Origin of the sequence: Kribbella sp. NPDC051770 (assembly GCF_040681455.1) — a bacterium.
Classification (GTDB): Bacteria; Actinomycetota; Actinomycetes; order Propionibacteriales; family Kribbellaceae; genus Kribbella.
In genome coordinates, this window is sequence record NZ_JBFAYT010000009.1 from 321,995 (window position 1) to 379,665 (window position 57,671).

Annotated in this window: 39 protein-coding genes, 1 tRNA gene and 1 other RNA gene (1 of these 41 cut by a window edge); 17 read left to right on the forward strand and 24 right to left on the reverse strand. The window is 70.7% G+C overall.

Annotation, left to right across the window (positions count from 1 at the left end; genetic code table 11):
* Positions 1 to 127 precede the first annotated feature (127 nt).
* From AB0M01_RS28775 to AB0M01_RS28800, 6 genes are all read right to left on the reverse strand, one after another.
* Positions 128 to 1,546 carry a carboxyl transferase domain-containing protein gene (locus AB0M01_RS28775; protein WP_363674901.1) on the reverse strand — a complete coding sequence of 473 codons (1,419 nt, stop codon included), beginning with the start codon at positions 1,544 to 1,546 and terminating at the stop codon, positions 128 to 130.
* A gap of 70 nt (positions 1,547 to 1,616) precedes the next feature.
* Positions 1,617 to 2,852: a beta-ketoacyl-ACP synthase II gene (locus AB0M01_RS28780; RefSeq protein WP_363674904.1), complete on the reverse strand. Its 1,236-nt coding sequence runs from the start codon at positions 2,850 to 2,852 to the stop codon at positions 1,617 to 1,619.
* Positions 2,853 to 2,997: 145 nt separating this feature from the next.
* Positions 2,998 to 3,246, reverse strand: coding sequence for an acyl carrier protein (locus AB0M01_RS28785; RefSeq protein WP_130446978.1), 249 nt, complete (start codon positions 3,244 to 3,246; stop codon positions 2,998 to 3,000).
* A 72-nt stretch (positions 3,247 to 3,318) separates the two neighbouring features.
* On the reverse strand, positions 3,319 to 4,317 hold the full coding sequence (locus AB0M01_RS28790) for a beta-ketoacyl-ACP synthase III (RefSeq protein ID WP_363674906.1): 999 nt from the start codon (positions 4,315 to 4,317) through the stop codon (positions 3,319 to 3,321).
* 1 nt (position 4,318) lies between these two features.
* Positions 4,319 to 5,509 carry an acyltransferase domain-containing protein gene (locus tag AB0M01_RS28795; protein WP_363674908.1) on the reverse strand — a complete coding sequence of 397 codons (1,191 nt, stop codon included), beginning with the start codon at positions 5,507 to 5,509 and terminating at the stop codon, positions 4,319 to 4,321.
* Positions 5,510 to 5,587: 78 nt separating this feature from the next.
* Complete coding sequence (locus AB0M01_RS28800; protein WP_363674910.1) at positions 5,588 to 6,781, reverse strand: helix-turn-helix domain-containing protein; 1,194 nt, start codon at positions 6,779 to 6,781, stop codon at positions 5,588 to 5,590.
* Between the two features lie 1,705 nt (positions 6,782 to 8,486).
* On the opposite strand from AB0M01_RS28800, the gene AB0M01_RS28805 reads away from it, so the two are divergent.
* Positions 8,487 to 9,530, forward strand: coding sequence for a PHP domain-containing protein (locus AB0M01_RS28805; RefSeq protein ID WP_363674911.1), 1,044 nt, complete (start codon positions 8,487 to 8,489; stop codon positions 9,528 to 9,530).
* Positions 9,531 to 9,599: 69 nt separating this feature from the next.
* Here the strand turns inward: AB0M01_RS28805 and AB0M01_RS28810 are convergent, their stop codons facing one another.
* Positions 9,600 to 10,985, reverse strand: coding sequence for an ADP-ribosylglycohydrolase family protein (locus AB0M01_RS28810; protein ID WP_363674913.1), 1,386 nt, complete (start codon positions 10,983 to 10,985; stop codon positions 9,600 to 9,602).
* 66 nt (positions 10,986 to 11,051) lie between these two features.
* Here AB0M01_RS28810 and AB0M01_RS28815 point away from each other — a divergent pair, with 66 nt between their 5' ends.
* The gene (locus tag AB0M01_RS28815) at positions 11,052 to 12,062 is read left to right on the forward strand and encodes a pirin family protein (RefSeq protein ID WP_363674915.1); all 1,011 of its coding nucleotides are present in this window, start codon (positions 11,052 to 11,054) and stop codon (positions 12,060 to 12,062) included.
* Between the two features lie 14 nt (positions 12,063 to 12,076).
* Here AB0M01_RS28815 and AB0M01_RS28820 read toward each other — a convergent pair whose 3' ends face one another.
* From AB0M01_RS28820 to aceE, 6 genes are all read right to left on the reverse strand, one after another.
* Complete coding sequence (locus tag AB0M01_RS28820) at positions 12,077 to 12,625, reverse strand: hypothetical protein (RefSeq protein ID WP_363674917.1); 549 nt, start codon at positions 12,623 to 12,625, stop codon at positions 12,077 to 12,079.
* Positions 12,626 to 12,703: 78 nt separating this feature from the next.
* On the reverse strand, positions 12,704 to 14,155 hold the full coding sequence (locus AB0M01_RS28825) for an oligopeptide:H+ symporter (protein ID WP_363674919.1): 1,452 nt from the start codon (positions 14,153 to 14,155) through the stop codon (positions 12,704 to 12,706).
* A gap of 80 nt (positions 14,156 to 14,235) precedes the next feature.
* Positions 14,236 to 14,757 (reverse strand): GNAT family N-acetyltransferase, encoded by a 522-nt coding sequence (locus tag AB0M01_RS28830; RefSeq protein WP_363674921.1) that lies wholly within the window; start codon positions 14,755 to 14,757, stop codon positions 14,236 to 14,238.
* Positions 14,758 to 14,798: 41 nt separating this feature from the next.
* Positions 14,799 to 16,418 carry a LuxR C-terminal-related transcriptional regulator gene (locus tag AB0M01_RS28835; RefSeq protein WP_363674922.1) on the reverse strand — a complete coding sequence of 540 codons (1,620 nt, stop codon included), beginning with the start codon at positions 16,416 to 16,418 and terminating at the stop codon, positions 14,799 to 14,801.
* A 43-nt stretch (positions 16,419 to 16,461) separates the two neighbouring features.
* Positions 16,462 to 17,556 (reverse strand): FAD-dependent oxidoreductase, encoded by a 1,095-nt coding sequence (locus tag AB0M01_RS28840; RefSeq protein WP_363674924.1) that lies wholly within the window; start codon positions 17,554 to 17,556, stop codon positions 16,462 to 16,464.
* 168 nt (positions 17,557 to 17,724) lie between these two features.
* On the reverse strand, positions 17,725 to 20,448 hold the full coding sequence (gene aceE, locus AB0M01_RS28845) for a pyruvate dehydrogenase (acetyl-transferring), homodimeric type (protein WP_363674987.1): 2,724 nt from the start codon (positions 20,446 to 20,448) through the stop codon (positions 17,725 to 17,727).
* 316 nt (positions 20,449 to 20,764) lie between these two features.
* On the opposite strand from aceE, the gene AB0M01_RS28850 reads away from it, so the two are divergent.
* From AB0M01_RS28850 to AB0M01_RS28865, 4 genes are all read left to right on the forward strand, one after another.
* Positions 20,765 to 21,211 (forward strand): DUF3052 domain-containing protein, encoded by a 447-nt coding sequence (locus AB0M01_RS28850; protein WP_363674926.1) that lies wholly within the window; start codon positions 20,765 to 20,767, stop codon positions 21,209 to 21,211.
* On the forward strand, positions 21,208 to 21,687 hold the full coding sequence (locus AB0M01_RS28855) for a peroxiredoxin (protein ID WP_363674928.1): 480 nt from the start codon (positions 21,208 to 21,210) through the stop codon (positions 21,685 to 21,687). Before AB0M01_RS28850 ends, AB0M01_RS28855 begins: the two co-directional genes overlap by 4 nt.
* A 14-nt stretch (positions 21,688 to 21,701) precedes the next feature.
* Positions 21,702 to 21,773: transfer RNA gene (locus AB0M01_RS28860), tRNA-Val, on the forward strand.
* Between the two features lie 531 nt (positions 21,774 to 22,304).
* The gene (locus AB0M01_RS28865) at positions 22,305 to 33,233 is read left to right on the forward strand and encodes an amino acid adenylation domain-containing protein (protein WP_363674929.1); all 10,929 of its coding nucleotides are present in this window, start codon (positions 22,305 to 22,307) and stop codon (positions 33,231 to 33,233) included.
* A 264-nt stretch (positions 33,234 to 33,497) separates the two neighbouring features.
* Here the strand turns inward: AB0M01_RS28865 and AB0M01_RS28870 are convergent, their stop codons facing one another.
* From AB0M01_RS28870 to AB0M01_RS28880, 3 genes are all read right to left on the reverse strand, one after another.
* Positions 33,498 to 34,040, reverse strand: coding sequence for a hypothetical protein (locus tag AB0M01_RS28870; protein ID WP_363674931.1), 543 nt, complete (start codon positions 34,038 to 34,040; stop codon positions 33,498 to 33,500).
* 356 nt (positions 34,041 to 34,396) lie between these two features.
* Positions 34,397 to 35,311 carry an ROK family protein gene (locus AB0M01_RS28875; protein WP_363674933.1) on the reverse strand — a complete coding sequence of 305 codons (915 nt, stop codon included), beginning with the start codon at positions 35,309 to 35,311 and terminating at the stop codon, positions 34,397 to 34,399.
* A 241-nt stretch (positions 35,312 to 35,552) separates the two neighbouring features.
* On the reverse strand, positions 35,553 to 37,127 hold the full coding sequence (locus tag AB0M01_RS28880; RefSeq protein WP_363674935.1) for an alkaline phosphatase D family protein: 1,575 nt from the start codon (positions 37,125 to 37,127) through the stop codon (positions 35,553 to 35,555).
* A gap of 160 nt (positions 37,128 to 37,287) precedes the next feature.
* Between AB0M01_RS28880 and nagZ the strand changes: the two genes are divergently transcribed.
* Together nagZ and AB0M01_RS28890 are read left to right on the forward strand one after the other, a co-directional pair.
* Positions 37,288 to 38,745, forward strand: coding sequence for a beta-N-acetylhexosaminidase (nagZ, locus tag AB0M01_RS28885; protein WP_363674937.1), 1,458 nt, complete (start codon positions 37,288 to 37,290; stop codon positions 38,743 to 38,745).
* 42 nt (positions 38,746 to 38,787) lie between these two features.
* A complete protein-coding gene (locus AB0M01_RS28890) occupies positions 38,788 to 40,062 on the forward strand; it encodes an alpha-L-fucosidase (RefSeq protein WP_363674939.1) in 1,275 nt (424 codons plus the stop codon).
* A 12-nt stretch (positions 40,063 to 40,074) separates the two neighbouring features.
* On the opposite strand, the gene AB0M01_RS28895 is transcribed toward AB0M01_RS28890, so the two are convergent.
* Positions 40,075 to 41,277 (reverse strand): ROK family transcriptional regulator, encoded by a 1,203-nt coding sequence (locus AB0M01_RS28895; RefSeq protein ID WP_363674941.1) that lies wholly within the window; start codon positions 41,275 to 41,277, stop codon positions 40,075 to 40,077.
* A 104-nt stretch (positions 41,278 to 41,381) separates the two neighbouring features.
* Here AB0M01_RS28895 and AB0M01_RS28900 point away from each other — a divergent pair, with 104 nt between their 5' ends.
* From AB0M01_RS28900 to AB0M01_RS28920, 5 genes are all read left to right on the forward strand, one after another.
* Positions 41,382 to 43,007, forward strand: a complete 1,626-nt coding sequence (locus AB0M01_RS28900) for a glycoside hydrolase family 13 protein (protein WP_363674943.1) — start codon at positions 41,382 to 41,384, stop codon at positions 43,005 to 43,007.
* Positions 43,008 to 43,654: 647 nt separating this feature from the next.
* On the forward strand, positions 43,655 to 44,767 hold the full coding sequence (locus tag AB0M01_RS28905) for a Nif3-like dinuclear metal center hexameric protein (RefSeq protein WP_363674989.1): 1,113 nt from the start codon (positions 43,655 to 43,657) through the stop codon (positions 44,765 to 44,767).
* Positions 44,768 to 44,842: 75 nt separating this feature from the next.
* Positions 44,843 to 45,556, forward strand: a complete 714-nt coding sequence (locus AB0M01_RS28910; RefSeq protein ID WP_363674945.1) for a C4-type zinc ribbon domain-containing protein — start codon at positions 44,843 to 44,845, stop codon at positions 45,554 to 45,556.
* Positions 45,553 to 46,677: a bifunctional RNase H/acid phosphatase gene (locus AB0M01_RS28915; RefSeq protein ID WP_363674947.1), complete on the forward strand. Its 1,125-nt coding sequence runs from the start codon at positions 45,553 to 45,555 to the stop codon at positions 46,675 to 46,677. The genes AB0M01_RS28910 and AB0M01_RS28915 overlap by 4 nt, the downstream gene beginning before the upstream one ends.
* A 51-nt stretch (positions 46,678 to 46,728) precedes the next feature.
* Positions 46,729 to 48,165, forward strand: coding sequence for an RNB domain-containing ribonuclease (locus AB0M01_RS28920; RefSeq protein ID WP_363674949.1), 1,437 nt, complete (start codon positions 46,729 to 46,731; stop codon positions 48,163 to 48,165).
* Here AB0M01_RS28920 and AB0M01_RS28925 read toward each other — a convergent pair.
* Complete coding sequence (locus tag AB0M01_RS28925) at positions 48,154 to 48,714, reverse strand: TetR/AcrR family transcriptional regulator (RefSeq protein WP_363674951.1); 561 nt, start codon at positions 48,712 to 48,714, stop codon at positions 48,154 to 48,156. The two genes, AB0M01_RS28920 and AB0M01_RS28925, sit on opposite strands and share 12 nt — an antisense overlap.
* Positions 48,715 to 48,766: 52 nt before the next feature.
* Here AB0M01_RS28925 and AB0M01_RS28930 point away from each other — a divergent pair, with 52 nt between their 5' ends.
* On the forward strand, positions 48,767 to 49,258 hold the full coding sequence (locus AB0M01_RS28930; RefSeq protein ID WP_363674953.1) for a GNAT family N-acetyltransferase: 492 nt from the start codon (positions 48,767 to 48,769) through the stop codon (positions 49,256 to 49,258).
* Positions 49,259 to 49,347: 89 nt separating this feature from the next.
* On the opposite strand, the gene AB0M01_RS28935 is transcribed toward AB0M01_RS28930, so the two are convergent.
* From AB0M01_RS28935 to AB0M01_RS28945, 3 genes are all read right to left on the reverse strand, one after another.
* Positions 49,348 to 49,926: a hypothetical protein gene (locus AB0M01_RS28935; RefSeq protein WP_363674956.1), complete on the reverse strand. Its 579-nt coding sequence runs from the start codon at positions 49,924 to 49,926 to the stop codon at positions 49,348 to 49,350.
* An 86-nt stretch (positions 49,927 to 50,012) separates the two neighbouring features.
* The gene (locus tag AB0M01_RS28940) at positions 50,013 to 50,666 is read right to left on the reverse strand and encodes a VOC family protein (protein ID WP_363674958.1); all 654 of its coding nucleotides are present in this window, start codon (positions 50,664 to 50,666) and stop codon (positions 50,013 to 50,015) included.
* Between the two features lie 20 nt (positions 50,667 to 50,686).
* Positions 50,687 to 51,427 (reverse strand): helix-turn-helix transcriptional regulator, encoded by a 741-nt coding sequence (locus tag AB0M01_RS28945; protein WP_363674960.1) that lies wholly within the window; start codon positions 51,425 to 51,427, stop codon positions 50,687 to 50,689.
* Between the two features lie 53 nt (positions 51,428 to 51,480).
* Here AB0M01_RS28945 and AB0M01_RS28950 point away from each other — a divergent pair, with 53 nt between their 5' ends.
* On the forward strand, positions 51,481 to 52,620 hold the full coding sequence (locus AB0M01_RS28950; RefSeq protein ID WP_363674962.1) for an MFS transporter: 1,140 nt from the start codon (positions 51,481 to 51,483) through the stop codon (positions 52,618 to 52,620).
* On the opposite strand, the gene AB0M01_RS28955 is transcribed toward AB0M01_RS28950, so the two are convergent.
* From AB0M01_RS28955 to AB0M01_RS28965, 3 genes are all read right to left on the reverse strand, one after another.
* Positions 52,604 to 52,774, reverse strand: coding sequence for a hypothetical protein (locus tag AB0M01_RS28955; RefSeq protein WP_363674964.1), 171 nt, complete (start codon positions 52,772 to 52,774; stop codon positions 52,604 to 52,606). The genes AB0M01_RS28950 and AB0M01_RS28955 overlap by 17 nt on opposite strands.
* Before the next feature lie 106 nt (positions 52,775 to 52,880).
* An RNA gene (rnpB, locus tag AB0M01_RS28960) (RNase P RNA component class A) lies at positions 52,881 to 53,280 on the reverse strand.
* 9 nt (positions 53,281 to 53,289) lie between these two features.
* Complete coding sequence (locus tag AB0M01_RS28965; RefSeq protein WP_363674966.1) at positions 53,290 to 53,661, reverse strand: DUF952 domain-containing protein; 372 nt, start codon at positions 53,659 to 53,661, stop codon at positions 53,290 to 53,292.
* Positions 53,662 to 53,985: 324 nt separating this feature from the next.
* Here AB0M01_RS28965 and AB0M01_RS28970 point away from each other — a divergent pair, with 324 nt between their 5' ends.
* Both AB0M01_RS28970 and AB0M01_RS28975 read left to right on the forward strand, forming a co-directional pair.
* Positions 53,986 to 56,646, forward strand: coding sequence for a hypothetical protein (locus tag AB0M01_RS28970; RefSeq protein ID WP_363674968.1), 2,661 nt, complete (start codon positions 53,986 to 53,988; stop codon positions 56,644 to 56,646).
* Positions 56,646 to 57,671, forward strand: partial view of a carbohydrate-binding protein gene (locus AB0M01_RS28975; protein ID WP_363674970.1) — the 5' portion only. 1,782 nt of this gene lie beyond the right edge of the window; 1,026 of the gene's 2,808 nt are visible here — the first part of the coding sequence; it begins with the start codon at positions 56,646 to 56,648; its stop codon lies beyond the right edge, outside the window. The genes AB0M01_RS28970 and AB0M01_RS28975 overlap by 1 nt, the downstream gene beginning before the upstream one ends.

Here is a 57,671-nt window from a genome sequence, read left to right on the forward strand (position 1 = left end):
CGTGGTGCCGACCCGCCGGTCGAAACGGCTTACGAGGACCTCGTCGAACACCCCGCCCAGGATGTACGGCTCGTCGTACGCGAACCGCGCGGCGCGAACCCCTCGGGTTCGCGCCCTTTCTGTTGCTCTAGAGCGGAATGTTGCCGTGCCGCCCACGAACATGCTGGTCGGCCGCGGCGATCGCCGCGGCCAGCGCCGACCGCGTCCTGGCCGGCTCGACCACCTCGTCGACGACGCCGATCTGCCGGGCCCGCTCGATCCCGCCGGCGATCTTCTCGTGCTCGGCCGCCAGCTCGGCCTCGACCTGAGCCTTCAGCTCCGGCGCCACGTCGGCGAGTTTGCGCCGGTGCAAGATCCGGATCGCGGCCACCGCGCCCATCACGGCCACCTCGGCGCGCGGCCAGGCGAACACCCGGGTCGCGCCGAGCGAGCGCGCGTTCATCGCGATGTACGCGCCGCCGTACGTCTTGCGGGTCACCAGCGTCACCCGCGGCACGACCGACTCGGCGAACGCGTGCAGGAGCTTGGCTCCTCGCCGTACGACGCCGTCCCATTCCTGACCGACCCCCGGCAGGTACCCCGGGACGTCGACCAGCACGACCAGCGGCACCCCGAACGCGTCGCACATCCGGACGAACCGCGACGCCTTCTCCGCCGACAGCGCGTCCAGGCAGCCGCCGAGCCGCAGCGGGTTGTTCGCGATCACGCCGACCGTGCGGCCGCCGAGCCGGCCGAGCGTGGTGACGATGTTCGGCGCCCAGCGCTGGTGCAGCTCGACGCCGGAATCCTCGTCGAGCACACCGCCGACCAGCGGGTGCACGTCGTACGCGCGCTTGGCCGACTCCGGCAGCAGGCCGGACAGGTCGGTGTCGGAGACGTCGCCGGAGACCTCGCCCTGGTTCGCGAACAGATCGGCCAGCCGGCGGGCCTGCTCGATCGCGGCGGCCTCGGTGTCGGTGGTGATGTGGACGACGCCGGAGCGCCGCCCGTGCGGCTCGGGACCACCGAGGCGCAGCATGTCGACGTCCTCGCCGGTGACCGAGCGGACCACGTCCGGCCCGGTGACGAAGATCCGGCCCTCCGGCCCGAGGATCACCACGTCGGTCAGCGCCGGCCCGTACGCCGCACCGCCCGCGGCCGGGCCGAGCACGACGGAGATCTGCGGGATCTTGCCCGAGGCCTGCGTCATCGCGTAGAAGATCTTGCCGACCGCGTGCAGGCTGAGCACACCCTCGGCGAGCCGGGCGCCGCCGGAGTGCCACAGCCCGATGATCGGCAGCTCCTCGCGCCGGGCCACCTCGTACGCCGTACAGACGACCTCGCAGCCCTCGTCGCCCATCGCGCCACCCATCACGGTGGCGTCGGAGCAGAAGGCGACCACGGGCGCGCCCGCGATCGTGCCGCGGACGGCGAGCATGCCGGACAGGTCGTCGGGCGTGATCAGCTCGAGCGATCCGGGGTCGAGCAGGTTCGTCAGCCGGGTGTGCGGGTTGCGCGGATCGAGCTCGCGCGGCAGTTTCGCCGGCTTCGCAGGGGCAGTGGTCATGGCCATCTCCAGGGGATCAGCTAGCGAAACTGCCTGCGGGGGAGCCGGGCCCGGAGGCCCGGCTCACTACTCAGACCGACTTGAACGCGAGGGCGACGTTGTGGCCGCCGAAGCCGAACGAGTTGTTCAGCGCCGCGATGTCGCCGTCGGCCAGCTTGCGCTGCTCGGTGGCGATGTCGAGGTCGACGCCGTCGTCCACCTTGTCCAGGTTGATCGTCGGCGGTACGACGCGGTGGTGCAGCGCCAGCACCGTGGCGATCGACTCGACCGCACCGGCCGCGCCGAGCAGGTGACCGACCATCGACTTCGGCGCGGTCGCGATCGCGTGGTCGGTCGCGCTGCCGAGCGCCTTGCGGATCGCGATCGCCTCGGCGACGTCACCGGTCGGCGTGGAGGTCGCGTGCGCGTTGATGTGCACGATGTCCCCGGCGGCCAGGTCGCCCTCGCGCAGCGCCATCAGCATCGCGCGCTCGGCGCCCGAACCGGTCGGGTCCGGCTGCACGATGTCGTGGCCGTCGGCGGTGATCCCGGAGCCGGCGAACTCGGCGTAGATCTTCGCGCCGCGGGCGACCGCGTGCTCGTAGGTCTCCAGGACCAGGACGCCGGCGCCCTCGCCGAGCAGGAAGCCGTCGCGGTCGACGTCCCACGGACGCGACGCGCGCTCCGGGTCGTCGTTGCGCTTGCTGAGCGCCATCATCTGGCCGAACGCGGCCAGCGGCAGCCCGGCGATCGACCCCTCGGCGCCACCGGCGACGACGATGTCGGCGCGGCCGAGCCGGATCTGGTCGGCGGCCAGCGAGATCGCCTCGTTGCTGGAGGCGCAGGCCGAGACCGGGGTCTGGACACCGGCCAGCGCGCCGAGCTCGAGACCGACGTTCGCGGCGGCGGAGTTCGGCATCAGCATCGGGATCGCCAGCGGCGAGACCCGGCGCGGGCCGTTGCGCAGGGCGTCGTAGTTGGTCAGCGTGGTGAGCAGGCCGCCGATACCGGTCGCGATCGCGACGCCCAGGCGGGTCTTGTCCAGCTCGACGTCGGCCAGGCCGGAGTCCTTCCAGGCCTCGCGGGCGGCGACGACGGCGAACTGCGCGTTGCGGTCCAGGCGACGGGCCTTGACCCGCTCGATGATCTCGGTCGGCTCGACCGCGGCCGGCGCCGCGATCTTCACCGGCAGTTCCTCGACCCAGTCGGCGGTCAGCAGCTTGGCGCCGGACCGGCCGGCCAGCAGGCCTTCCCAGGTACTGGCGACGTCGCCCCCGACCGGGGTCGTCGCTCCGAGCCCGGTGATCACGACTCGGGTCTTCGACATGGTTACCTCATCCTTCGGCGAGAGAACTGGGTGCGGGACGCCGGCGTACGGGCTCGGCGGTGGTGCGAGGGAGCCGGCCGGCGCTCACCGGACCCCGCGAGGGGCCGGTGAGCGCACACGGCCAGCACGATCGAGAAGGACTCGATCAGCCGTTCTGGGCGCGCTCGATGAACGCGACCGCGTCGCCGACGGTCTTCAGGTTCTTGACCTCGTCGTCGGGGATCTTCACGTCGAACTTCTCCTCGGCGGCCACCACGACCTCCACCATGGAGAGCGAGTCGACGTCGAGGTCGTCGGTGAAGGACTTGTCCAGCTGGACGTCCTCGACCGGGATCCCCGCGATCTCGTTGACGATCTCGGCGAGGTTGCTGCGGATCTCTTCGGTGCTGGCCATCTGTGTGGTTTCCCTTTCGGATTCTGCTACTGCTGGTACGCCGGGACCGGGGCCCCGGACATCTGAGGGGTACTACGGGATCCGGATCACCTGGCCGGCGTACACCAGCCCGGCCCCGAAGCCGATGATGAGCGCCAGGTCGCCGCTCTTCGCCTCGCCACTCTCGCGCATCGCACTGATCGCGAGCGGGATCGACGCGGCCGAGGTGTTGCCCTGGCGCTCGATGTCGCGGGCCACCTTGACGTGGTCGGGCAGCTTCAGCGAGCGGTGCATCGCGTCGGTGATCCGCATGTTCGCCTGGTGCGGCACGAACAGGTCCAGGTCGTCGGCGGTCACGCCGGCCACGTCCAGCGCCTGCTGCGCGGTCTTGGCCATCTCGAACGCCGCCCACCGGAAGACCGGGTTGCCGTCCATCGTCAGGTGCGGCCAGTTGAAGCTGCCGGCCGCCTCCTGCCAGGACTCCTTCTGGCTGATCAGCTCGTGCTGCGTGCCGTCGGAGCCCCACACCACCGGGCCGATACCCGGCTCGTCGGACGGACCGATCACGGCCGCGCCGGCGCCGTCGGCGAAGATGAACGCCGTACTGCGGTCGGTCCGGTCGGTGATGTCGCTGAGCCGCTCGACGCCGATCGCCAGCACGTACTTCGCGCTGCCGCCGCGGACCAGGTCACTGGCCATCGCGACGCCGTAGCAGAAGCCCGCGCAGGCGGCGGAGATGTCGAACGCGGCGGCGGTCGGGGCGCCGACCTCGACCGCGATCCGGGTCGCGATCGCCGGGGTCTGGTACAGGTGCGTGACGGTGGCGACCACGACGCAGCCGATCTGGGCCGGGTCGATGCCGGAGTCGCGCAGCGCCTCCTTGGCGGCCTCGACCGACATCATCAGCACGGTCTCGTCCGGCTCGGCCCAGCGCCGCTCGCAGATCCCGGACCGGGTCCGGATCCACTCGTCGCTGGAGTCGATCTGCTCCAGGATCACCGAGTTCGGCACGACCGTGCGCGGCCGGTACGAGCCGAGGCCCAGTACGGCGGTGTGCTGCGCACCCTGAACGGTGCTGATCGTGCCGGTCATGTCAGTTCCCTCCGCTGGGGTGCAACCGGACCAGCGGCTGACCGGGGGCGACCGGGTCGCCCTCCTCGACCAGCCACTCCACCACGATGCCGCCGTGCGGCGCGCGGACCTCGAGCTCGTCGCGCAGGCTCTTCACCGTCGCGACCACCTCGCCGGCCTCGACCGCGTCGCCGGTCTCCCGCTTGACCTGGGCCTCGCGGGTGAAGGTGCCCTTCATCGGTGCGACCAGCAGCCGCCAGGTCGGCGACGCGTCGATCTCCGACGGGCTGCCGTGCTTGTCGACGAACGCGCGCGCGTCGTCGAGCTGGTCCGGCGTCTTCAGCGCGAACGTCTCGACACCCTTCAGCGCCCGCTTCGCGATCCCGGTCAGCGTGCCGGCCGGGGTCATCTCCAGGATGCCGGTCACCTGCAGGTCGGCCATCGTCTGCATGCACAGGTCCCAGCGGACCGGCGCGTTGACCTGCTGGACCAGCCGCTGCAGGACGTCGCGGCCGTCGTGCACGACCTGGCCGTCGCGGTTCGAGATCAGCCGCGTCCGCGGGTCGTGCGTGGTGATCGAGTTGGCGTACCCGGCCAGGGTCTGGACGGCGGGCTCCATGTGCCGGGTGTGGAAGGCACCGGCCACCGACAGCGGGATCAGCCGGGCCTTGGCCGGCGGGTCCGCGGCCAGCGCGGCCAGCTCCTCGACGGTGCCCGCGGCAACGATCTGGCCGGGGCCGTTGTCGTTGGCCGGGGTCAGCCCGTACTGGTCGAGCTTGGCCAGGATCTCGTCCCGGTCGCCGCCCAGGACGGCGGTCATCGAGGTCGGGGTCAGCGCGGCCGCCGAGGCCATCGCCTTGCCGCGCTCGCGGACCAGGACCATCGCCTGCTCGGCGCTGATCACACCGGCGCCGACCGCCGCGGCGATCTCGCCGACGCTGTGCCCGGCCAGCGCGCCCATCTTCTGGAACGCGTCACCGGGGTGCGGGAAGACGGCCAGCGCGGCCAGCATGCTGGAGGCGACCAGCAGCGGCTGCGCGATCGCGGTGTCGCGGATGGTGTCCGCGTCGGCCTTGGTGCCGTAGTGGGCGAGGTCGAGACCGGCGACCGCGGACAGCCAGTGCAGCCGGTTCTCGAAGACTGGGTCCTCCAGCCACGGCTCGAGGAAACCTGGGGCTTGAGCGCCCTGACCGGGCGCGACGATGACGAGCACGTGACAACTCTCCCTGAGCCGAGCCGTTCGTGGGCCACGAAGCAGCACGAATTCTACTGCCTGGACTTTGTGGAGATCCTACAAAACGTGCGATCCGGGCTCGGGGTTGAGCAGGCGGCCCAGTGCCAGTGCGACACGTAACGTGAAAGCGTCGCGCGGGTTGCCCGGCGAGTAGCCCGTGATCTCGCCCACACGCTTCAGCCGGTACCGGACGGTATTGGCGTGGATGAACATCGTCCGGGCGGTCGCCTCGATCGATCCGCCGGAGTCGAGGTACGCGCTGACAGTGTCGAGCAGGACCCCGTCGCCCAACGTGAGCGGGCCGTAGACGTCGGTCGCGAGCTGCCGGCGGGCGTGACCGTCACCGGACAAGGAGCGCTCGGGCAACAGTTCGTCGGCCTGCACCGGTCGCGGAGCGCCCGGCCAGGCGGGAGCCGCGCGAAGTCCGGCGACGGCCGCGCGGGCCGACGTGACAGCCGACATCAGGTCCTTGACGACGGGCCCGACGACGATCGGGCCGGGCCCGAACCAGCCGGCCAGATTTTGTACGATCTCCACAGGTTTACTCGTACCACCGAGTACCACGACCAGCCGGTCGCCCTGCATCGCGCACAACGCGTCCGCACCGGCCTCCCGCGCCGCCGCCCGCACGGAGTCCGCGACGTTCGCCGTACCGGACTCACCTTCGAGCGCGCGCCCGACCACGACGGCGACCTCGGACGACCCACTGGCCCCGGTCCACCCGAGCGCCGAAGCCCGCGACCTGACCGACTCGTCCGCCTCCCCACGAATCACCGAGTCGACCACCAGCGCTTCCAGCCGAGCGTCCCACGCGCCGCGCATCTCAGCGGCCTGCGCGTAAACGGTCGCCGCCGCGAACGCCACCTCCCGCGCGTACCGCTGCATCGCCTCCCGCACCGCGGGCACGTCGTCCTCCGGCAGCAGATCCCCGATGGTGTTCTCGATCATCTCGATCGTCGTCCGCAGCAACTCCACCGTCTGGTGCAAACTGATCACCCGCGTGAACTCCCGCGGCGCCGACCCGAACATCCGCGTCGGCATCGACGAGTTCGCCTCCGGATCCCGAAACCAGTCCACGAACGCCGTGATCCCCGACTGCGCCACCAGCCCGATCCACGACCGATCCTGCGCCGAAAGCCTCCGAAACCAGGGCAACTCCTCATCCATCGCAGCCATCGCCGCAGTCGCCAGAGCGCCAGTCGCCCCCTGCAACCGCTCAGCCCGCGCCGCATGCCCCTTCACCTTCGCCACGCCCCGACGATAACCGCCGTGCGCCCGCGGGGCTGGCCCACGGCCACCACCCGACGATCAGCCGCAACCGTGCCGCCCCGACACGAAGCGCTACCCAGCCCACGGACCCCACCCGACGATCAGCCGCAACCGTGCCGCCCCGACACAGCGCCGTCACCGACCCAACTCGACGATCAGGTGCAACCCGCCGCCGTGACACGGAGCCGCCATCCGGCCCACGCACCCCAACCCGCCCAACCGCCGCCCACTCACCGCCAAGCGTCCGACACCCACCACTGACCAACCTCCACCGGACGCCTCGCCGCCCAGCGTGTCGACAGCGTGTCGCCGCCGCGGTGCTGGTTAGACAGTGGTGCATGTCGCGAGCCCCACGTCCCCCGCCTGCGCCAGACACCGCTCAGGCTGCGCCAGACACCGGGCTGCCCGACGTCCTCAGGCCGCCGCCCAGCGCCGCGAACTCCCGAGGCACCCTCCACGGACACGGCGATCAGGCGGACGCCCACCACCCACTAACCTCCGCCGCTCGCCCAGCTGCCCGGCGTGTCGACGGCGTGTCGTCGCCGCGCTGCTGGTTAGTGGGTGGTGCACGTCGCGAACCTGCTGGCCCGCCTGCAAGCGGGGACAAGCGCAGCCGCGCGTCGTACTGCCGGCGCGTCGACACCCACCACTGACCAACCACCGCCGGGCACCCCGCCGACCGGCGTGTCGACGGCGTGTCAGCCGCCGCACTGCCGGTTGGACAGTGCTGCAGGTCGCGGGCCCCCGAGGCTCCGCCTCCGCCAGACACCGCACAGCCCCACGTCCTCAGGCTGCGCCCCAGCGCCACCAAACCCCGAGGCACCCTCCGCGAGGCGGCGATCAGGCGGACGCCCACCACCCACTAAACTCGCCGCCCGCCTCGCCGACCGGTGTGTCGACGGCGTGTCGCGGCCGTGCTGCTGGTTAGTGGTGGTGCAGGTCGCGCACCCGCTGGCCGCCTCCGAGCGGGGACCAGCGCAGCCGCGCCTCGTACGGACGCCGCTCAGCGCCGCATGTGCCCGGGGTCGGTTTGCGCCGCGGTGCTCACGCGCACCGCGCCCGGGCGCTTCACCTCACCGCGCTCTTCCTCGCGGGCAAGCTCGCCGTGCGTCGTGCTTCGTGCTCTCGCGATCGAGCTCGCCGTGCTTCGTGCTCTCGCGATCGAGCTCGCCGTGCGTCGCGTTCTCGCGATCGAGCTCGCCGGGCCCGGCGCTCGACTGGTGTTGCTCGCGCGACGCGGCGGACACCCAGCACTCACTAACCACCACCGGCACCCCGGCCGGCCGGCGTGTCGACGGCGTGTCGGGCGCTGTGCGGCTGGTTAGTCAGTGGTGTAGGTCCGCGGGTTGGGGTGGTGCGGTGCGCCCGCGGGCATGCAGCCGAGCTGTAGCACTGATCAACGCCACCTGGCGTGCAGCAGAAGGCGTGTCGACCGGCGTGTCGGACTCTGCGCGCGTGGTTGGTCAGTGGTGCAGGTTGGCGAGGTGCTGCGGTGTGGGGTGGCCGGCCCGTGGGTTGGCGGGGAACCGGTCGCCGCGTGGGGTGGCGTCGGGGTGGAAGAAACCGTCTGCCATCGGGGCCATCTCGGCCTGCTGTCCGGCGCAGCCCAAGCGCAGGCGTCGGCGCCTTGAGGTGGGCTGGTGGTGGTTGGGCGGGAATGGTCCGTGGGAACCGCCATGATGGGGGGATGAGTGACAAGGCTGGGGTGGTGGCGGCGGTTGAGGCGCTGCGGGCGATCGGGTACTTCCTGGAGCGGGACCGGCAGCCGACTCATCGGGTGAAGGCTTACCGGCGGGCGGCGGACACGATCGAGGGGTTGCCGGCGTCGGAGGTGCGGGCGCGGAAGCGGGCGGGGACGTTGACCGAGCTGCCGGGGATCGGGCCGAAGACCGAGGCGGTGATTCTCGAGGCGATGGATGGCGCGGTGCCGGCGTATCTGACGAAGCTGGAGCAGGGGGCGGCGGCGCTGACTGATGCGGGGACGGCGATGCGGGCGGCGTTGAAGGCCGATCTGCACTTGCACTCGGACTGGTCCGACGGGGGGAGTCCGATCGAGGAGATGGCGCGGACGGCGGCGCGGCTCGGGCACTCGTACATCGCGCTCACCGACCACTCGCCGCGGCTGACCGTCGCCAACGGGCTGTCGCGTGAGCGGCGGTTGCAGCAGCTCGACGTGGTCGCGGAGCTCAACAAGAAGCTGGCCGACGAGTACGACGGGTTCCGGATCCTGAACGGGATCGAGGTCGACATCCTCGACGACGGTTCGCTGGACTGCGACACCGAGATCCTGGCCCGGCTCGACGTCGTCGTCGCGAGTGTGCACTCCAAGCTCCGGATGGCGTCCGAGCCGATGACCGAGCGGATGGTGAAGGCGATCGCCAACCCGCACGTCGACATCCTCGGCCACTGCACCGGGCGCCTGGTCACCGGTGGGCGGGGGACGCGGCCGGAGTCGGAGTTCGACGCCGAGGTGGTGTTCGAGGCGTGCCGGCAGTTCGGTACGGCGGTGGAGATCAACTCGCGGCCGGAGCGGCTCGATCCGCCGCGGCGGCTGCTGACGCTGGCGGTCGAGACGGGCTGTCAGTTCTCGATCGACACCGATGCGCACGCGCCCGGGCAGCTTGATTGGCAGCCGTACGGGTGTGAGCGGGCGGAGGAGTGCGGGGTCGAGCCGGAGAACGTCATCAACACCTGGGACATGGACGAGTTGCTGGAGTGGACGAACAGCTGATCGGTACCGACGCGCCAGGGCGAGGTCGGCTGGCACCCGCGCGGTAGGAGCAGTTGCGCCGCCGATCGGCTAGCCGATCAGCGCGATTGTTCGGTCGGCGAGCTCGTCGATGGTGATGCGGTCGAAGCCCCGGACGGCTGAGCGGACCACGCCGTTGCCCGCGGTGGCCAGCTCCGACGGGATCGCCGCCGCGCCGTGCAGGGCGCCGAAGACCGAGCCGACCGTCGCGCCGTTGGAGTCGGTGTCGCGGCCCGCGCCGACGCAGAGCGCGAGCGTACGGACGTAGTCGCCGCCACCCCAGAGCAGCGCCGTCGTGATGATCGCCGCGTTGTTGATCGTGTGGACCCAGTTGTACGGGAGCGTCTCGTCGATCCAGTCGAGCGCGTCGTCCGATGAGCAGCCTTGCTCGTGCAGGTCGAGCAGGGCGCGCTGGCTGTCGGCCAAGCGGGAGCGCGGCGGGATGACGGTCAGTGCGGTGCCAAGCGCATCGGTGATCGTGTCGGCGACGAGGGCTTGGGCGACGAGGGCGGCGGCCCACTGGGCGCCGTACAGGCCGTTGGCGGTGTGCGACAGGCTCGCGTCGATCAGCGCCAGGCGGGCGGCTTCGGTCGGGTTGCCGGGGCTCACGTAGCCGTAGGCGTCGACGCGGATCAGCGCGCCGATCCACTCGCGGTACGGGTTGCGCGTGGTCGCCGTGTCCGGTGAGCGGAGGCCGTGCACGAGGTTGCGGTATGCCGCGCGCTCGGCGGTGTACGTCTGCGTGAACGGCATCCGGTCGAGCCACTCGCGGGCGACGTCCTCGGTGTGCAGCTCACGGCCGTAGGTCTCAAGCAGGTGCAGGCCGAGCATCGTCCAGTCGAGGTCGTCGTCGCGCGGTACGGCGGTGAAGCGGCCCGCGGAGGCATCGACCGCGGAGGGGTGGAGGGTGATGCCGGGCGGGGGCGTGGCGACGTACGGGACGAAGCCGGTGAGGGGCCAGTCGCCGGCGGCTTCGAGGTAGCTGCGGACGTCGGCGCGGCTGAGGCCTTCGACGGGTTTGCCCATGGTGTTGCCGACGCACCGGCCGAGCCAGGCGCCGCGGATCTTGTCGGCCAGAGCCGGTGTCGAGTGCGCGCGACTTGGCGCCTCCACCACTTGGAACGCGCCTGCAGCGTCGCCCGTGCTGCTCGGGGCCAGTGCGCCTGCGGCGTCGCCCGTGCTGGCCGACGCCCGCGCGCCCGTGGCCTCGCCCGGGGTGGCCGGGGTCAGCAGCGTGGGTTCTGGTTCTTCGTACGGCCAGTCCGGGTCCCGGTGCAGCGCCGCTAGTTCCGCCTCGATGCCCGCAAGCTGGGTGAGGTCTCCGGCCGCAGCGGCCAGGCGGGCTCGGGCCTGGAGGTCGCCGACCGGGTAGCCGGCGCTCGCCAGTTGTTCGGCCTCGTCGGGGACGAGGTCGCGGAGATCGAGGGCGTCGTGCACGGGGGCCTCCGGGATTGGGTGTGTCTACCGGATCACGCCTTGGGTGCTGGAGTCCATACTCGTGGCATGAGCGACTTGGAGAAGGATCCGGCCGAGGTCGTCTGCGAAGGGGCCGTGGCCGAGGGGCCGGTGCTGGAGCTGCTGGAGCCGCGGCAGGTGGTGCTCGGGCGGACGACGAAGGTCCGCCGGCTGCTGCCGAACAAGAACCGCCGCATGGTCGGCGCCTGGTGCTTCGCCGACCACTACGGGCCGGACGACCTGACCCAGCGCGTCGACTCGTACGACGTACCAGGGGAGCGCGGCATGCTCGTCCCGCCGCACCCGCACACCAGCCTGCAGACTGTGAGCTGGCTGTTCGAGGGCGAGATCGAGCACCGCGACTCGGCCGGCTCGCACGCGATGGTCCGCCCGGGTGAGCTCAACATCATGACCTCCGGCCCGGGGATCGCGCACTCGGAGATCTCGTTGCCCTCGGCACCGCCGACACTGCACGGCGCGCAGCTCTGGGTCGCTCTGCCCGAGTCGGCGCGGAACACGGTCACCCCCACCTTCAACGCGTACGCCGACCTGCCGCTGCTCGAGCTCGACGGCGCGCGCGGTCAGGTGATGATCGGGACCGTCGCGGGAGTCACGTCGCCGGCGCCCGCGTACACGCCGCTCGTCGGCGCCGACCTGACGATCGAGCCCGGGCGGACGGTGAGCGTCCCGCTGACGCCGGAGTTCGAGTACGCCGTACTGGTGGTCGACGGGTCGGTCAGCGCGGGCGACGTCGCGCCGGGCTTCGGCGAGATGGCGTACTTCGGCACCGGCCGGGACGCGATCGACCTGACCGCGTCGGCCGACGGCGCCCGGCTGCTGCTGCTCGGTGGTGAGCCGTTCGAGGAGCAGCTGGTGATGTGGTGGAACTTCATCGGCCGCTCGCACGAGGAAGTCGTTGCCGCCCGCAACGACTGGATGGCGTCGGTCGAGGCCGGCGGATCGGCCCGCTTCCCGAGCGTGCCGGGGTACGACGGCGACCCGCTCCCCGCGCCGCCGCTGCCCGGCACCCGCCTCAAGCCAAGGCCCCGCGCCCGCTGAACCACGCTCCAGGATCACGACACCACCACGCGTTCCCGCCGGGCGCCGCTGACCCGGCGCCGGTAGTACGCCCAGGTCAGCACCAGCAGCGCCGGGCCCCACAGGTTCAGCGGCGCATAGCAGGCGACCATCAGCACCGCCGCCGCGTCGCTGCTGAACGGCAGCCAGTCTCCGCTGAACGCGTCCCGGAAGCCGAACGTCCAGATCCCGATCAGCGCCAGGCTGCCCAGGACCGCGGGCACGATCGCGGCGTACGGCGCCACTCGCCGTCCGCCGATCCACGGAATCCAGGCAGGGACCACCTCACCCCACCGCCGCACCAGCCCGAACGCCGTCAGCGCCACCGCCTCCGAGAACAGCGTCAGGCAGACGATGTACACGTGCTCGCCCCACCCGTACAGCTGCGCGGGGCGGCCGGCATCGTCCAGCATCCCCATCGAGAACCCGGCGACCAGTCCGAGCCGCCACAACCCGGATGGCAGCACGAGGAACGGAATCGCGTGCGCCAACCACTCCGCCCATCGCGGTACCGGACGCTCTGTCCCACGCGCTCTCTCGCTCATGCCTCAAGCTTGCAAGGCGAAAGCCCCGAAAACCTCACCCCCGTGGGGGATTCGGCTCCCTCCCGAGAGTGAACCGGGTCAGCGCCGAGCGTGTCGCCGGATCCACGGCGACAAGAAGTACAGCACCACCGCGAACGCGATCGTCACCACCGCGAGCCCACCGAAGTACGCCGTGTCCGACGCCCCCTCGGTCGCCTGCACCAGCTGCGCCGTGATTGCCTGCCCCGCAGCCGGCGCGAGGAACCACAGCGCCATCATCTGGCTCAGGAACGCCTTCGGCGCCAGCACGGTCGTCGCCGCGAGCCCGACGGGGGACAGGAACAGCTCGCCCAGCGTCTGGACGACGTACACCAGCACCAGCCAGAACGGCGAGGCCAGCCCGTCACCGGTCACGGCGGAGGCCACGGCCATGATCGCGAACGACAGACCGGCCAGCAGCAGCCCGGTCGCGAACTTCTGCCCGATCCCCGGCCCGCGGTCGCCGAGCTTGATCCAGACCGCGGCGAACACCGGCGCCAGCACGATGATCGAGAACGGGTTCACCGACTGGAAGAACTCCGGCGAGATGGTGATCCCGACCAGCTCCAGCGACGTCCGGTCGGCCGCGAACGTGGTCAGCGTCGTCGCCGCCTGCTCGAACAGCATGAAGAACAGCATCGCCGCGACGAACAGCGGGATGTACGCCCGGACCTGCTGCTTCTCGGTCGGTGTCACCAGCGGGCTGCGCAGCAGCATCGTGAAGTACGCGATCGGCGCCAGGAAGCACAGGTACGAGATCGCGTCGACGACCGGCTTCGGCCCGATCCCGCCGGAGAACCAGGCCGACACCGCGAACACGACCACCAGCAGCGCGACGACGGCACCGGTGACGCGCAGCATCGCCGGCCGGTCCTCGGCGGTGAGCGGGTTCGGCGGCGCGTCGCCGCGGCCGTGCAGCGTCCGCCGCCCGAGCACGTAGGCGACCAGCGCCAGCGTCATCCCGACCGCGGCCGCCGCGAACGCGACGTGGAACCCGAACTCGCGGCGCAGGAAGCCGACCACGAACGGCGCGCTGAACGAGCCGATGTTGATCCCCATGTAGAAGATCGAGAACGCCGAGTCGCGCCGCTCGTCGCCGTCCTCGTAGAGAGTCCCGACCATCGTCGACACGTTCGGCTTCAGCAGACCGGTGCCCAGGGCAACGAGCGCGATGCCGGCGTAGGCCAGGCCCTCGACCGGTACGGCGAGCAGGATGTGTCCCGAGACGATCACCGCGCCGCCGTACAGCACGGTCCGGCGCGCCCCGAAGACCCGGTCGGCGAACCAGCCGCCGAGCACCGACAGCAGGTAGACCGAGGCGCCGTAGATCGACACGACCGCTTCGCCGAGCGACTGCCCGAGGCCGAGCCCGTGCGCCTGGTCGGTCAGGTAGAGCAGCAGGATGGCGCGCATCCCGTAGTAGCTGAACCGTTCCCACAGCTCGGTGGTGAACAGCGTCATCAGCCCACGCGGGTGCCCGAAGAAGGTCTTCTCCTGCTGCGTTTCCGACACGCTCGACTACTCCCCGTAGATCGACGACAGATCGACTCGACGGTAGACGGTGCCCCAACCCAGCGGCCACCCGGCCCGTGTCAGAGCGTGATCCAGTACCGCCGCGTGAGCCCCAGCCACGTTTCCCGGACGTCCTCCAGCACCCCGCCGTTGCGCTCGATCGTGCGCGCCGACGCAGCGTTGTCGTCGTCGCAGGTCACCAGCACCCGCTCCAGACCGCGCTCCCGCGCCCGGTCGAGCACGGCCCCGAGTGCCCAGGTCGCCAGACCGCGCTGACGCGCCGACGGCCGTACGCCGTACCCGATGTGCCCGCCGCCGTCGAGCAGTTTCTCGTTCAGCCGGAACCGCAGCGTGATCGCGCCGGCGTACTTGCCGTCGTCAACGATCCACCAGTACGCCGCCGGCACCCGCCCCGGCGCGAGCTCGCGCGTCTCGTCGCTCTCCGAGCGCAGCCGCTCGACCCACGCGCCGAAGCCCTCGACGCTGCCCACATCATCGGACTCGTGCACACCCGACCCGTGCTGAAGCTCAGCTCCCCACTCGGCAGACGACTCCAGCCAGGAGTCCCGCAACGCGACCGTCGGTGAGATCAGCTCAGGCATGCCGCAGAGCCTAGTTCCGCGATGCGCCGGACTCACCCGGTTTACAGCAGGTCGCGCTCGCGGGCGGCAGCGACCGCCGCCGTCCGCGACGGCACGTCGAGCTTGGTGAAGATGTTCGACAGGTGCCGGGCCACGGTCTTCTCGCTGAGCACCAGCTGCCGCGCGACCGACGTGTTGCTGTTGCCGGCGGCCACCAACCGCAGCACCTCGACCTCGCGCGGCGTGAGCCCGCCGGCGTTCGGTCGGCCGAGCAGGCGCTCGGCATCCTCGCGGCAGCCGGTCGTGCCGAGCTCGGTGAAGGTCTGCGCCGCGGCGCTCAGCTCGGCTGTCGCGGAGTCCTCGTCGCCGAGCGCGAGGAACGCTCGCCCGATCAGCACCCGAGCCCGAGCACCCTCGTACGGCGCCTGCAGGCCGCCCCAGAGCTGCCCAGCCAGCCGCGCCTGGGGGAGGGCCCGTCCAGGATCGCTCGCCGCCAGCGCGACCAGCGCGCCGCAGTACGCCGCCATCGCGCGCAGCCCCGTGCAGCCGAAGGCCTCGGCGATCTCGGTCAGTTCGGCCGAGGCCTGCTCGGCTTCGTCGAGGCTCTCACCGGCCACCAGGATCTCGACCCCTGCCGGCAGCAACCGGGACCGCTGGACCGGTCCGCCCGTCTCGGCGAGCAGGCGGCGGATCGCGGCGAGCGCGGCCGGCGTACGGCCGCGAGCGAGCCACAGCAGGGCCAGCCCGGGCTGAGGCTCGTAGCCGAACCCGGAGGCCTTCTCGTACGACGCCTCAGCCTGCGCCAGGTCGCCACGGATCCGCAGGACGTCGCCGTGCTCGCTCCAGGCCAGCCCAGCGGCCCCCTGCGAGTGCAGTACGGCGTACCGGCGGCTGGCGAGCTCGAACTCCTCCAGCGCCTCCGCGAACGCGCCTCGCAGCCGCAGGATCTGTCCGCGGTGCACGGCGGACTGGCCGGTGAACGGAACCAGGTCGGGCTGGCTGTCGCACCACCGGGTCAGCGCGCTGGTCCAGGCGGACGCGCGGCCGAAGTCCAGCACCTCCTGACAGGCCTCGACCATCGCGCAGTACACGTTGCCCGCGAAGATCGGTGACAGCTCACCGGCCGCGACCGCGACCATCGCCTCGTCGAGCAGCGTCAGCCCTTCCGGGACCCGGCCGGAGTAGATCAGCAGGCGACCCTGGCAGACCAGGCCCTGGGCCACCAGGTCGTCGTTGCCGAACCGGCGGCCCAGCTCGGTCATCTCCGTGCCGACTCGCAACGCCCCGGCGAAGTCCTGCCGGTCCAGACAGCGGAAGAACTCGTGGATCAGCAGGTAGCCGTGCTCGACCACGTCGTCGGGCTGGTCGGCCAGCAGCCGCTGAGCCCGGGCCACCCAACCGCTGGCCACAGCTGCCTCACCCCGTACGTCGAGCACCAGCCCGAGCAGGAAGGCGAACCGCACCGCCCGCAGCTGGTCGCCGCCGCTGATCGCCGCCTGGTACCCGCGCTGGAACGCCCTGATGCAGGCGTTGTCGTCACCGGCCAGGTACGCCGCCGTGCCCAGCGAGGTCAGGTCGTCCGGGCTCAGCTCGTCGATCGAGGACAGCCGGTCGTACGCCGCGGCCCAGTCGCGCCGTTCGAACGCCTTCCGCGCCCGCTCCAGATCGTCGACGATCCCCATCGCGTGTTCGCCCCCTCCGACCGAGAATACGCGCGCGGGCCGTTCACGCGGCAACGAGCGACCGCGATCGCGCCGCGATCCGCTTGGCCAGGTACTCGGCGTCGCGGCCGACGCCCGGCAGCGTCATCGAGGTGAACGAGAACTGGAAGGACAGCCCGCAGAAGAACAGGCCCGGCGCCGCCGCCGTGACGCCGCGCAGCTCGTCCGGCCAGCCGTCCGCGCCGATCACCGGTACGTCGATCCAGTCGAACACCTGGCGGAAACCGGTGCACCAGACCACGTTCGCGACGTCCAGCACCCGGCCGTCCGCGAGCATCGGCAGCCCGTCCTGGACGCCGACGACCCGCTCGTGGGTCCGGTCGACGCCGCGGGCCAGCAGGTCCGAGCGCTTCACCCGCAGCATCGGGCCGCCGTGGTACCGGATCTCCCGCATCTCCTTGCGGCCCATCGGGGTCCGCCGGGTCAGCACGTGCTTGCCGACGAAGATGAACACCGGGAAGAACAGCCGGGCGCCCTTCTTCTCCAGCCGGACCGGGATCTGTCCGGGGTCGCGCCCGGCCAGCACGGTCGGGTGCGACGTCGCCACCTCGTAGGCGATGTCGGTGCCCGAGTGCGACCCGCCGACGACCAGCACCGGCCCGTCCTTGAGCTGCGCGGGCCGGCGGTACTCGCTGGAGTGCAGCTGCCGGATCGACGGGTCCAGGTCGACCGCGAAGTCCGGCAGGTACGGCGTACGGCCGAAGGTGCCGGTGGCAACGACCACGTTGTCGGCCAGGATCTGGCGGTCGCCGGTGGTGACGACGTAGCCGCCGTCGGCGGAGCGTTCCAGCCGTTCCACGGAGGTCCTGGTCCGGACCGGCAGGTCGAAGCGGTCGGCGTACGACTCCAGGTAGTCGGCGACCTCGTCCTTGGTCGGGTACGACCAGGCGGTGCCGGGGAAGCGCAGGCCCGGCAGGCCGTCGTACCGCCTCGGCGTGTAGAGCCGCAGGGTGTCCCACTGGGCTCGCCAGTTGTCGCCCACCCGGGCGTTCGCGTCGAGTACGACGAACTGCCGCCCTCGTCTGCGCAGGTGGTAACCGGTCGACAGGCCGGCCTGGCCGGCGCCGATGATGACGGTCTCGATCCGTTCGGTGTCCATCGTGGTGCCCCCTCGTCGTGGTTGGTGCCTCGACGGTAGGAGCGGGGGACGGGCGGCCGCGTCGGACGATTTACCCATCTCGCCCACGGCGGGGAATGGGTATTTCGACCGGCGAAGGGCCGCCCACCGGTGACGGTGGACGGCCCTTCGATCAGGCAGCGGGCGCGATCAGGCGCCGGCGCCCTCCTGCTGCACACCGGCGACCGCGGTCGGGTCGTCGATCCGGTACTTGCGGGCGGCCTCGGCGGCCACCTCGCGCTTCACGTCACCGCGCTTGGCGAGGATCTCCAGCGTCGCGACCACGACCGACTCGGCGTCGACGTGGAAGTGCCGGCGCGCCGCCGCGCGGGTGTCGGCCAGGCCCCAGCCGTCGGTACCGAGCGAGGTGTAGTCGTTCGGGACCCAGCGGGAGATCTGGTCCTGGACCTGGCGCATGAAGTCGCTGACCGCGACGACCGGGCCCCTGGTGTCCTTCAGCTGCTCGGTGACGAACGGCACCCGCTCGTCCTCGTCCGGGTGGAGCAGGTTGTGCTCCTCCGCGGCGATCGCGTCGCGGCGCAGCTCGTTCCACGAGGTCACCGACCAGACGTCGGCGGCCACCGAGTACTCCTCGGCGAGGATCTGCTGGGCCTTGCGGACCCACGGCAGCGCCACCCCGGAGGCGAGCAGCTGGACCCGCGGCGCGTCGGCCTCGGCCTGCCCCTCGCTGAAGCGGTACATGCCCTTGAGCAGTGCCGCGACGTCGAGGTTCTCCGGCTCGGCCGGCTGCGCGACCGGCTCGTTGTAGACGGTCAGGTAGTAGAAGACGTCCTCGCCGTACGGCTTGTCCTTGTCCAGGCCGTAGCCGTACATCCGGCGCAGCCCGTCCTTGACGATGTGCGCGACCTCGTAGGCGAAACCGGGGTCGTAGTGCACGGCCGCCGGGTTCGTCGAGGCGAGCAGCGGGGAGTGGCCGTCGGCGTGCTGCAGGCCTTCACCGGTGAGCGTCGTACGGCCGGCCGTCGCACCGACCAGGAAGCCCCGGCCGAGCTGGTCGCCGAGCGCCCAGAGCGAGTCACCGGTGCGCTGGAACCCGAACATCGAGTAGAAGATGTAGAACGGGATCATCGGCTCGCCGTGCGTCGCGTACGCCGTCGCGGCCGCGATCATCGAGCCCATCGCGCCGGCCTCGCTGATGCCCTCGTGCAGCAGCTGGCCCTGGGCCGACTCCTTGTACGACAGCAGCAGCGCGCGGTCCACCGACTCGTACTGCTGCCCGTGCGGCGAGTAGATCTTGGCCGTCGGGAACATCGAGTCCATGCCGAAGGTGCGGTACTCGTCCGGCGCGATCGGGACGATCCGGTCGCCGATCTCCGGGTCCTTCATCAGGTCGCGGAACAGCCGGACCAGGGCCATCGTGGTGGCCACCGGGGTTTTCTCGTTGCCCTTGCTGAGCGGCGCGTAGACCTTGTCGCCGGGCAGCGTCAGCGTCTTCGGCTTGACCCGGCGCTCGGGCAGGAAGCCGCCGAGCTGGCGCCGGCGCTCCATCATGTACTGGTACTCCGGCGAGTCCGTGCCGGGGTGGAAGTACGGCGGGTTGTAGGCGTCCTCGAGGTCCTTGTCCTCGATCGGCAGGTAGAGCCGGTCGCGGAAGGTCTTCAGGTCGTCGGAGGTCAGCTTCTTCATCTGGTGGGTCGCGTTGCGGCCCTCCAGCGCCTCGATCGTCCAGCCCTTGATCGTCTGGGCCAGGATGACGGTCGGCTGGCCGACGTGCTCCTTGGCGCTCTTGAACGCGGCGTACACCTTGCGGTAGTCGTGACCGCCGCGGGGCAGCTTGCGCAGGTCGTCGTCGGACAGGCCGCTGACCATCTGCTGCAGCCGCTGGTCGCCGCCGAAGAAGTTGTTCCGGATGTACTCGCCGGACTCGACCGAGTAGGTCTGGAACTGGCCGTCCGGGGTGGTGTTCATCTTGTTGACCAGCGCGCCGTCGTGGTCCTGCGCGAGCAGCGCGTCCCACTCCCGGCCCCAGATCACCTTGATCACGTTCCAGCCGGCGCCGCGGAAGAACGCCTCCAGCTCCTGGATGACCTTGCCGTTGCCACGGACCGGGCCGTCCAGCTGCTGCAGGTTGCAGTTGATCACGAAGGTGAGGTTGTCGAGCTCCTCGCGGGCGGCCAGGCCGATCGCGCCGAGCGACTCCGGCTCACCCATCTCGCCGTCGCCCAGGAACGTCCAGACGTGCTGGTCGCTGGTGTCCTTGATGCCACGGTTGTGCAGGTACCGGTTGAACCGGGCCTGGTAGATCGAGTCCAGCGCGGCCAGACCCATCGAGACCGTCGGGTACTCCCAGAAGTCGGGCATCAATCGCGGGTGCGGGTACGACGACAGGCCCTGGTGCGGTCCGCGGGAGACCTCCTGGCGGAACCCGTCCAGCTGGTCGGCGGTGAGCCGGCCCTCGAGGAACGCCCGGGCGTACATGCCGGGGGAGGCGTGACCCTGGATGAAGATCTGGTCGCCGCCGCCCGGGTGGTCCTTGCCGCGGAAGAAGTGGTTGAAACCGACCTCGTACAGGCTCGCCGCCGACTGGTAGGTGGCGATGTGGCCGCCGACCTCCAGGCCCTTGCGGTTGGCCTTGGAGACCATCACCGCGGCGTTCCACCGGATGAAGGCCCGGATCCGGCGCTCGATGTGCTCGTCACCGGGGAACCACGGCTCGCGCTCGGGCGGGATCGAGTTGATGTAGTCGGTGCTCCGCAGAGCCGGTACGCCGACCTGTCGCTCCCGGGCCCGCTCGATCAGCTTGAGCATCAGGTAGCGCGCTCGCGCCTTGCCACGCTCGTCCAGCACGGCGTCGAGCGATTCGACCCACTCACGAGTTTCGTCGGGGTCGATGTCGGGGAGCTGGGTCGGCATCCCCTCGGTGATGATGGCTGGTGGTTCGTGTCCGGAAGCCACGGTGTCCTGCCGTTCTGTCTAGTCGATCCTGCCAAGCACTAGTCGGTACTCCTAGCAATCCTGTCACCTGTTCGGAATGCGTTCTACTTTGCGTCCCCCCGAGTGTGGAAAACCGCCTCCGGAGCCCGGTGGGAGCGGACACGCTCGGTCCACGGCACGCGGATACCGGACACGTCACGGAACCCTCGTGCATACTTGCGCGACGCGGTAGGCCACGATGGACTACTGCTACTGACGCCTACCCCCGGTCCCCGGGGACGACGGAGGAGGACACGTGAGCGCGACCGCGGACCACGCGGACGGCAAGAGCGGCGAGCCGAACATGGCGAGCCGGCTCGGCCTGGAGAGCGGCTGGGTCGTCCAGGAGCTCGGCTACGACGACGACTGCGACGACGACCTGCGCGACGCGATCCAGGCCACGACCGGCGAGGAGTTCGTCGGCGAGGACACCGATGACGTCGTGGACGTCGTACTGCTCTGGTTCCGGGACGGTGACGGCGACCTGGTCGACGCACTGTTCGACGTCCTGACCGACCTGAAGGCCGGCGGCGTGGTGTGGCTGATGACGCCGAAGGTGGGCCGGGACGGCTACGTCGACGCCAGCGACATCGCCGAGGCGGCCCCGACCGCCGGGCTGTCCACGACCAGCAGCCTGACGGTGACCGACGACTGGTCCGCCACCAAACTGGTGATGCCGAAGTCGCCACGGGTCAAGAAGTGAGCCCCGCTGCCGTCCCCCAGGTCGGCAGCGCGGCACCGGACTTCACCGCACGCACGCAGCACGGCGAGCCGTTCCGCCTCAGCTCCCTGAGGGGCAGGCGGCCGGTGGTCGTCGTGTTCTACCCGTACGCCTTCAGCCGGGTCTGCACGAGCGAGCTGGAGGCGCTGCGGGACCGCCCCGACCTGCTGGCCGCGGCGGACTTCGTCGCGGTCTCCTGCGACCCGATGTTCACCCTCCGCGCGTACGCCGAGTCGGCGGGCCTGGAGTTCGCGCTGCTCAGCGACTTCTGGCCGCACGGGGCGGTGGCGTCGGCGTACGGGGTGTTCGACAACGACCGCGGCTGCGCGCTGCGCGGGACCTTCGTGATCGATCCCGCGGGGATCGTGCGGTGGTCGGTGGTCAACGACGTACCGGACGCGCGGGACCCCGCCGACTACGCCCGCGCGTTGGCGGAACTGGTCCCCGGACTCGGGTAAAGTACGTCGCTCCCGGGTGCTTAGCTCAGCGGTAGAGCGCTTCCCTTACAAGGAAGATGTCGGGGGTTCGATCCCCTCAGCACCCACCCCTTCCCGTAGGCCGTGGCGGCTTCCTGCCAGTTGGCGGCTGGGCCGTATCCGATCGGCCCGACGCTCGTTGTCTTCTCTGTCAGCGGCCGAACGATTTCTTAACTTTCGGCTGTTGAGAACGGACTCCTCCAGCCCACCCACCGGCTGGTAGGGTTCACGGCTGTCGGTCGGCACGTTGAGGCAACGCCGCCCGGCCGCAACGGGGCTGTTCTGTCGGTGAGAGCGAGACGGGTCTGCCCTGAGCCCGGCTCCGTCCAGTTGGGGAGGCGCGTGTCCGTGGGTCGCCGACTTGGCCCCGCTGAGGTCCACACCCGTCCCCAGCAGCTGTTCAACTTCTCCCCGAACCCGACCGCCTGCCGCACCACTGGTTCGCGGGCGGCCGCGAGGCCGCTCCGCCCGGGGGCGACGGCCCCCTCTCACTCCGCTTTCCCTGACCCGCACCCGACCGCCCACGTCCGGCAGGCGTACGTCGTACCGGGTTTGACGAGTGCTGCCGCGGAGCAGGCTGACCTGGTGGTGGCTACGGCGTGGTGAGGAACGGCGCGGACCGACCGGCGATCAGCACCGGGCCGGCCCTGATGATCCCGGCCGGGTACCCGCGTGACCTGCCCAGCGCGCTCCTGCGCGCCGCGCGCGACTTCGGCACCGCCGGAGTCGTCGAGATCGGCCCCGACGGCCGCGAGACCCGCCTCGACTTCCCGACGCTGCTCGAGCTCGCCGCCCGCATCCTGGCCGGTCTGCGCGCCAACGGCGTCCGCGCCGGCGACCCCGCCGTCGTGCACTGCACCGAACCGGTCGGTTTCTTCGCCGCCTTCTGGGCCTGCACCCTCGGTGGCATCCGCCCGCTGCTCATCTCGCCCTCACCCGCCGGCGACCGCTCCGAAGAGGGCCGCGAGCGCCTCCGCAAGGTCACCGACCTGCTCGGCTGGACCGTCCTGATCGGCCGCCCGAGCGACCTCCCCGACGACCTGGGCCTCCCGGTCCTCGACCCCGACGCCCTGGCCGGCCACGAACCGACGTCGGACTTCCATCGCCCGGCGGCCGACGACGTCGCCGTGCTGATGATGTCGTCCGGCAGCAGCACCGGTACGCCGAAGCTCACCCAGCTGACCCACCGCGGTCTCGTCGAGTTCGCCGCCGGTACGCCGGCGATGCTGCCGGTCCGCCCCGGCCAGGTCACGCTCAACTGGCTCCCGCTCGACCAGAGCGGCGCGTTCCTGCTCTACCACCTGCTGCCCGTGTTCACCGGCTGCACCAACATCCACGTCAACACCGGCTGGATCCTGCAGAACCCGCTGCGCTGGCTCGACCTGATGGACACCCACCGGGTCAACCACTCCTGGTCCCCGAACTTCGGCTACCGGCTCGTCACCACCGCGATCGCCGGCGAACCGGACCGGCACTGGGACCTGTCCGCGCTGCGCAGCCTGGTCAGCGGCGGCGAGCAGATCACCGTCCCGGTGATGAGCGAGTTCCTGCGCCTGACGAACCGCTTCGGCGTCGTACCGGAGACCTTCGTCGCGGCCTGGGGGATGACCGAGACCGTCACCGGCATCACCTTCGCCCGCCCCGGCCTCACCCCGAACGTGCACCGCGTCCGGATCCCCCCGACCGGCGTCGTCGAGTGGGTCGACCAGCACGCTCCCTCCGGCAAGGTCGCCGTCGCCCGCCCCGGCAAGCCGCGCGTCGACGCTCCCGGCGTACTGAACCTGCTGTCGGTCGGCGCACCCGCCCCCGGTACGACGGTCCGCATCGTCGGCCCGAACGGCGCCGTCCTCCCCGAGGGCCGGATCGGCCAGCTCCAGGTCGCCTCCGCCCGCGTGACTCCCGGCTACCTCGGCAACCCCGACGCCGACCGCGCCGCCTTCCCGGTCGGCAACTGGCCCGCCCGCAAGTGGCTGGCCACCGGCGACCAGGCCTTCATCGCCGGCGGCCAGGTCGTCATCACCGGCCGCGACAGCGAACGCATCGTCCTCAACGGCGAGAACCACTACGCCCACGAGATCGAGGCCGTCGCCGCTTCAGTGCCTGGTGCTCCTCAGGGCTTGATCGCCGCCTGCGGTATCGCCGACAGCACCACCGGCACCGACCGCCTGATGGTCTTCTACGCCGACGTCCCCGAGACCCCGACCGCCGACCTGGCCGCTGCGATCGGCGAGACCATCTTCGCCCGCCTGGCCCTGACCGCCCAGGTCGTCGCCGTCCCTCTCCACCAGTTCCCAACCACTCCCGGCGGCAAGATCCTCCGCCCGCTGCTCAAACAACGCTGGATCGAAAACAGCTTCGACCACTCGCGCCCGCTCCGCCCTGCAGCGCCGGCCGACCCTCTGGACCGCGCGGCCGAGCCGCCGACGTTCGAGGAGGACCCGTCGGAGCGAACCACGGAGCTCCCGGTCGTCCGCCTGGCGTGGCGCCGGGAGATCAAGGACTCGATCCCGAAGCCGCCTGAGCGCCCGACGTTCGGTGCGAACCGGGAGGTTCCGGCGTACGACGAGCTGCCGGGTGCGTCATCTGATGATTTGGATGCGGCTCCTGCGGAGCCGTCGTCGGCTGATGCGTTCGAGCCCGGCGCCGAGCCGCCGTCGGCTCGTGGTGACTCGCTCGCCGGCTCCTCAGTTGCGCCGACCGCCGCTCTCGCGCCCTCTGCTGTCGCCCCCGCGTCCGCGGACGCTCTCGCGCCGTCTGGCGTCGCCCCCGCGTCAGCCGACAACACGTCCGGAACCGGCGAGACAGACTCGGAAGGCGTCCGGATTCGGACCACCGACCCAAAGACCCCCACAGACTCGGTGGAGGCAGATCCGCCGACATCGGCGACCACGCCCGCCGAGATCGAATCTGCAACCGGCGAGAATGCTCCCGGAGACGCCTCGACGGCGAGCGACGTGCTCTCACGCGACGCCGAGCATTCACCGGCTGACGCCGAGCACGCACCCGCTGGCGCCGAGCACGCATCGGCTGACGCCGGGCCGGCGTCCGTCGACGCCGAGGTCGCATCCGCATCCGACGAGAAGTCCACCGCTGAGCCGCGCGGGGAAGCTCAGTCCTCGGACGCGTCTCAGCCGGAGCAGGCAACGGCCGCCGACGCCCTGCTCACCGCCGGCGCCCTCGAAGCCGAAGCGGCAGCAGCCGCCGAGTTCACCGCCGAGGGACAGCCGACCAACGCGGACAAGCCCGACCCCTCCGCCGAGGCGTTGAGGCCGGACCGAACGACCGAAGCAGAGGCGCAGCCGAGCGACGCAGAGCAGACTCAGTCCGACGCGGCCGTCGCCGAAGCACCCCTCGCCGAGGCGGCCGACGCCGAAGCATCCGCCGACGCCGACGCGGGCGACGCGGCCGTCGCCAAAGCACCTGTCGCCGAGGCGGCCGTCGCCGAAGCATCCGCCGACGCCGACGCGGGCGACGCGGCCGACGTCGAAGCTCCCGTCGCCGAGGCGCCCGCGGCGGACGCGCCCGCCGCCGACGCAGCCTCGACCCAGGTACCGGAGGCCTCGGCCGACGCACCCGAGGCTGACGCGGCCGCGTCCGACGAGCTGATGTCGGCGGAGGCCTTCGACGCCGACGACCAGCCAGTGAACGCCGAGGAGCGAGGCGCAGCGTCTTCCGATGCTCAGTCGCGTGACGAGCAGGATGAAGCAACTACGGGCAGGCCCTCGGCCGACGTACAGACGATCGACGTCGGGCCAGCCGCTCAGGAGCAGGACGACGCGCCCCAGCCTGACGACTTGTCGATTAGCGCCGTACCAGCTGACGAGGCTGCAGTCGCCGCGGCGGCAACCAGCGAGCTCCCGACCGACACAAGGCCGACTGACGCAGCCGACGCCGATGCGGACGCGACGGGCGAGCTGCCAACCCGCACGGCACCAACTGACGCGGCCGTGGCCGATGCGAAGTCAACAGGCGAGTTCCCGACCGACGTGGCGACTGCCGACGCGAGCGAGGCCGACGCGGTAGCCACGGACGAGCCGCCGGCTGACGCGAGTGAGCCTGACGAGGTGGCAACGGACGAGCCGGCAGCTGACGCGGGTGAGCCCGATGCGCTGGCCACGGACGAGCCGCCGGCTGGCGCGGGTGAGCCTGACGGGCTGGCGACGGACGAGCCGCGAACTGACGCGGGCGCGGTCGACGCGGTGGCGACGAGTGGGACCTTGGCCGACGAGCAGAAGATCGATGCTGCGGTGTCGGGCGATCCGGCGAGCGAGGCAGCACCCGCTGACGGGCCCGAGATCAGCTCTGATGAGCAGCTCGACGAGACATCATCCGACGGGCCGTCGACGGACACTGGGGCTGAGACGGACGGCGGCGGTGTCGCGTCGGATGACTCGCGGTCTGCGGACGCGACGTCGGCAGATGCAGCTGCAGGCGAGGGCGATGGGTCCGTCGTACAGGCTGATGAAGCAGAATCCGTCGACGAATCTGCTGCAGCGGATGAGCAGGCGGCGACCGCGGATGCCCGCGAGGCTGCGGTTGCATCGGACGCCTCAGCAAGTGCCGGCGAGCTGGCGGTAGGTGACGATCAGGCTGCAGGCGCGGAGAAGCAAGCAGCTCGCGACGAGGCTGCAGCTCGTGCCAACCAGTCCGCCGACACCGAAGCACACGGCGGCGATGAGCCGAGCGTTGAGCAGGTGCACGAACGTGCCGACGAAGAGGCACAGGCTGACGCCGAGGAGCCGAGTGGTGAGGCGCAGGCTCAAGTCGACGACCCGACCGGCGACGGTACGGCGGTGCGTGCCGGCGAGTCGAGCGGTGAAGCGGCCGTAGGCGACGCGGCGGCCGAGGGACACGCGCCTGCTGACGCCGAGGAGGCGCAGGGCCGAGTCGATGAGTCGAGCGGTGACGCCGTCGCTGAGGTAGATGCTCAGGCCGCCGCTGGTGCGGTGGATACAGCAGCAGACGACGAGGCGACGGCGGAGAACCCGTTGTCGGCGGTTGCTGAGGACGAGGTGGCGCGGGCGGCCACCAACACGTCGTCGCCCGAGGACGCTGCGGAGTCCGGCGCCGAGCCGGCCGAAGGCATCGGAGAGGCCGCCGAGCAGCCTGCCGAGGCTGGGCTGGCCGCTGAAGCTGAGCTGGCCGCTGAGGCTGAGCAGGCGAGTGAGGCTGAGCCGGCTGCTGAGACTGAGCAGGCCAGTGAGGCTGAGCAGACCGCGAAAGGTGAGCAGACCGGCGAGCCTGGGCCGGGCGTTGAAGGCGAGCAGACCGGCGAGGCCGAGCAGGGCGCTGAGGCTGGGCTGGTCGGGGGAGCTGAGCAGGCTGCCGAGGCTGTGCAGGTGTCTGAGGTTGTGGACACCGCCGATGCCGAAGACGCGCCCAAGGATCCGGAAGCCGAGCCGGTTGCTGGAGACAGCGAAGGCGAGCAGACCAGTGCGGCCGGCGACGGTGAGTTGGCTGCTGAGGCTAGCGCGCCTGAGCAGGTTTCTGAGGCGACCGAAATTGAGCAGGCCACCGAGGGCGGCGCCGCTAAACGGACCGGTGACGCGGAGCGGGACGCTAGTACACCTGAGGTCGCGGAGTTGGCGGCGGAGTCGGTAGAGGCTCCGGGCGATGGCGAGTCGGCGACCGATGGTGGGGCATCTGAGGAGAGCACGGCGGTTGCCAACGCCTCCGCGGGGCTTGCGGCTGCGCCGGTGCTGCCTTCGCGGCAAGCCGAGCAGGGCGAGAGCCAGCCGACGGGTGCGGCCGATGTTTCCGTTGCGGAGCTGGCGCCCGCGGCCGCGGTGAAGAGCCCGGCGCACGCCGGACGCGGCGCTGCGGCGGGCGTGGTTGTGGAGCCGGTGGCAGTCGTGGGACTGGCCGCTCGGCTCCCAGGCGCCGGCGGGTTGGACCAGTTCTGGGACAACCTCGTCAACGGCGTCGAGAGTCTGCGGCGCTTCTCGCCGGAGGAGCTTGGCGACGCTGAGGCGTTCGGGGACGACGAGCTCGTCGCCGTCAGCGGTGCGCTTGACGACGTCGAGTCGTTCGACGCTGCCTTCTTCGGGCTGAGCGCTCGCGAGGCCGAGTTGACCGATCCGGCGCAGCGGCTGTTCCTGGAGGTCTGTCAGCAGGCGCTCGAGCACGGTGGGCACGCGGGGTCGACGGAGCGGATCGGGGTGTTCGCCGGGTCGGGGATGAACCTGTACGGCGCGCAGCCGGGGGAGAACCTGGCAACCCGCGTCGCCTACAGGCTCGGACTGACGGGCCCGGCGATCGGCGTACAGGCGGCTTGGTCGTCGTCGTTGATCGCGGTGCATCTGGCTTGTCAGGCGTTGCGGAGCGGGGACGCCGATCTCGCGCTCGCGGGAGCGGCCGCGGTTCATGTGCCTCAGGCAACGGGTTATCACGCGAGTGCCGGCTCGATCTTGTCGCCGAGTGGACATCTGCGGGCGTTCGACGCCGACGCGGACGGGACCGTCGGGGGCAACGGCGTCGCCGCCGTGCTGCTGAAGCGGTTGGATCAGGCGATCGCCGACGGCGACACCGTGTACGCCGTGATCCGCGGGTCCGCGGTGAGCGAAGGGGACCAGGTCGAGCTGGTCGAGCGGGCGCTGGAGAAGTCGGGCGTCCCGGCCGAGTCGATCAGCTACGTCGAGGCCAGTGCGGCCGGTACGCCGGACGCCGACGCCGCCGAGTTCCTTGCCCTGAGCAATGCCTTGCGCAAGCACACGGACAAGGTCGGGTTCTGCACGATCGGTTCGGTGAAGCCCAACATCGGGCACCTCGCCAGCGCGGCCGGCATGGCCGGGCTGATCAAGACGATCTTGATGCTGCAGCACCGCACGCTCGTCCCGACGATCAACTACGACCGGCCGAACCCGAAGCTCCAGCTGTCGGGCAGCCCGTTCGTGATCGGCACGCAGGTCGGCGACTGGAAGTCCGGTACGCCGCTGCGCGCGGGCGTCAGCGCGATAGATGCCCGGGGCACCAGTGCGCACGTCATCCTCGAGGAGGCGCCGCGGCAGATCCGTCGCGGCGACGACGGCCCCGTCGTACTCGCGCTGTCCGCGCCGGATCCGGACGGGCTGAGCGATCTGGCCGAGCTGTACCGCGCCGACTTCGAGGCCGGGACCGGGCACCGCCTGATCGACCTCGCCGGTACGGCGGTGCTCGGCCGCCCCGCGCACCGGCACCGGATCGCGATCGCCGGCTCCTCGGAGCAGGAGCTCGCGGAGGCGCTCGGTTCGGCGATCCCGGCCGAGGTGCCGCGCGGCGGGCCCGGCCCGCTCGGGTACGCGTTCACGGGGCAGGGTGCTGCCAGACGTGGCATGGCGTCAGGTCTTGCCGCACGGTTCCCGGTGTTCCGGTCGGTGCTCGACGAGTGCGACAAGGTGTACGCCGACGAGTTCGGCGGGAGCCTGCTCGAACTGCTGCTCACCCCGGCGACCGGGACCGAGGGTGTTTGGCCGACGGAGACCGCGCAGCCCGCGCTGTTCGCGTTCGAGCTGGCGCTGGCGCGGCTGTGGGAGTCGTTCGGCGTCCGGCCTGCGCTCGTCGTCGGGCACAGCGTCGGCGAGTACGCCGCGCTCTGCGTCGCCGGTGCGCTGTCCACCGCGGACGGCGTACGGCTGACCGCGAAGCGCGGCGAGCTGATGCAGCGCGGAACGGTGCCGGGGGCAATGGTTGCCGTGCGCGCCGATGCCGATCGCGTCCGTGAGCTGGCCAAGACGCCCGGTGTGGAGGTTGCTGCGGGCAACGGTCCGCAGTCGTTCGTGCTGGCCGGTTCCGAGGTGATCGTCGGGCAGCTGGCCGAGCAGCTCGACCGGTTGCAGGTGTCGTGGCAACGGCTCGACGTCGACCGCGCGTTCCACAGTTCGCTGGTCGATCCGATCCTGGCCGACTTCGCCGAGTTCGTTGCCACGGTCAAGCTTCGGCCGCTGCGGACGCCGATGGTGTCGTCGTGGTCGGGCGAGCTGCTGGAGAGCGGCACGAAGCTCGACGAGGACTATCTGGTCGGTCAGCTGCGGCAGCCGGTGCTGTTCGGCGACGCGGTCGAGGCGCTGACCGCGGCGGGGTGCCGGCGGTTCCTGGAGCTCGGGCCGGACGCCGTGCTGTCGCCGGCCGGGCGGCGGATCGCGCCGAACAGCACGTGGATTCCGGCGCAGCGACTCGGGCAGGACCCGGTGCTGGCGACGATGAACGGGCTCGCCGAGCTGTACCTGCAGGGGACTGAGATCAACTGGGCGAAGGTGTACGCCGATGGTGGGCGCGTGCCGCTGCCGACGTACCCGTTCCGGAAGGTGCACCACCCGGTCGATGTGTTCGCGCGCGCGGAGTCGGCGAAGGCCGCGCCGGTCGAGGAGCCGGCCGACGAGCCGCGCCCGGTCGAGCGGACGAGCGGTGCGCTGAAGCGCATCCCGTTGGACCCGCCGGCCGCGAAGGCTGAGGCGGTCGCGGCGGAGCCGGAGGCCGCGGAGGAGGAGGAGTCGCCGTTCGCGATCCCGGCGGATGATGTCGACCGGGTGATCGTCGTACCGGTGGAGCCTTCTGCGGTCGAGGCCGAGCAAGAGCCGACGACCTCGGCGGACGAGCAGCAGCCTGCAGCCGCGGACAAGCCCGCGGCGGAATCCGGGTATGCCGCAGCGGCCGATCCTGAAGTCGTTGCCGAGCGTTACCGGGAGTCCCTGGACCTGGTGCTCGACCTGACCAGCGAGCAGCTCGGCCTCGACCCGTACGACGTCACCGTCGACCACTCGTTCAAGGAGCTCGGGGCCGATCCGGCGCTGATGCAGCGGGTCGTCGACGAGGTGCACCGCAAGTTCGACGTCGAGGTGAAGGCCACGGCGCTGTTCGAGGACCTCATCACGCCGCACAAGCTCGCCTCGGCGGTCGCCGCGAAGACGCCGCCGTCGGCGTTCACCGCGAAGGCCAAGCCGGTCACGCTGAAGCCGCCGCGGATCAAGGTGTTGCCCGAGGTCCCGAAGAAGCCGGAGCCGAACTCGCGGACTGCGCTGGCGGTACTCGGTTCGGGCCTCGCCGAGCTGGCGGCGCGCGTTGACGCGGCCGCGGCGGCGACCAGCGAAGCTGATCTGCCGGGCTCGGGGATGGCGGCGCTGATGTCGCAGCAGCTGCGGGTCGCCAGCCAGCTGGTCGACGGCGTCACGAAGCTGATGCACGAGCAGCTGGCACTGCTGGGCGACGTGCCTCAGCCCGCGGCCGAGGCGAAAGCGGACGAGCCGGCCGCAGAGACGGTTGAGTCCTCCAGCTCACCACAGGTCGAAGAGAGCGACGCAGCGACGATCGAAGCCGAGCGTGCTCGTCAGCGCGCGGCGATCGAGTACTGGCAGGCTGCGTTGAGCGGCGCCCAGCCGCTGGTTCTGCCCGCGGACAAGGCGCGCCCCGAGGCCGCGGCCGGTACGGCGTCGCTGGTGCACGAGCTCGACGCCGGCCTCGGCGAGGCCGTGTTCGCGTTCAGCCGGCAGCGGCGGCTCAGCCCGTTGATGACGATGCTCGCCGCCGTCGGCACCGTGCTCGGCCGGTTCGCCGCGCAGGACGACATCACCATCGGCGCGGCCGCGCTCCGCAGCCAGGAGCCGACGCCGTTGCCGCTGCGGATCGATCTGTCCGGCGAGCCCGATCTCGGTGAGCTGGCGCAAAGGGTGCGCGAGGCAACGACCGGCGCGTTCGACCACGCCGGCGCCGACCTCGCCGTACTGGAGCAGGACCCGCTCTACCAGGTCCTGGTCGTCTTCGAGCCGACCACCGACGAGCTGCCGAGCGGTCTCGATCTCCGGCTCACGCTCGCCAACCACGCGCAGGGCATCACCTGTACGGCGGACTACCGCTCCGGGCTGTTCGACGAGTCGACGATCAAGCGGCTGCTCGACTACCTCGAGGCCGTGCTGCGCCGCGCGCTCACGCAGCCGGCCGCGTCGCTGCCCGAGCTGATGCTGCCGATCGAGTCCGATCGCCTCGCGCTGCGCGAGCTGGAAGGAGCAGCCCCGGCGAGTGGACCGGTCGGGCGCGTCCGCCGGAACGCGGTCGTCAGCGGCGAGCTGAGCGGGCTGCACACGCTGTTCGAGCAGCAGGTCGCCCGTACGCCGGACGCGGTCGCGCTGATCCACGGCGAGCGCGAGATCTCGTACGCCGAGCTGGACCGGCGCGCGAACGCCGTCGCGTGGCAGCTCGTCGACCTCGGTGTGAAGCCGGGGCAGCTGGTCGCCGTACGGGTCGCGAGGGGTGCCGAGCTCGTGGTCGGCGTACTGGCGGTGCTGAAGTCCGGAGCCGCTTACCTGCCGTTGGATCCGGGTGTCCCGGAGGGGCGGTGGGCGTTCATGACCGCGGACGCCGGGGCGGTGGCGCTGGTCGGTGACGACGCCGCGCTGGCCGACCGGCTCGGGCTGCGGCTGGTGCCGGTTGTTGCCTCGGGCGACGACGTACGGGCCGGGCAGGCGCCGCCGGTGAAGGCCGCGGCCGATGACGTTGCCTACTGCATCTACACGTCGGGCTCGACCGGGAACCCGAAGGGGGTCGCGGTACCGCACCGCGGGCCGGTGAACCTGATCCGGCACTACCTGCGATCGCGGTCGTCGCTGCGGACGCTGCAGTGGACGTCGTTCGGGTTCGACGTGCACGTGCAGGAGATGTTCACGGCGCTCGCGTCGGGTGCGGCGCTGGTGCTGATCGGCGAGGACGACCGGTACGACCCGGACGCGGTCGTTGCCGCGCTCACCGAGTACGGGATCGAGCGGCTGTTCATGACGTTCACGCCGCTGACCGCGCTGCTCGCGACGATGGACGAGATGCCGGAGCTGCCGGCGCTGCGGGAGATCGTCGCCGGCGGTGAGGCGATGGTGCTGACGCACGGGATTCGTGACTTCCTCGCGGCGCACCCGGAGTGCGTGCTGTACAACGAGTACGGGCCGACCGAGGCTTCGGTGGTGACGACCATCCACCAGGTCGACCCGGCCGAGGACCGGCCGTCGATCGGGCGGCCGATCGACGGGGTCGTCGTACGGTTGCTGGACGAGGCGCTGCGGCCGGTGCCGGTCGGGGCCGTCGGGGAGATCCATCTCGGTGGCGTGGCCGTTGCCCAGGGCTACATCGGGCGGCCGGACGAGACGCTGACGTCGTTCGTCGCGGATCCGTCGACGCCGGGGAGCCGGCTGTACCGGACCCGCGACCTCGGGCGGTGGCGGCCGGACGGGACGCTCGACTACCTCGGGCGGGTCGACGACCAGGTCAAGATCCGCGGGCACCGGGTCGAGCCGGGGGAGACCGAGCATGTGCTGGCCGATCTCGACGGGGTGATCGACGCGGTTGTTGTGGCGTGCGTGAACCCGGCGGGGGACACCTGCCTGATCGGGTACGTCGTACTGGAGGACGAGGACCCGGCGGTGCTCGCGCGGCTGATGCTGGAGCTGACGAAGGAGCTGCCGATCTACCTGGTGCCGGCAGACCTGATCCCGATCGAGGAGCTCCCGCTGGACGCCGCCGGCAAGCTCGACCGCCGCCAGCTGCCCGAGCCGGAGTGGCTCCACGACTGACGGGCTCGTGGGCTTCGCCCACCTCGCCCCCGGGACAACAGGTGGGTGTCCAAGCCCATCACCTGTGGTTGCCCAGGTCGGAACGCGCCGCCTGAGCCTGCTCCGCGGTGTATTCACCCCACAGCAAAGCCCGCCCGGCGTACACCGGGCGGGCTTCGAAACACCTGGACTTCGGTTCTGCACCCCGGACGGGGGATGGATCCCGGTGACAGCCCTCCCGCAGTCACCGGCCCACCGTCCGCGGTGCAGAACCCGCGTCGATCCTCATCCCTCCTGAGGATCGATCGCACTCGCGGCCCGGCGGCGGAGCAGCGCGTAGGCACTGATCACGCAGATGAGCAGCGAGTAGACGGCCCAGACGGATCCGACGTTGCCGAGCTCGTCCCCGTTCCCACGGGATCCCAGCGCGACGACGGCGGTGACCGCGACCAGCGCGATCAGTGGGCCGGTCCAGCCCAGCACGCCCATCCGGACCGGCTGCTCGGACTCGGACGGGTCGTCCGGGTCGTGCGCGGCGGAGATGGCGCGTCCCCGCAGGGACTCGTGCAGGGCCGCGACGCCGCACGAGGCGGCGACGTTCAGCAGCAGCAGGCGGTCGGCGACGTCGGCGACCGGTACACCGGCGACGGTGCCGTAGAGGACGGCGTACACGTCGACCGGGACCGTCGCGGCGGCGGCGCCGACGACGACCAGCTGGAACAGGCGCGGGCGGCGTACCGAGGCCCGCAGACGGCCGTGCGCGCTGGTGGTGACCACCACCAGCGCGGTGAAGAAGAGTGCGAAGACGACGAGTACAGCAGCGTCCATCAAGAGCGGTTCCTCTGCTCGAGCGTTGCCCCGGACAACGCTGGTGGACGTGCGTACGAATGGTCTGCTGCCCGCGTGCGCGGCGGAGAGTCGCCTCTCCGCCGCACTCGCAAGCGGTCAATCCCTGGCATGCAGGCCCCCCTGATTGCCCTTGGATGACGTGCCCCCACCCCATCCATCCGTTGCATCGGACGGACAGGGGTCGCCGTTACAGACTTTTCGGCATTGGGTAAAAATTGCACAAAATTGCGCGGGAGATCCCTTTCCGCGCGGTGCAAATGTGTGTACGCCGTGCCGCCGGTGCGGCCGCGATCACCGTGAGCCTTCTGTCGGGTTGTCCGACAAAGTTCAACTACTCAGGTGGTCGCCCAGGCCAGCCGGGCCGCGCCCAGCAGGCCGGCGTTCGCTAGCTGGGCCGGCTCGACGGTGAGTCCGGTGACGAACGGCAGCTGCGCCAGCCGCTTCACCCAGCGCGTCACCGGGTCGAACAGCACCGGCCCGGCCTTCGCGACGCCGCCGCCGATCACGACGGTGGTCAGGTCGACGGTCACCGCGGTCGCGACGATGCCCGCGGCAAGGGCCTGGGCGCCGTCGTCGAACACCGCGAGCGCGATCTCGTCCCCGGCCGCGGCGTCCGCCGACAGTACGGCGGCGTCGACCTGCTCGCCCGTCCGCCAGCCGCGCCGCTGCGCGCGGGCGACCATCCGCGGCCCGCTCGCGTACGTCTCGACGCACCCGTACGAACCGCACGCACAGGCTTCGCCGTCCAGGTCGACCACCATGTGCCCGAGGTGCGCCGCGTTGCCGGACTGGCCGAGCAGCGGCTTGCCGTCGACGACGATCCCGGCGCCGACGCCGGTCGAGACGACGATGCCGAGCAGCGTGTCGACCGCGCGACCCGCGCCGGTCCACGACTCACCGAGCGCGAAGCAGTGCCCGTCGACGCCGAGCTCGACCGGTACGTCGCCGACCAGCGCGCGGACCCGGTCGACCAGCGGGAAGTTGCGCCAGCCGGTGATGTTCACCGGGGAGACCAGCCCGTGGGTGAGGTCGAGCGGTCCCGCCGACCCGATCCCGACAGCGACCGGCGTCGTACCGCCGCTGACCCGCCCGACCAGCTCCGCGAGCGCGCCGAACACCTGGTCGGCGTCGCCGGGCGGCGTGAGGATCCGGTCCTCGGTGAGAATCGTCCCGTCGGCGGCCACCAGCGCGGCGGCCATCTTGGTACCGCCGATGTCGATGCCGAGAACGGTCGCGGACTCGTCGGTCATGGGCGGGTGATCTGCACTGTCACGGTGATCGGACTCCGGTCGGTGGCGGTCAGGTCGAGAGACAACGTTATCCGCAAGTGGCTGATACAGCGAGAGGTAACTGTGGCTAATCACGCATCACCACGCCACACAGTGCGCAGAATCGGCCCCGGAACACACTGAACGTCACTGACAACGATGGCCTTTGAGAGGACAAAAAAGCTCCCCGCCGTACGACGGGGAGCAATTTTGCGGGAAGGGATCAGGTGAGGTTGAGGCCCGGCTGACCGGCTTCGACGGTGAACGATGCGCGCGTGGAGACCGGCGCACCCGGCGTACTGACGTACGGGATCACCTTGAAGTCCGCCTGCAGAGACTCGCGGGTGAGGCGCGTCTTCACGTACCCGCGCTGGTTGTTGAGGAGCTTGATGTGTGGGTTCTCGTCGAGCTGGAGCTGGCCGCCGGCTGGGAAGTCCTGGCCGTCGCCGCCGGAGGTGATCGACGTGGTGACGAGCTCGACGCCGACCGGGCGCGACGAAGGGTCGCGGAAGTCGGTGAGCAGGTCGTTGGCGTAGTGCTTGTGGACGTCGCCGGTGAGGACGACGGGGTTGGTGACGTGCCGCTGGCGGAAGCCGTCGAGGATGCGCTGCCGCGAGGCGACGTACCCGTCCCAGGCGTCCATGCTGTAGCTGACCCCCGGCCCGGCGGTGAAGTCGCGGGCGCCGAAGAACACCTGCTGGCCGATCACGTCCCAGGTCGCCGACGAGCGGCCGAGGCCGTCGAGGAGCCACTTCTCCTGCGCGGGGCCGGTGATCGAGCGGGCCGGGTCGAGCGCTGCCGGGCAGTCCGAGGTGGTGTCGTTGCACGCCTGGTCGCTGCGGTACTGGCGGGTGTCGAGCATGTGGAACGACGCCAGCCGGCCCCACTGGATCCGCCGGTAGATCTGCATGTCGATCCCGCGCGGGATCGAGCTGCGGCGCAGCGGCATCATCTCGTAGTACGCCCGGTACGCCGCCGCGCGCCGCTCCAGGAAGCCGGCCTGCCCGGCCGGCGACGGGATCTCGTCGGCGTAGTTGTTCTCCAGCTCGTGGTCGTCCCAGACCACGACCCACGGCGCGACCGCGTGCGCGGCCTGCAGGTCGGGATCGGTCCGGTACTGCGCGTGGCGGACCCGGTAGTCGGCCAGCGTCCAGATCTCCTTGGCCGGCGAGTGCGCGCGAGCGCCGCTGCCGCCCGCGCCCTCGTAGATGTAGTCGCCCAGGTGCAGCACCAGCGACGGGTGGTCCTCGGCCAGCCTCCGGTACGCCGTGAAGTAGCCGCCGGAGTAGTTGGAGCAGGAGACGAACGCCATGTCGAGCGGGCTCCCGTACGTGCCCGGCAGCGGCGTCGTCAGTGTGCGGCCGATCTCCGAGACGTGGCGCTCGCAGCGGAACCGGTAGTAGTACTCGCGGCCGGGCAGCAGCCCGCGGACCTCGACGTGGACGGCGTGCGCCGACTCCGGCGTGGCCGAGACGACGCCGGACCGGACGACGCGGCGCATCGCCGGGTCGAGCGCGACCTGCCACTGGACCTGGTAGCGGCGCGACGGCATGCCACCCATGCCGTCGGCGGCGAGCGGGTCGAGCGCGAGGCGGGTCCAGAGGACGACGCTCTGGAAGTCGGGGTCGCCGGAGGCGATTCCCAGCGTGAACGGGTCGGGGAGCGGCTGGTGAGACGCCGGTCCGGTGACGGGCATCGGCGAGCCGGCGGCCGGCAGCGATCCGGCTGCTGCGACGGCGGTCGCACCGGCGGCGGTGGCCACCAGCAGCTTGCGACGGGTGATCGGTGTGACGGGCATGGCGGAGCTCCGTAACTGATCGGTGGGCGGATTCCCATCCACCCTCGTGGGCGGCTCCGAACCCGAGATGACGCTGGGAGGTGACCTTGGTGAACTCACGTGGCGTGAGACATCCCCGGGTGCATTGGCATCGCATGGGTTGGCGCGAGAGGGTTGCGTCATGAGCGACCAACTCGAACGCGACGCCGCCGGCGCCCTGATCGTCGGCTTCACCGGTACCACCGCCCCCGACGACCTGCGCCGCGCGATCGCGAACGGCCTCGGCGCGGTGATCCTGTTCACCCGCAACGTCGTCGACGCCGACCAGGTGTCCGCGCTGACCACCGCGCTGCGCGCCGAGCGCCCGGACCTGCTGATCGCGATCGACCACGAGGGCGGCGAGTTCAGCCACCTCGCCCCGGCCAACCCGTGGCCGCTGTCGTCGCCGCGCGCGCTCGGCGAGCTCGACGACGCCGACCTGACCCGGGCCTCGGCCCGCGACGCCGCCGCGACGCTCGCGGCGCTCGGCATCGACGTGATGCTGGCGCCGTCGGTCGACGTGAACAGCAACCCGGCCAACCCGATCATCTCGACCCGCTCCTTCGGTACGTCGGCCGGCGTGGTCTCGCGGCACGGCGTCGCCTTCGTCCAGGGCGTCCGCGACGCCGGGATCGCCGCCTGCCCGAAGCACTTCCCGGGCCACGGCGACGTCACCGTCGACTCGCACCTGGCGCTGCCGCGGGTGGACCGCTCGATCGAGCAGGTGCACGCGGTCGAGCTGGCGCCGTTCCAGGCGACGATCGCGGCCGGTGCCGACCTGATCATGAGCGCGCACATCGTCTTCTCGGCGTACGACGACCAGCCGGCCACGCTGTCGCGGCGGATCCTGCAGGGGCTGCTCCGCGACGAGCTCGGGTTCACCGGCGTGATCACCACCGACGCGCTCGAGATGCAGGCGATCACCAGCACCCGGTCGATCGAGCAGGCCGCGGTCGAGTCGATCCGGGCCGGCGCGGACCTGGCGATGATCGCGATCGGCGAGGCCGACCCGCGGGCGCTGACCGCGGAGATCGTCGGTGCCGTCGGCAACGGAACGCTGGAGGCCGCGCGGGTCACCGAGGCTGCTCAGCGGGTCCGCGATCTCGCTGCCGACCTGGCCGCGCGGACCAGGCTGCCCGGGCTCGACGGCGCGCCGACGCGGGAGGTCGCGGCGCGGACGGTGACCGGTCAGGAGTTCCCGGCGCTCGGCGGTTCGCCGTACGTGGTGGATCTGACGCAGGGGCTGCACCCGGCGTGGAACCCGTACTTCAGCGGGCTGCCCGAGGTGTTCGCGCGGATCGCTCCCGACTCGGACGGCGTCGTACTGCGTGGCGCGGACGCCGAGGCGCTCGGCGAGGCGCAGGCGGCGGCGATCGGGCGGCCGCTGGTCGTGGCCGTGCAGGACGCGGTCCGGACGCCGTGGATGCGGGCGGCGCTGCAGTTGCTGATCGAGAGCCACGAGGGCGACGTGTTCGTGCTCTGCACGGGGATCCCGGAGGACCGCGCGCTGGTGCCGGCGAACGTGCCGACGGCGGTCACCTACGGGCGGAACCTGGTCGTGCTGGAGGCGGTGACGCAGGTCCTGACCCGCCGTCCGTAAATCCTATATCCTATCGCTCACCCGATCTCTGAGGAGTCAGCGATGGCGATCCAGCCCTGGTTCGAGCAGGCCAAGCTCGGCATCTTCCTGCACTACGGCATCTACGCCGTGAACGGGATCGCCGAGTCGTGGTCGTTCTTCAACGGCGAGATCAGCCACGAGGACTACCTCAAGCAGCTCGACGGGTTCACGGCGTCGAAGTTCGACGCCGGGGCCTGGGCCGAGCTGTTCGAGGCGGCCGGCGCCCGGTACGCCGTGCTGACGTCGAAGCACCACGACGGCGTCGCGCTCTACGACACCGCGGCGAACGACCTGTCGACGGTGAAGGCGACGCCGGCCCGGCGCGACATCGTGCGCGAGTACGTCGACGCGCTGCGCGAGCACGGGCTGCGGGTGGGGCTCTACTTCAGCCATCTCGACTGGACGCACCCCGACTACGCGTCGGTGCGTCCGGCCGGGATGCCGGCGGACGAGCGGGGCAATCCGTACGCCGTACCGGCCGCTGGTGACGAGGACCCGGCGGCGTGGGAGCGGTTCCTCGCGTTCCACCGCACGCAGCTGACCGAGATCATGGACCGGTTCGCGCCCGACCTGCTGTGGTTCGACGGGGACTGGGAGCGCGATCCGGAGCAGTGGCGGATGGACGAGGTGCGCGACCTGATCGCCGCGAAGCTGCCGGCGACGGTGGTGAACGGGCGGATGCGTGGCGGGTTCGGCGATTACGCGACACCGGAGCAGGGCGTGCCGATCGTGCCGCCGGCTGGGCCGTGGGAGCTGTGCGTCACGATCAACGACTCGTGGGGGTATCAGCACAACGACCACCACTACAAGTCGGTGCGGCAGCTGATCCGGTTGTTCGCCGAGACGATCGGTGGCGGTGGGAACCTGCTGCTCGATGTCGGGCCGCGTGAGGACGGGACGATCCCGGAGGAGCAGGTCACGCGGCTGCGGGAGCTGGGGGACTGGATCCGGCGGCACGAGCGAGCGGTCTTCGGGACGACGCGGGGGTTGCCGAACGGTGCGTTCTACGGTGCCTCGACGGTGTCGGCTGATCGGCGCAAGGTGTATCTGTTCACGTTCGACCGCCCGAACGAGTACCTGGCTGTGCGGGGGATCCGGAACAAGGTGCTGAAGGCAACGATCGTCGGGTCGGGGGTGGAGCTTCGCACGGACCGCCAGGGCGGCGGGATCGAGGGCGCGGCGGGCTGGACGTACCTGTACGTCGACAGCGACACGGCCCTGGACCGCGACTGCACGGTGGTCGAGCTGGAGCTGGGAGGCGAGCTGGACGTCGCCGAGCACCACACGCGCGACTGATCGACTTCGGGGTCAGAAGCGGCGGGCGGTGAGGGTCAGGTCCAGCGCGTTCTGCTCCACGTAGTTCAGCGCGTGCCGGACCGCGCCCACGGAAACTATCGTGTCGCCCAGCGAGGACGTGACCACGCGAGGCGGCGTACTGGTGAACGTCGCCAGCAGCTGCTCGATCGACGGCAGTAACGGCTTCGAGGCCTCGGCGACGGCGCCGCCGATGACGACCAGCGCGGGATTGAACAGCACCCCCAGCGTCGCGATCACCCGCGCGGTGCGCTGGCCGACGACCTCCAGGATCTCCTTCGCCACCCGATCACCCTGCGCGGCGGCGGTGAAGACCTGCTCGGCCGTCACCGGGTCCGCGCCGCTCAGCTCACGCAGTACGGTCTCGACCGCCGGATCGCCCAGCGCCTCCGCCGCCGCCTCGCGGGCGATGCGCGCGATCCCGTGCGTGTCCCCGACCCCCTCGACGAGCTTGAGGTACACCATCTCGCCCGCGCCACCACGACTCCCGTGCAGCAGCCGACCCGAGTCCATCAAGCCCGACCCGAACCGCTCACCCGCCAGCAGTACGACGAGGTCGTCGACGCCCTGCCCCTGACCGCGCCAGTGCTCCCCGAGGACCGCCAGGTTCGCATCGTTCTCCAGCAGCGCCGGCCACCCGTGCTGCTTGGTCAGCCGCGCGGTCAGCGCCGGGTCGAAGCGTCGCCAGAACTCGTCGTCGGCCAGGATGTTGCCGGTCCGGTCGACCGGCGCCGCGACGCCGACCCCGGCCGCGATCACCTGGTCGTCGTCGACCCCGGCGTCGGCCATCGCGTCGACGACCGCCTCGTCCACCAGGTCGGTCCGCTCGGCCGGCTCCTTCACCGCGGCGAACGAGCGCCCGGCCTTGGCCACCGTCTCGCCGCGCAGGTTCGCCACCACGACCGTCGTCTTCGCCGCGCCGACGTCGATCCCGAGCACGAACCCCGCGCCGCTGTTGAACTCGAACCGCCGCGACGGCCGCCCGACCGCGCTCTCGTCGCGGACCGGGTCGAGCTCGAGCACCCAGCCCATCCCGATCAGGTCGTTGCAGACCGCGTGCACGGTCGCGCGGGTCAGCCCGGTCGCCTCGATCAGTCCTGTTCCGGTCATGACCCCGGCGGTGGAGAGCACGCCGAGTAGCTTGCTCGCGTTGACCCTGCGCAGCAGCGGCGGAGTCGCCGCCGACGTCTTCGGCATATCCCTCTTGACCTCCTCGTGGAACTGCCCGCAGAATACTACAGATTCTAAATTTAAAGTCTATATAAACCGTGTTCGACCGATCAGCTCAGAGTGAGGCTCTCGTGACTTCAACTGCAACCGATGCCGACTGGTGGCGGCAGGCGGTCGTCTACCAGGTCTACCCGCGCAGCTTCGCCGACTCCGACGGGGACGGCATCGGTGACCTGCAGGGCATCATCAGCCGGGTGCCGTACCTGACGTCGCTCGGCATCGACGCGGTCTGGCTGAGCCCGTTCTACCCGTCCGCCCTGGCCGACGGCGGGTACGACGTCGACGACTACCGCGACGTCGACCCGCGGCTCGGCACGCTCGCCGACTTCGACGAACTGGTCGGCACGCTGCACACGGCCGGGATCAAGCTGATCGTCGACATCGTGCCGAACCACAGCTCCGACCGGCACGAGTGGTTCCAGGAGGCGCTCGCCGCGCCCAAGGGCTCGCCCGAGCGCGACCGGTACATCTTCCGCGAGGGCGACGGCGACCAGCCGCCGTCGGACTGGGACTCGGTCTTCGGCGGATCCGCCTGGGCGCAGATCCACGACGGCCAGTGGTACCTGCACCTGTTCGCCGCCGAGCAGCCCGACCTGAACTGGGACAACGCCGACGTCCGCGAGGACTTCCTTAAGACGCTGCGCTTCTGGTCGGACCGGGGCGTCGACGGGTTCCGCGTCGACGTCGCGCACGCGCTGAAGAAGGACCTGACCGAGCCGCTGCCGTCGAAGACCACGCTGCCCCGGCAGTCGGAATCCAACGGTGTGCACCCGCTGTGGGACCGCGACGACGTGCACGACATCTACGTCGAGTGGCGCAAGGTCCTGAACGAGTACGACCCGCCCAAGTCCGCGGTCGCCGAGGCGTTCGTACCGGCCGCCCGTCGCGCGCGGTACGCGAGCGCGGCCGGGCTCGGGCAGGCGTTCAACTTCGACCTGCTGCAGGCCGACTGGGACTTCGACCGGTTCCGGCAGGTGATCAAGGAGAACCTGGCGCTCGCCGAGCAGAACGGCTCGTCCTCGACGTGGGTGTTCTCCAACCACGACGTCGTCCGGCACGCGACGCGGTACGGGCTGCCGAAGGACCCCGACGGCGCCTGGCAGGACGGCAAGGCGTGGCTGCTGAGCAACGGCACCGAGCCGACCGTCGACGTCGAGCAGGGCCTGCGCCGCGCGCGGGCCGCCGTACTGCTGATGCTGGCGCTGCCTGGCTCGGCGTACCTGTACCAAGGTGAGGAGCTCGGGCTGCAGGAGGTCGGCGAACTGCCGGCGGCGAACCTGCAGGACCCGGCGTACTTCCGCTCCAAGGGCGCCGAGAAGGGCCGCGACGGCTGCCGCGTCCCGCTCCCATGGACCGTCGGCGGCCTCTCCTTCGGCTTCGGCTCCGGCGGCTCCCACCTGCTCCAGCCGAAGTGGTTCGGCGGCTACTCCGTCGAGGCCCAGGAAGGCGACCCCGCCTCGACGCTGAGCCTGTACCGCAAGGCCCTCGCCGTACGCCGGGGTCTGCAAACCAGCGAAGGCCTCGAGTGGGTGGACGCCGTCGAGTGGTCGTTGCACTTCCGCCGCCCCGGCGGCTGGCAGTCCATCACCAACTTCGGCGCGGCACCGATCGAGCTGCCTGAAGGCGCGGTCGTCCTCTCCAGCGGCCCACTGGAAGGCGAGAAGCTCCCGTCCGACACGACAGCCTGGCTGATCTGAAGAGCCCGCCCGCTGGTGACACTGGTGGGCTGGTGAACGGCTTCCCACCCCGACCCCTTGGGGGTGGGGAGCCGAGTGAGGGCGGGTGGGAGGTCGCCCGAGAGGAGCGAAGGCCCCGGGCGGGCGCGCCCTCTCTCCATCACCCTCGGGGGTGCGCCGACCCGGTCAGCCTCAGTCAGCCGCAGGCGAGCGACGTGCAGCACTGACCAAGCAGGCAAACGGGCGGGTATCTTCAGTGGGCTGGGCGTGTGAGGTGTCGAGTGGTGGGGCTTGGTCAGTGGTGGGTGTCGGCCTCTCCGCGGTGTGGAGCGGATTGGTCGGTGAGGCGTCCTGCCGAATTCGCGGGTGTCTCCGGCGGGAGGTCGCGCCGGGGGTTAGAGCGGGCGGTCGACGTGCAGCACCGTTCAAGCCTGTGTGACGGGTGATCTGGAGGGTGGGTTGAGCCTGGGGTGCGCTCGGTGGGTGAGGTTGGTGGGTGGTGGGCGTCGGTTGGCGGACCTGCAGCACTCAGTAACCCCCTGTTGCAGCAGCGGTAGCAGGTTGGGTGAGCGGGGGCGTGGGTGATGGCGTGGGGTTGGTGAGTGGTGGGGGTCCGGCGCGGGGGACCCGTGCGGCAGGATGACACCGTGGCGACGAGCTTGGGTGATGTGAAGGCGGTTCTGGATCGGTTGTACGACCCCTCGTGGGCTGAGAGTTGGGATGCGGTCGGGTTGGTCGCTGGAGATCCTGGGCAGCCGGTGCGGAAGGTGTTGTTCGCTGTTGACCCGATGCGGGCGGTGGTGGACGAGGCGATCGATGGTGGGTTCGATCTGATCGTCAGTCATCACCCGTTGCTGCTGCGCGGGGTGAACAGTGTTGCGACGACCACGCCCAAGGGGCGGGTGGTGCATGACCTGATTCGGAGTGGGACGGCGTTGATCGTCTGTCACACGAATGCGGACAACGCGAATCCTGGAGTGAGTGACGCGCTCGCGGCGGCGCTGAACCTGCACAACACGCGGCCGTTGAAGGCGATGCCGGGCGACGCGATGGACAAGATCGTCGTGTACGTGCCGGTCGGCGACACGCAGCGGATGATCGACGCACTCGCCGCGGCGGGCGCGGGACGGATCGGGGACTACGACCGGGCGGCCTGGTCGACGACCGGGGAGGGGACGTTCCGGCCGCTCGAAGGGGCCAATCCGACGATCGGCGCGGTGGGCGCGATCGAGGTGGTCGAGGAGTCCCGGGTCGAGATGATCCTGCCGCGCGGCAGAAGGCGCGCGGTCGTTGAGGCGATGTACGCCGCGCACTCGTACGAGGAGCCGGCGTACGACGTACTGGAGCTGGCCGCGATGCCGAGCCCGCGCGGTGGCGGCCGGATCGGGACGCTCGACGAGCCGCTGACGCTGCGCGACTTCGCCGCCCAGGTCGACCGCAGCCTCCCGAAGACCGAGCACGGCGTACGTGTCTCAGGTGACCCCGACAGGATCGTCGAGACCGTCGCGGTCTGCGGCGGCGCCGGCGACTCCGAGCTCGATCGCGTCCGGGCCGCGGGGGTCGACGCTTACGTGACCGCCGACCTCCGGCACCACCCCGCGACCGAGGCCCGCGCGTACGCCGACGGCCCGGCCTTGATCGACGTCGCACACTGGGCCAGCGAGTGGCCCTGGCTCGCCGACGCCGAACGACTCCTGAGCGCGGGGTTGGCAGAGCAGGGCAGTACCGTGGACACTCACATCTCGACGCTCCGCACGGATGCCTGGAACCTGCGCTTGTAGGGGCCGCCCGGAGAGCTGACAACTGAACGATCTAAGGAGCCGACCCTGAACGCCGAGCCCGCTGTCCAACGCCGGTTGCTGGACCTGCAGGATCTCGACCTGCAGCTGGATGTGGTCGCGACCAAGCGCAGGTCACTGCCCGAGCACCAGGCGCTCACCGACCTGGGGGCGGAGAAGTCCGTCGTCGACCGGGAGCTCGTCGCCGCCGACACCGAGGTGTCGGACCTGCGCCGTGAGCAGAAGAAGGCCGACAGCGACGTCGAGCAGGTCCGGCAGCGCAAGGCGCGCAACCAGCAGCGCCTCGACTCCGGCCAGGTCACGTCGCCGCGCGACCTGGAGAACCTGCAGCACGAGATCGGGTCGCTGGACCGCCGGATCTCCGACCTGGAGGACGCCGAGCTCGAGGTGATGGAGAAGCTGGAGGCGGCCGAGGTCGTCCAGGCCGATCTCCAGGGGCGCGCGGAGGCGTTCGCCGGCCGCCAGTCCGAGCTGGAGGGCACCCGCGACGCCGCGCTGAAGGAGCTCGACGAGCAGCGCGCGGCCCTGGGCGACCAGCGGTCCGGTGTCGCGGCCGAGCTGCCCGACGACCTGGTGAAGCAGTACCAGCGGCTGCGTGAGCACAACGGCGGCATCGGCGCCGCGCCGCTCGTCGGCAAGCGCTGCATGGGCTGCCGGATGGAGCTGGCGCCGTCCGACCTGGCCAAGATCAAGGCGGCCGCCGCGGACGTCGTACTGCGCTGTGAGGAGTGCGGCCGGATCCTGGTCCGTACGCCGGAGAGCACGGTATGACCTGGACGCACGTCGTCGTCGAGGCCGACGGTGGTTCCCGGGGCAACCCGGGCCCGGCCTCGTACGGCGCGCTGGTGCGCGACCCGGCGACCGGGCAGGTGATCGCGCAGGCCGGGGTGACGATCGGGGTCGCGACCAACAACGTCGCGGAGTACAGCGGGCTGATCGCCGGGCTGGAGCTGGCCGCGGAGTACGCGCCGAACGCCTCGATCGAGGTGCGGATGGACTCCAAGCTGGTGATCGAGCAGATGGCCGGGCGCTGGAAGGTCAAGCACCCGGACATGAAGCCGCTGGCGGCGAAGGCGCAGTCGCTGGCGCCGTTCGGGACCGAGTGGACGTGGGTGCCGCGGGCGCAGAACGCGGCCGCGGACGCGCTGGCGAACATGGCGCTGGACGGCAAGCCGGTCCCGCTGAAGCCGGCCGAGAGCTCGGCGGCGCCGGTGGTGACCGAGGTGTCGGAGCTCGGGAAGGCGATGCAGGGGTGGGGCGGCGTGCAGGCCGAGCCGCCGACGCGGCTGATCTTCCTGCGGCACGGCGAGACGCCGCACACGGTGGACAAGCGGTTCTCGGGGTCCGGTGGGGATGATCCGGGGCTGAGCGAGATCGGCGAGAAGCAGGCGCTGGCGGCTGCTGCCTACATCGCGGATCTTGGTGAGATCGACGCTGTCATCGCCTCGCCGCTGCTGCGGACCAGGCAGACCGCGGCCGCGGTGGCCGAGCGGCTCGGGCTCGACGTCGAGGTCCGCGACGGCTGGGTCGAGTGCTCGTTCGGCGACTGGGACGGGCACACCTTCGCCGAGGTGCAGGAGAAGTGGCCGGACGCACTGAACGCCTGGCTGGGTTCGACCACGGTCGCGCCGCCCGGTGGCGAGTCGTTCGACGCGTGCGCGCGGCGGGCGCGGTCGGCGCGGGACGCGGTGCTGTCGTCGTACCCGGGCAAGACCGTCGTCGTCGTGACGCACGTGACGCCGATCAAGCTGATGGTGCGCGGCGTGCTGCAGGCCCCGATGGCGTCGCTGTTCCGGATGGAGCTGAAGCCCGCGACGGTCACCGAGATCAACTGGTACGCCGACGGCCTGGCCTCGCTGCGCAGCTTCAACGTGGTGCCGCCGCTAGTCTGATGTCCCCCGACCGCATCGTCGCGGCCGGGTCGTCGAGGACGGAGTGGTCGAGTGCCGTTGCAGAAGGTGCATTTCGCCGAGGACGTGCCCGAGGTGCTCCGGGCTTCGCTGCAGACGATCCGGCGTGAGCTGGAGGTGCCGGCGGAGTTCCCGCCCGAGGTGGTCGCGGCGGCGCTGGCCGCGCGGGACAACCCGCGGCTGCCGTCGCTGGATCGCACGGACATCGAGTTCGTGACCATCGACCCGCCCGAGTCGATGGACCTCGACCAGGCGCTGCACATCGAGCGGGCCGGCGACGGCTACACCGTGCACTACGCGATCGCGGACGTCGCGGCGTTCGTGCAGCCCGGCGACCCGATCGACGTCGAGGCGCGCAAGCGCGGCGAGACCCTGTACGCGCCCGACAAGCGCACGCCGTTGCACCCGCCGGAGCTTTCGGAGGGCGCCGCGTCGCTGCTGGCGGACGCCGTGCGGCCTGCGCTGCTGTGGACGATCACGGTCGACGCGTCCGGCGAGGGGACCGATGTCGTCTGCGAGCGGGCGCTGGTGAAGTCGCGCGCGAAGCTCAACTACGCGGGTGTGCAGAGGGATCTCGATGCCGGTACGGCGTCGGAGTCGCTGCAGCTGCTGCGCGAGGTCGGCAAGCTGCGCGAGCAGCGCGAGCTGGAGCGCGGCGGGGTCAACCTGCCGATCCCCGACCAGGAGGTCGTCACGGCCGACGGCCAGTGGTCGCTGGAGTTCCGCGCGCCGCTGCCGGTCGAGGGGTGGAACGCGCAGATCTCGCTGCTCACCGGGATGGCCGCCGCGCATCTGATGATGTACGGCGAGATCGGCATCCTGCGGACGCTGCCGGAGTCGCACGACGACGCGCGCCGCAAGCTGGAGAACACCGCGAAGGCGCTCGGGATCGAGTGGCCGGTCGGTACGTCGTACGCGGAGTTCATCCACGGGCTCGACCCGAAGGTGCCGGCGCATGCGGCGATGCTTGCCGCGTGCACCGTTCTGTTCCGGGGTGCGGGGTACACCGCCTTCTCCGGTGGGGTTCCCGAGCAGCCGGAGCACGCGGCGATGAAGTCGGAGTACGCGCACGTGACCGCGCCGCTGCGCCGGCTGGTCGATCGGTGGACCGGGGAGATCTGCGTCGCGCTGTGTGCTGATCAGCCGGTGCCGTCCTGGGTTCTGGAGTCGATGGACGAGATCCCGAAGATCATGGAGGAGTGCGACCGGAAGGCGCACGCGTACGAGCGCGCGATCGTGTCGATGGTCGAGGCCGGGCTGGTGGCCGACCAGGTCGGGGCGGAGTTCGACGGGGTCGTCGTCGACGTGGACGAGCGGGACCCGAAGCGGGGCGTGGTGACGTTGTCGACGCTCGCGGTCGAGGGGAAGGTGACGAGCGCGTCGCCGCTGCCGCTGGGGCAGGCCGTGCGGGTGAAGCTGGTCGAGGCCGACATCACCAAGCGGACGATCGCGTTCGAGTTAGCTGGATAGTTGTTGCTCGACCGCTCTAGTCGTGCGCTCGAGATCGCCAGTGGCTAGCAGATCCAACAGCGCGCCGCGCAGGAGGGCCAGTACGGCGGTCCGCTGCGCTTGGGCACGCTTGCTCTCGGCATCGATTTGTGATGCCTTGAGCAACTCCAGCCAGTCGTCGACGGTACTGCGCGCGTAGTCGCCCCACGGGCCGTCGGGGGAGACCAGGGAACGGCCGTACGCCTCGACCCACAGGTTCATCAGCGGACGCCGCTCGGGTGCGGACAACCAGGTCCACAACTCGCGCGCGATCACCTCGAGCCCCGGCTGTTCGTCGTACCGGAGCTCCTCGAGCAAGGTCAGCTCGTCGCTGCGTGCTCGTGCCAGCAGCGCCCGGATCAGTCCGTCCTTGCTGCCGAACAGGAACAGCAGCACCCGCGGGCTGGACCCGATCGCCGTCGCGAGCGGGCGCAGCGAGAGATCGGCGAGCCCGTGGGTGAGCGAGTAGCTGTAGGCGAGCTCCAGCAGTTCCCGCTCCCGCGCGGAGGGGGCTGGTTTCGTGGTCGGCACACCGCTAGTATCGCCTACTGAAACACTCGTGTCAGTAGATCGAGGTGTGCAGATGTCCGAAGCAGTGATCCGTCCCGCCGACCAGCCCGGCGACCTCGGCTGGGTCGTCCAGGCCCACGGCGAGCTGTACGCCGCCGAGTACGGCTGGGGCCTGCCGTTCGAAGCCCTGGTCGCCCGCATCGTCGCCGACTACGCCGAGACCGCCGACCCGGCCCGCGAAGCCGCCTGGATCGCCGAGCTCGACGGCGTACGCGTCGGCTGCATCTTCTGCGTCCAGGGCCCCGACGACGCCACCGCCAAACTCCGCCTGCTCCTCCTCACCCCCGCCACCCGAGGCCACGGCCTCGGCAGCCGCCTGGTCGACACCTGCCTCGCCTTCGCCCGCACCGCCGGCTACAAACGCATGGTCCTGTGGACCAACAACCCCCTGAAAGCAGCCCGCCAGATCTACCTCAACCGAGGCTTCACCCTCACCGGCGAGGAACCCCACATCCTCTTCGGCGAGGGCCTGATCAGCCAGTACTACGAACTCGACCTCAGCTGAGGACGAGAGCAAGAACGCAGAACAAACAAAGACAGAACAATTGAGTAGGAGGTGCCCCCTGAGCTGGGTGCCCGGGCTCACGGACGTAGTCAGCTCGCGAGCACCTCGCTGACTACCACCGTCAGCTTCTTCGCCTTGTTCGCGGTGCTGATCGACTCTTCCTCGTCGACGCTCGACTGATCGCCGGTCACCTTGAGGGTGTTCGTCACCGGCCCGTCGTCGCCGCCTTGGACGACGTACACGACCTCGTAGGTGACAGCAGGGTCCGGCGCCTCGCCGCTGTAGGCGACCATGATGCGGTAAGTCAGGTTGCATCCCGCCGACCCGAAGCACTGCTTGCCGAGGATCTTGGCCGTGAGTTTGAAGTCGGCCTTCGTCGGTACGGCGTAGGCCGGTTCGGGAGTTGTCTCACTGGTCTCCGCGATCGTCGGAGCCGTGGACGCCGCTGCGGCGGGACGAGAGTCCGAGGTGGTTGCCCGGTCGGTGGTGTCACCGATGCCGGTGAGAGCGACGGTGAGCCCGCCTGCGACGAACAGCGCGGCGCCTGCAACGCCGAGGCCGACAATCCGGCGGATCGAGCGCCGCGGCTTTTCGTGTGGCTGCTCGACGATCGGCTGCAGTGGTATCGGTGGTGGTTGTCCGGGCATGCCGGAGTGCGGCTGTGACATGGTTCCCCCTTGAATCCCCGAGCCCCCCTCGGGATCAGGAGTCACCGTAACGCTGCGTGCGGGTGGTGACAATGGGTGGCGGTCGATCAGCTGACCGGGACGAAGGTGATGCGGTTGCCGTCGGGGTCGTGGAGGTCGGGGCGGGGGGTGGTGACCTCGAGGGCGAGGTGGTTGACCGGGGTGGTGGATGGGGGCCAGGTCGGGCTGAGGGCGAGGGTGTCCTGGTTGAGGGTGAAGCGGCCGGAGTCGTGGGGGAGGCCGAGGTGCTCGGAGTAGAAGGTGGTGGCGGCTTCCAGGTCGGGGGCGTCGAGGGCGATGTGGGCGAGGCGGCGGGTTTCGCCGGTGGTGATGGGCGGGACGCGGAACTCCTCGGTGCGTTGGAGGAGTTCGACGCGGTGGCCGTTGGGGTCGGCCAGGAAGGCGAGGCGGCCCTGGCCGCTGCCGGCGACCTTGGGGGGTGAGAGCTCGGCGTAGCCGGCCTCGATCAGGCGGGCGTAGTCGGCGTCGAGGTTGTCGGTCATGAAGCCGACATGGTTGAGGCCGTACGTCGCGTCGGGGGCTGGACTGTTGGCGTGCAGGAGTTCGATCAGGCCGGTGCCGAGTTGGAGGTGGACGCGGGTGACCTGCGGGCCCGCCATGAAGAGGTGGTCGACGATCTCGGCGCCGAGGGCGGTGTAGAAGTCGAGGCTCGCGTCGAGGTCTTGGACGGGGCCGCCTACGTGGTTCAGCTCGTAGATCATCCCAGCATCTTGGCAAACGTTTACCGAGACCTGTCAAGATGCCGTCCGGGGGTGTGGCCGAAGGTACGGCGGAAGGTGTCGATGAACGCGCTCGGGGTGGACCAGCCGCAGCGCAGGGCGACGGTGGTGACCGGGTGGTCCTCGGCGAGCAGGATCAGGGCGTGGTGGAGGCGGAGCTGGGTGCGCCACTGCGGGAACGTCATCGCGAACTCGGAGCGGAAGAGGCGGGAGAGCGTGCGCTCGCCGGCGGAGACCGATGCCGCCAATTGCGCGAGCGGTCGAGGATCGGCGGGGTCGGCGATGAGCAGCGCGCAGACCGCGGCCAGCCGCGGGTCGGTTGCTGTGGGCAACTTCAAGGGCTGTTCGGAGGTGTGCTCGAGCTGGTCGAGCAGGACGGCGCGGAGGCGCGCGTCCGCAGGGGTTGCGGCGACGGATGAAGTGCACGCGATGATCAGCTCGCGGAGAAGCGGGCCCACGGCAAGGACCGTCGGCGCGGTCAGGCCGAGCGGGTTCTCGGTGAGGCCGACCAGGTAGAGGTCCGTCCGGCCGTACGCGCGGTGCTGGTGGACCGTCCCGGCCGGGACCCAGATCGCGCGGTCCGCGGGTGCGATCCAGTGCCCCTGGTCGGTCGCGACGGCGAGCACCCCGCGGGCGGCGTACGCGATCTGGTGGTCGTCGTGCCGGTGCGCGTCGATCCCCGCGCCGGCGTCGAGGCGGCGCAGGACGGTCGGCGCGATCGGCTGGTGGCGGCTTGTCGACATCACTCGGCAGAATATCGGAAGCCGGACAACCGCACACCCGGAAGACTCGGACCGTGAAGAGGCTCCCGACCGTCCTACTCGCGACCGGCCACGGCAGCGTCGACCTGTACCAGGGGATCGTGCCCGTGCTCGTCCCGTTCCTCGTGCACGAGCGCGGCTACGACTACGTCGCGGTCTCCGGCTTCGTGCTCGCCGCGACGCTGCTGTCGTCGGTGGTGCAGCCGGTGTTCGGGCTGCTGACCGACCGGTGGTCGATGCCGTGGTTGCTCCCGGCAAGCATGCTCGTCACCGGAGCCGGTACGGCGGTGGTCGGCCTGACGAGCGACTACGTGCTGACGCTCGCGGTGATCGCGCTGACCGGGGTCGGCGTCGCGGCGTACCACCCGCAGGCCGCCCGTACGGCGCGCGCGGTCACCGGGGGCGGGCATGTCGGGATGAGCTGGTTCTCGCTGGGTGGGATCGTGGGGTTTGCGCTGGCGCCGGTGCTGGTCGCACCGTTGCTCGCGTACGGCGGACTGCGGGCGACGCCGTTCCTTCTGGTGCCGGCGGTGCTCGGGATGCTGACGACGATCCCGTTGCTGCAGGCAACCAGCTCCACGCGGCGGTCCCGCGGCGCGGTGGCCGGGACGGACGACTGGCGGTCGTTCACGCAACTGACGGGCGTCGTCGTGCTGCGATCGATCGTGTACGTCGGCCTGACTACGTTCGTTGGGCTGTTCATCGGGCAGCGGCTCGAGCTGTCCGCGACCGGGAGCTCGGCGGTACTGGTGGTGCTGTTCGCGGGTGGGGTGATCGGCACGCTGCTCGGCGGACGGCTGGCTGATCGCTGGGACAGGCTGCCGGTGATGCGGGTCGCGTACGCCGTGGCCGCGCTCGGGCTGGCAGGTCTGGCGTTCGTCCCCGGGCCGGTGATGCTCGCGTTCGTGGTCGTGACGGCGATCGCGCTTTCGGTGCCGTTCTCGCTCCACATCACGCTCGGCCAGGACTACCTGCCGACCCGAGTCGGTACGGCGAGCGGGGTCACGCTGGGGCTCGCGGTCAGCGCGGGAGGGCTGGTCGCGCCGGCGCTGGGTGCGCTGGCGAGAAGCACGTCACTTCAAACAGTTCTGGCTGTTCTGATCGTGCTTCCCGCCTTGGCGGCGTTCCTGGCGAGGCAGCTCGCCGAGCCGGAGCAGGTCAGATCAGGTGGGTGAAGCACTCGCGGTGCCAGCTCGCCGACGACTCGGTGTCGGAGATGGTGCCGGCCGCGGGCGCGCCGTTCGCCTTGGTGTCCTTCACCCACACCCGGTCGCCGTACTCCGCGAAGCACGCCTTCGCGCCGGTGACCGAGACGCACCAGACACCCATCGAACCTTCCGGTGGCGCGCCGCTCGGTACGCCGTCCGCGGGTGACCAGAGGATCGTCCACCGGGAGACCGACGAAGGCCACTGCCACTAGAGAAACAAACCAAGGGGAACGGGCCGGTCTGTAAGCCGGATTCTGTAGTCGGTGACCATCCATCTACGGCTGCCGTTGCCGGCAGTCTCCAGCGGCCTACCCGCGAGCTCGGGCGGGCAGCCCTCGAACGCTCGCGCGAACGCCGGTTGCCCGGCGTCCTTCTTGGCCTTGCTCCACGTGGGGTTTACCTAGCCTCCGCAGTCACCTGCCGAGCTGGTGGTCTCTTACACCACCGTTTCACCCTCACCCGCACCTGGACGAACCACGGGGTTCGTCCAGGCCGCTGGCGGTCTGTTCTCTGTGGCACTGTCCCGCGGGTTTCCCCGGGTGGGCGTTACCCACCACGCTGCCCTGTGGAGTCCGGACTTTCCTCGGCGCCCACCGGAGTGGACGACGCGGTCACCCGACCGACCCGTTCCGCCGATCAGGATACGGCCTGTGGGGAGATCTCGGGCCAGCGGCCGTCCGCCCCGCGCTCGTAGGTCTGTACGTCGACCACCGCGTCGAGGTTCAGTGGGCCGTAGATGTGCGGGAAGGTGGTGCCGCTGCCGTCCAGGTCCTCGTCGCAGAGCGCCGAGACGAGCCGCTCGGTGTCGATCACCAGCAGCCGCAGCGGCTCCTCGACGTCGGCGTAGAACCGGTTCGCGGTCGAGCCGACCTGCTCGGGCCGGGACGCGTGGATGAAGGTCACGCCGTCGTCGTCGAGGGAAACACCTCTGGTCGACATGCGGTAAGCGCCGGCGGCCTTCGCCGCGGCCCACTCGTCACCAAAAGCAATATGCAGAATCCGAGCCATGCCCAGACAGTAGCGACCGCGCACTGCCGGGCTGCACACACCCCGCCGGGTCAGAAGTTCCGGAACCGGTGAGGGGTTGACTTCGGACAGTGATGGTTGAAAGATCCGATGTCTACCTCTGGTCCTCTCCGCCCCCAGGCCAGGGGTCCGCTCCTTCTCCAGGAGAGATCCGATGAACACCCTCCTGCGATCCCGCCTGCCCAAAATCCTGCTGGCGACAGCCCTGCTCGCCGGGCTGATCTCCACCGGTGGTTCCCCGCCCGCCGTCGCCGCACCGGGTTTCACCGCCTGGCAGAACGGGTCCTTCGTCGTCGACACCCGAACTTGGTTCGCCGCTCCGACATCGTGCTCGGCCGGGCCAACGCGGTGCCGACCGAGTCGCTCCCGCTGGGCAACGGCGCCCTCGGGGCGGCGGTCTGGGCGGCCGGTGGGTTCACCGCGCAGCTCAACCGCACCGACACGTTCCCGAGCCGCAAGTCCCTCGGCCACGTCGTGATCCCGGGCCTGTCGAAGATGACCACCGCCGCCGACTTCACCGGCAAGCTCGACCTGTACGACGGAATGCTGCGCCAGTCCGGCGGCGGCATGACGCTGACCGCGTTCATCCGCGCCGACACCCAGCAGCTCGTCGTCGACGTCACCGGCGCGGACCCGAACGCCACCCAGACCGCCCAGGTCAAACTCTGGTCACCCCGTACGCCGACCGCCCGCGCCTCCGGCGCCGTGGCCGCGCTCGCCGAGACCTGGGTCGACAACCAGGGCGCCGGCGCGTCGGGCCGCACGTTCGGCTCGCTCGCGGGCATCACCGCCGGCGGCCGCAACGTCGTCGCGTCGGCGCCGAACAACCTCACCGGTCAGGTCGCCTTCCAGCCCAACGCCGACGGCTCGTTCCGCGTCGTCGTCGCGGCGCCCACGTGGACCGGCGGCGACTCGATCGCCACCACCAACGCCGTACTGAACGGAGCGGCCACCCGTCCGGCGTCCGAGGTCAGGAACCCGCATCTCCAGTGGTGGCACGACTACTGGCAACGAGCAGGCCTGATCAAGATCAGCTCCCAAGACGGCACCGGTGACTACGTCGAGAACCTGCGCACGATCTACCTGTACTCCGCTGCCGCGCAGAGCCGCGGCGTCCTGCCCGGATCGCAAGCCGGCGTCGCCGACCTGTTCACGTTCTCGCAGGACAAGCGCGACTGGTACCCGTCGGGCTACTGGTTCTGGAACCTCAGGATGCAGGTCGCCGCGAACCTGTCAGCCGGGCTGCCCGCGCTGAACGACCCGATGTTCCGCCTCTACAAGGACAACCAGGACGCGATCGCGACCTGGACCAGCCAGCGGATGCCCGGCCGGCAGGGCCTGTGCGTGCCGGAGACGATGCGGTTCAACGGCAACGGCACGTACGACGGCGGTACCAGCAACGCCTCCTGCGACTCGATCATCGCGCCGACGTACAACTCCTTGACCGTCACCACCGGCGCCGAGATCGGGCTGTGGGTCTGGGAGCACTACCGGATGACCGACGACCGGGCGTTCCTGACCGCGCACTACCCGCTGATCAAGGGCGCGGCGCAGTTCCTGCTCTCGCACGCGACGACCGGTGCCGACGGCAAGCTGCACACGTTCTCGAACGCGCACGAGACGCAGTGGGGGGTCACCGACCCGACCACCGACATCGCCGCGATGCAGGCGTTCTTCCCGGTCGCGGTGAAGGCGGCGCAGACGCTCGGCGTCGACAGCGCGCTGGTCGGTCAGCTGAACGCGGCGATCCCGAAGCTCCAGGCGCTGCCGCGGACCGACACGGCGACCCAGACCCAGCTGCTCACGCCCGCGCAGGACGCCAACGGTACGACGATGATCGGCCTGTCGACACAACCGACGGCGGCCCGGCACAACAGCGAGAACATCGGGCTCGAGGCGGTCTGGCCGTACAACCTGATCGGTGACAGCGGACCGCTGACAGCGGTCGGCCGCCGGACGTACACCTCGCGCAGCTACGTCAACGGCAACGACTGGAGCTACGACGCGCTGCACGCCGCCCGGCTCGGGCTGGCGACCGACATGAAGACCGCGCTGCTCGCCGCGATCCGGCAGTACCAGGTCTACCCGTCGGGGATGGCGAGCTTCACCGCGCAGCCGGCGTTCGAGCCGTACATCGAGCAGTCGGGCGTGCTCGCCGCGACCGTGCCCGAGGCGCTGGCGACGGACTACGACGGGCTGCTCCGGATCGCTCCCGCCTGGCCGACCGACTGGACCGGTGAAGGAACGGTTGCCATCGGCCACAAGTCGAGGGTGCACGTGCAGATCACCAACGGCTCGCCGACCACGGTCGCGATCAGCTCGGGTGCAGCGCAGCAGCTCAACGTGAGAAGCCCGTGGCCCGGCCAGAGCGTGACGGTCCTGGACGGTCAGACCCGCGCCACCATCGTTGCAGCTCAGTCCAACGCCACCTTCACCATCCCGGCCCAGGCAGGCCGCACCTACCTGGTCGAGAAGACCGGCGCCACAGCGCAGCCGTTCCAGCAACTGTCCGGCACACCGGCGACCGCTGCCAGACGATACGACCGGGCAACGATCGGCCTGACGAAAGGCACCGGAGCAGTCGCCCTCAAAGCACGGGCCAACGGCAAGTACGTCACCGCCGGCACCGGCACCCCGCTGATCGCCAACGCCACCACGATCGGCACCGCCCAGCAGTACGTGATGACCGACCTCGGCGGCGGCAACGTCTCACTGCGCGCCAAAGCCAACAACCTGCTCGTCGCCGCTGACGACGCCGGTGCCGGCCCGCTGCTCGCCAAGAACCAGAACGTGGGCTCGTGGGAGACCTTCCAGCTGATCCGCAACGGTGACGGCTCGGTGAGTCTCCGGGCGCAGGTCAACAACAAGCTCGTCTGCGCGGACAACGGCGGCGCCGCGCCCCTGATCGCCAACCGGGACGCGATCGGCCCCTGGGAACAGTTCGACCTGATCGAAGGAGTCGCGTGATGAGAAGAAGCCGAGTCGCCGTACTGGTCACGACGGCGCTGATCGCAGCCCTGGGCCTGACCGCCCCGGCGGCCGAGGCCGGGTCGACCATCCCGGCCGCCGACTACCAGCAGGTGTCGCTGGCCAGTGGCGCCAACGAGCTCGGCGAGGCGATGTCGCTCGCCGTGCTGCCGAACCGCTCGGTGATCCACACCGCCCGCGACGGCGCCGTACGGATCACCGACGTCAACGGTACGACGACGCTGGCCGGTCGGCTCAACGTCTACACCCACGACGAGGAGGGCCTGCAGGGCGTCGCGGTCGACCCGAACTTCGCGACCAACCGTTTCGTCTGGCTCTACTTCTCCCCACGGCTCAGTACGCCGGACGGCGACGCTCCCACCGACGGCACCCAGGCCGACTGGGACCGCTGGAAGGGCGAGCTGCACCTGTCGCGGTTCGTGCTGAAGACCGACAACACCCTCGACCTGGCCAGCGAGAAGATCGTGCTCCGGGTCCCGAACGACCGCGGCCAGTGCTGCCACGTCGGCGGCGATCTCGATTTCGATGCCGCAGGCAACCTCTACCTGACCACCGGCGACGACAGCAACCCGTTCCAGTCCGACAGCTACACGCCGATCGACGAGCGGACCAGCCGCAACCCGCAGTTCGACGCGCAGCGCACCTCGGGCAACACCAACGACCTGCGCGGCAAGCTGCTCCGGATCAAACCGCAGGCCGACGGCACGTACACGATCCCGTCCGGCAACCTGTTCGCGCCGGGCACCGCGCAGACCAAGCCGGAGATCTACGCGATGGGTTTCCGCAACCCGTTCCGGATGAGTGTCGACAAACCGACCGGCATCGTCTACCTCGGCGACTACGGCCCGGACGCCGGTGTCACCAACCCGAACCGCGGCCCGAACGGCCAGGTCGAGTTCGACCGGATCACTGCCCCCGGCAACTACGGCTGGCCGTACTGCACCGGCACCAACACCAGCACCGAGACCTACAACGACTTCCAGTTCCCCAGCGGCCCGTCCGGC

Coding starts and splice junctions, on each gene's coding strand:
- AB0M01_RS28775 (WP_363674901.1), bottom strand. CDS start 1,546: ATGACCACTGCCCCTGCGAAGCCGGCGAAACTGCCGCGCGAGCTCGAT.
- AB0M01_RS28780 (WP_363674904.1), bottom strand. CDS start 2,852: ATGTCGAAGACCCGAGTCGTGATCACCGGGCTCGGAGCGACGACCCCG.
- AB0M01_RS28785 (WP_130446978.1), bottom strand. CDS start 3,246: ATGGCCAGCACCGAAGAGATCCGCAGCAACCTCGCCGAGATCGTCAAC.
- AB0M01_RS28790 (WP_363674906.1), bottom strand. CDS start 4,317: ATGACCGGCACGATCAGCACCGTTCAGGGTGCGCAGCACACCGCCGTA.
- AB0M01_RS28805 (WP_363674911.1), top strand. CDS start 8,487: ATGAGTGACAAGGCTGGGGTGGTGGCGGCGGTTGAGGCGCTGCGGGCG.
- AB0M01_RS28815 (WP_363674915.1), top strand. CDS start 11,052: ATGAGCGACTTGGAGAAGGATCCGGCCGAGGTCGTCTGCGAAGGGGCC.
- AB0M01_RS28820 (WP_363674917.1), bottom strand. CDS start 12,625: ATGAGCGAGAGAGCGCGTGGGACAGAGCGTCCGGTACCGCGATGGGCG.
- AB0M01_RS28830 (WP_363674921.1), bottom strand. CDS start 14,757: ATGCCTGAGCTGATCTCACCGACGGTCGCGTTGCGGGACTCCTGGCTG.
- AB0M01_RS28835 (WP_363674922.1), bottom strand. CDS start 16,418: ATGGGGATCGTCGACGATCTGGAGCGGGCGCGGAAGGCGTTCGAACGG.
- AB0M01_RS28840 (WP_363674924.1), bottom strand. CDS start 17,556: ATGGACACCGAACGGATCGAGACCGTCATCATCGGCGCCGGCCAGGCC.
- aceE (WP_363674987.1), bottom strand. CDS start 20,448: ATGCCGACCCAGCTCCCCGACATCGACCCCGACGAAACTCGTGAGTGG.
- AB0M01_RS28870 (WP_363674931.1), bottom strand. CDS start 34,040: ATGGACGCTGCTGTACTCGTCGTCTTCGCACTCTTCTTCACCGCGCTG.
- AB0M01_RS28875 (WP_363674933.1), bottom strand. CDS start 35,311: ATGACCGACGAGTCCGCGACCGTTCTCGGCATCGACATCGGCGGTACC.
- AB0M01_RS28880 (WP_363674935.1), bottom strand. CDS start 37,127: ATGCCCGTCACACCGATCACCCGTCGCAAGCTGCTGGTGGCCACCGCC.
- nagZ (WP_363674937.1), top strand. CDS start 37,288: ATGAGCGACCAACTCGAACGCGACGCCGCCGGCGCCCTGATCGTCGGC.
- AB0M01_RS28890 (WP_363674939.1), top strand. CDS start 38,788: ATGGCGATCCAGCCCTGGTTCGAGCAGGCCAAGCTCGGCATCTTCCTG.
- AB0M01_RS28895 (WP_363674941.1), bottom strand. CDS start 41,277: ATGCCGAAGACGTCGGCGGCGACTCCGCCGCTGCTGCGCAGGGTCAAC.
- AB0M01_RS28915 (WP_363674947.1), top strand. CDS start 45,553: ATGACCTGGACGCACGTCGTCGTCGAGGCCGACGGTGGTTCCCGGGGC.
- AB0M01_RS28930 (WP_363674953.1), top strand. CDS start 48,767: ATGTCCGAAGCAGTGATCCGTCCCGCCGACCAGCCCGGCGACCTCGGC.
- AB0M01_RS28935 (WP_363674956.1), bottom strand. CDS start 49,926: ATGTCACAGCCGCACTCCGGCATGCCCGGACAACCACCACCGATACCA.
- AB0M01_RS28940 (WP_363674958.1), bottom strand. CDS start 50,666: ATGATCTACGAGCTGAACCACGTAGGCGGCCCCGTCCAAGACCTCGAC.
- AB0M01_RS28945 (WP_363674960.1), bottom strand. CDS start 51,427: ATGTCGACAAGCCGCCACCAGCCGATCGCGCCGACCGTCCTGCGCCGC.
- AB0M01_RS28955 (WP_363674964.1), bottom strand. CDS start 52,774: ATGGGTGTCTGGTGCGTCTCGGTCACCGGCGCGAAGGCGTGCTTCGCG.
- AB0M01_RS28965 (WP_363674966.1), bottom strand. CDS start 53,661: ATGGCTCGGATTCTGCATATTGCTTTTGGTGACGAGTGGGCCGCGGCG.